Below are 56900 nucleotides of genomic sequence, written 5' to 3'. Positions count from 1 at the left end.
CCCCACGGGTGCACATCACCTACGACGTGGACATCGGCGACGCACAGGAAAAGAAGGAGCTGCCCTTCGTGGTCGGCGTGCTGGGGGACTTCTCCGGCCACCCGCTGGAGCCGCTGCCCAAGCTCAAGGATCGCAAGTTCGTGTTCATCGACCGCGACAACTTCAACGGCGTGCTCAAGGGTATCAAGCCGCGCCTGGCCTACCGGGTGGACAACACCCTGGCCAAGGACGGCACCCAGTTGGGGGTGGAGCTGAACTTCAACAGCATGGAAGACTTCGAGCCGCAAAACGTGGTCAAGCAGGTCGAGCCCCTGCGCAAGCTGCTGGAGGTGCGCAACAAGCTGGCGGACCTACGCAACAAGATGGGCGGCAACGACAAGCTCGAGGAACTGCTGATGGACGTATTGCAGAACACTGAGAAGCTGAAAACCCTGGGCAAGGAATTCGGCCGCGAAGCAGCCGTGCCTGCCGACACCAAGAACTGATCCGGGAGCCCGACGATGAACCACAAGCAAACGGCGCCGGAACTGGACAGCACCCTGGTCGAAGTGGAGAACTTCGCGCCCCAGGCTTCGCTGCTCGACAGCATCATTTCCGAAAGCCGCGTGGCCCGGTCCGAAACCGAGCGCACCCGCACCCGTGACCTGATCGGCGAGCTGGTCGGCCAGGTGCTCGAAGGCGAGATGACCCCCAGCAAAGACCTGATCGCCGTGCTCGACGCGCGCATCGCCGAAATCGACGCGATGCTGTCCGAGCAGATGAACGAGATCATGCATGTCCGCGAATTCCAGCAGCTGGAAGCCTCTTGGCGCGGGCTCAAGTACCAGGTGGACCAGACCGAAACCAGCACGCACCTGAAGATCCAGCTGCTCAACGCCTCGAAGAAGGATCTGCTGCGCGACCTGAAGGCTGCTTCGGAATTCGACCAAAGCGCGCTGTTCAAGAAGATCTATGAGGAAGAGTACGGCACCTTTGGCGGCGCCCCTTTCGGCATGCTGCTGGGCGACTACGAGTTCACCCGCAGCCCCGAGGACATGTACCTGCTCGAAGAAGTGTCCCATGTGGCCGCCGCCGCCCACGCGCCATTCATTTCCTCGGCCTCGCCCGAGTTGTTCGGCTGGGACTCCTTCACCGACATGTCCGGCCCCCGCGACCTGGCGAAAATCTTCGACACCGTGGAATATGCCAAGTGGAAATCCTTGCGCAGCTCTGAAGATTCCCGCTACGTAGGCCTGACCCTGCCCCACGTGCTCGGTCGCCTACCCTATGGCCCGGATACCGCGCCGGTGGAAGAATTCAACTTCGTCGAAAGGGTCGACGGTCGCGACCACCACAAGTACCTGTGGATGAACGCCGCCTACGCGCTGGGCACCCGGGTGACCGATGCGTTTTCGCGCTACGGCTGGTGCGTGGCCATTCGCGGCGTGGAAGGCGGAGGCCTGGTGGAAGGCCTGCCCACCCATACCTTTCGCACCGACGACGGTGAAGTCGCGCTCAAGTGCCCGACCGAGATCGCCATCACCGATCGCCGTGAGAAAGAGCTCTCCGACCTGGGGTTCATTCCGCTGGTGCACTGCAAGGGCACCGACTACGCCGCCTTCTTCGGCACCCAGTCGGTGCAGAAGCAGAAGCAGTACAACACCGACCTCGCCAATGCCAACGCACGGCTGTCTGCCCAATTGCAGTACATCTTCGCGACGTCGCGCATCGCCCACTATATGAAGGCGATCATGCGGGACAAGATCGGCAGCTTCGCTTCGCGCAAGGACGTGGAGCTATTCCTGAACAAGTGGCTGGCCAACTACGTGTTGCTGGACGATACCGCCAGCCAGGAAGCCAAGGCCAAGTTCCCGCTGCGCGAGGCCCGTGCCGAAGTGGTCGAGGTGCCCGGCAAGCCAGGCGTATACAAGGCCGTGACCTTCCTGCGACCTCACTACCAACTGGACGAACTGACCGCGTCGCTGCGCCTGGTGGCTGAATTGCCTCAGGCCACCCGCGGATAGGTTTGCGATAGGTTGCGGTAGCCCGTGGTAATGCCAAGGAGGCATGCATTGAGCAGTTCCTACAAGCTGGTGCCATCGCTGCTCGACCGCCTGCTGGACGATCGTCCGCAGGTGTCGGTCGAACCGGCGTCACAACGCTTGAGCTCGCTGGCCGATTACAAGGCCAGCATCGTGCGTGACCTCGAAACCTTGGTGAACACTCGCCAGTGCCTGGCGGCCGATGAGCTGCGAAGTGACCGCTTCAAGGGTTTGCGCGGCACCATCCTCACCTACGGCATGCCGGATTTCACCAGCAAGGGCATGCTCAACCCTGAGGATCGCTCGCTGATCCAACGCCAGCTCGAAACTGCCATCGCCACGGGCGACCGCCGTTTCAGGTCGGTAAGCGTACAGCTACTGGCCCAGCACACCGGGCAACGGATGTTGACGTTTCGCGTCGAGGCCGTTCTGCGCCTGCATGACGTGAGTCAGCAGGTGTCCTTCGACGCGGTGTTGCAGGTCAACACCCAGGAATACAAAGTAAAGAACCTGATCTGATGCTCGACGACCTGCTGCCCTACTACGAGAAGGAACTGTCGCACCTGCGCTTTCTAGGCCAGGAGTTCGCGCAGCAGTACCCGAAAATCGCTTCGCGCCTGCTGATCGAAGGCGATAACTGCGAAGATCCGCACACTGAGCGGCTCATAGAGGCGTTTTCCTTCCTGGCGGCACGCGTGCACAAGAAGCTCGACGACGAGTTTCCAGAGATCGTAGAAGCCTTCCTCGAGGTGTTGTACCCCCACTACCTGCGCCCTACCCCGTCGCGGCGGGCTGGCCAAGGTGACCGAGGGTTACCTGGTGGCGCGCCACACCGAACTGCATTCCACACCTGTAGAGGGCGTGGTGTGCAAGTTCCGTACGTGCTACCCCGTGGAGCTGTGGCCGGTGGAAGTGAGCGCCGCATCGTTCGTGGAGTTGGAGCGCTCGGTGTTCAACGGCCATAGCGCCGACCTGGTGGCGCGGTTGCGTCTGACACTGGTCGCCACCACGGCGCAGGACAGCCTCGGCGAGGCAGGCATGGACAGCCTGCGGTTTTTCCTCGACGGCGAAAGCAGCTTGATGCTCCAGCTGTACGAATTGATCTTCAACAACCTGGCCAAGGTTACCCTTGCGTTCGAACACGAAGGCCGGGCCCGTGAAGTGGCGCTACCCTCCGACGCCATCAAGGCCGTGGGCTTCGACCACGACGAAGGCCTGGTGGACTATTCGGAGCGTTCCTTCCTGGGCTATCGCCTGCTGCATGAATACTTCACCTTTCCTGACAAGTTCATGTTCTTCGACCTGCGCGGCCTGGAACGCCAGCTCAAAGGCAAGGGCCTGAAAAGCGTCGAGGTGAATCTCTATTTCAGCCACTATGACCTGGGCGACCGCCTTTCCCGACTGGCGCAGACCCTGGGTCGGGGCAACTTCAAGCTTAACTGCGTACCGGTGATCAACCTGTTCCAGCAGCAGGCCGAGCCTATCCTGCTGACCCATACCCAGCATGAGTATCAGGTCATTCCCAAGGTCGGCCAGCAGCGGCAACTGGAAGTCATCTCCATCGACACGGTAAAGCGCGTCGATGGCGCGGACCAGGTCACACCCTGCCGTGCGTTCTTCGACCCGCGGGGGACCTCCACCGAGGACGAAGCCTGCTACTGGATCGCTCGGCGCCGCCAGGTCAGCGCGCAACGGGACAACGCCACTCATATGTTCATCCGCGTGGTGGACCGTGACCTGGAACTGGTGGATTCGGTGAACGGCAAGCTCAGCCTCACCGTCACCTGCAGTAATCGCGACCTTCCCCTGCAACTGCCATTCGGTGGCGAGCGCAGCGAATTCATCCTGCCTTCGCAAACGGTGATCAGCAGCATTCGCTGCCTGCGCAAGCCCACGGCAGCGGCCCGCGTGCCATTGACCGGAGGGCTGCTGTGGCGGCTGGTGTCGCACCTCACGCTCAATCACCTTTCGCTGGTGGCCAACGGCCGTGATGTGCTGCTCGAGCTGCTGTCGCTCTACAACTATCGCAACACCCTGGCCTTACGCAAACAGATCAACGGCATCACCGCCATCAAGAGCGAGCCCACGGTGGCGCGCATCGGCCACCCGCGGCCCAACTTCGTACGCGGCGTGGGCATCACCCTGGAGGTGGACGAAAACCAGTTCACCGGCAGCGGTGTGTTCCTGTTCGCAATGGTGCTCGACCACTTTTTCGGCCAGTACTGCAGCGTCAACAGCTTCACCCAACTTAGCCTTCGCAGCCTTCAACGCGAACAGAGAATAGTCCAATGGCCAGCACGCTCCGGCGCACTACCCCTGGTCTGATCGACCAGGCCAGGGCAGAGCCATACCGATTCGAATTCTTTCAATTGGTACGGTTGCTGCGCCTGCACTACAGCAGGGCCGGCCGCATGGATCCGGAAACCCGGCCACACGAGGACCCGCTGCGTTTCCGTTCCCAGCTGTCGCTGAACTTCCCCGCCAGCGAAGTCAGCGAGTTGCAGTTCGAGCGCCCGGGCCGGCTATCCAACAGTGGCTCGCCGCTGACGGAAGTGCAGGTGACTTTCATGGGCCTGGTAGGGCCGTCGGGTGTCCTGCCGCGTCCGTACACCGAGCTGCTGCTGGACCGCCATATCCAGCATCGCGACGATGCCGCGCACGCATTCCTCGACCTGTTCGCGCACCGCATGACATCGCTGTTCTATGAGGCCTGGCAAAAGTACCGCTTCTATATAGAGCACGAGCGCAAGGGCAGCTCGCGCTTCGACGGTTACCTGCTGAGCCTGGTGGGCTTCGGCCCCCAGGCGCGCAAGGCAGCGTTCGATCGACCCGCTGCCAGCGTGCGCGCCGAGCTGTTCAGTTATTTCGCCGGGATGTTCGCACAGAAACCGCGTAACGCCATCAACCTGCAGCGCATGCTGTGCTTCACCTTCGGCCTGCCCTTCGTGGTCAAGCCCTTCGCGGGTCGCTGGCTGAAGCTGGCCGGCGAACAGCGCAGCCAGCTGGGGCGCAGGAACCACGTGCTGGGCCAGAGCGCCGTGCTGGCAGACCGTGTGTGGGACTATCAATCGTGCGTACGCATTGAAATCGGCCCGCTGGAGCTGACCGATTACGAACGCTTCCTCCCTGGTACCCGGGACTACCGCCAGCTGGTGGAAACCCTGCGGTTCTACCTGGGCGCCGAGCTGGACTACCAGATCGCCCCGCTGCTAAAGCGTGAGGCGGTGGCACGGCCTTGCCTGGGCCGTCAGCGCAACCTCTCCCTCGGCCGCAAAGGTTGGCTCAAGCGCCCGCAGCGCAGGGTCGAGCCCGAGCGCTGCGCGCTTTTCCATATACCTTTTGATGGGGTTTCCCTGTGAACCTGAAGTCCCTGTTCGCGAAGTTGAACGACGCCTGCCGTACCGCCACTGAAAGCGCCGCCGGGCTATGTGTGTCCGAGCAGCATGGGGTCGTGCAGGTGGAGCATCTGCTGCTGCAACTGCTGGAGAACACCCACGGTGATCTGCTGGCGATTCTGCGCCACTACCAGATCGTGCCGGAGCGTTTCCAGGCACAACTGTTGAACGCACTGGCGGCCTTCAGGAAGGGCAATCCCGGCACGCCATCGCTGTCTTCGGATATCACCCGGCTCATCGAAAGGGCCTGGGTACTGGCATCCATCGAGTACAACCAGGGCCTGATCCGCAGCGGTTTTCTGCTGCAGGCACTGCTGGACGATGACGGTTTGTACCGAGCCGTGGCGTCCGGCGCGACGGAGCTGGACAAAATCAACCCCGACGACTTGCGCATCCACTTGCCGACCCTCCTGGCGCATACGGCCGAAGAGCCGCAGCCACGGCCTCTGGACAGCACCGCGACCACCGTGCCCAAGGCCGCGCAGGGCCAGGGCAAGACGCCAGGCCTGGACCAGTACACCGTCAACCTTACCCAGAGCGCCCGCGAAGGCCGTATCGACCCGGTACTGGGCCGGGAATTCGAAGTACGGCAGATGGTGGACATTCTTACCCGACGCCGCCAGAACAACCCGATTCTGACCGGCGAGGCCGGCGTGGGGAAAACCGCCGTGGTCGAGGGCCTGGCGCTGCGCATCGTCAAGGGCGACGTACCGGCGGTGCTCAAGGATGTAGCGATCCACACCCTCGACCTGGGCCTGCTACAAGCCGGCGCCGGCGTGAAAGGGGAATTCGAGAACCGTCTGAAATCGGTCATCGAGGAAACCAAGCGCAGCCTGCACCCAATCATCCTGTTCATCGACGAAGCCCATAACTTGATCGGTTCCGGGGGCCAGGCGGGGCAGAACGATGCTGCCAATCTGCTCAAGCCGGCCCTTGCCCGTGGCGAACTGCGCACCATCGCCGCCACTACCTGGGCCGAATACAAGAAGTACTTCGAAAAGGACGCTGCCCTCGCTCGCCGCTTTCAGATGGTGAAGGTCGAGGAGCCTGACGAAGAGCAAGCCATTCACATGCTGCGTGGCCTGCTCGGCAAGATGCAGGAGCACCACAAGGTGGCCGTGCTCGACGAGGCACTCACCCAGGCCGTGCGCTTGTCGAACCGCTATATCACCGGACGCCAGCTGCCGGACAAGGCCGTGAGCGTGCTGGATACCGCCTGCGCCCGCGTCGCCCTGGCGCAGAACGCTCAGCCCGGGCCACTGGAGGATGCGGAACGGCAGATGGACAACATCAAGGCCGAAATCGTCGTGCTGGACGAGGAAGCCGCCAACGGCGGGGATCACCAGCGCCGCCTGGCAGCCCTGGCTTGTGAGCTCGAGGCTGCCTTGGCTTGCCGCGATACCCTGAAGGCCCAGTGGCTGACCGAGCTAGAAATGGTGAAGGCGATCGCTGACCTCAGCCAGTACAGCCCGGCAGCTATCTCGAAAGACGGCGCCACGGCCAAGGACCTTGCCGCCCTGCGCGAGGAACTGGCCCGAGTGCAAGGTGAGAGGCCCTTGGTACATGCCCTGGTGGACGCAGGCACCATTGGCGAGGTGATTTCCGGCTGGACCGGCATACCGCTGGGCAAGATGCTGCGCAATGAGATCGATACCGTGCAGCGGCTGCCGGCCTTGCTCGCAGAGCGGGTACTGGGGCAGGACCACGCGCTGGAAGAGATCGGCAAACGGATCAAGGTTTCCCGCGCGCGCATGGAAGATCCGGACAAGCCCATCGGCGTGTTCCTGTTGCTGGGCCCCAGCGGCGTCGGCAAGACCGAAACCGCCCTGGCTCTGGCCGACGCCCTGTACGGCGGCGAGCGTAATCTGATCACCATCAACATGTCCGAGTACCAGGAGGCCCATACGGTTTCCAGCCTCAAGGGCTCGCCGCCCGGTTACGTCGGCTACGGCGAAGGCGGTGTGCTGACCGAAGCCGTACGGCGCAAGCCCTACAGCGTAGTGCTGCTCGATGAGGTGGAGAAGGCCCACCCGGACGTGCTCGAACTGTTCTTCCAGGTGTTCGACAAGGGTGTGCTGGATGACGGTGAAGGCCGCGAGATCAACTTCCGCAACACGGTGATCATCCTCACGTCCAACACCGGTACCGACCGCATCATGCAGTGGTGCCTGGGTAGCGAACAGCCACCGGCGCCAGCGGAAATCGTCGAAGGCCTGCGCGCCGAACTCAACCAGGTGTTCAAGCCCGCTTTCCTGGGGCGCCTGAGCATCGTGCCCTATTACCCGGTTCAGGACGCGGTGCTGGAACGCATAGTCGCGCTGAAGCTGGAGCGCATCCGGCAACGTTTCTTGCGCAACCACCAGGCAGAGCTCAAGTACGACGCCGAACTCGTAAAAGCCATAGCCGCGCGCTGCACCGAAGTCGACAGCGGGGCCCGCAACATCGACAACATTCTCTCGGGCAGCTTGATGCCAGAGCTGGCCCAGCGCGTGCTGGCACGCATGGCTCAGGGCAAGGCGATCCAAAGTCTGAGTATCAAACTGGGCAGCGATGGCGATTTCGCCTATCGCCAGCGCTGAGCGAATCATCAAAGGTGAAACATGAGTAGTACACCCTTGCGCACCCTCCACCTGCCTGGCGCCGCCTGCCTGGCATTGTTGACCAGCATCGGCCTGGGCATGGCCGGTTGCGGCGTAACCGAACGCGTAGGCAAACGGGTCGACGACACCTGGGCCGGCGACATGCTGTTCAAGAGCGATGACAGACTGGTGCTCACCACCGACGCTGGCAACAACCTCAACCCCGACGCTACCGGTACGCCCCTGTCGGTGGTCGTGCGGGTGTATCAGCTCAGGTCACTGGAGCGTTTCGCCGTCGCCGACGTCGACAGCCTGTGGGACAACCCCAGGCAAGCCTTGGGCAATACCCTGCTCGACAGCCAGGAAGTGGTGATGCTGCCCGGCTTCGGCCAGGTCAATCGCTGGCCGCTTACCCCCGCGGCAGGGTTTGTAGGGGTAGCGGCATTCTTCCGCGACACCGCCCGCGACAGCCACTGGAAGGCAGCCTTCACGGCCGACTCCTGGCGCAAGGACGGCATCTGGTTTTCCACCAAGGGTTCACGTCTGCTGATCGACCACAATCAGATCATCGCCGTTGGCGGCGGTGATCTGCTGCGCCGGGCGGACGTGCCCCAGCATCTGCATACGGGTAACAGCATGCCCTCGACGAGCGCACGCGAGCTGCAGGCCGCTGCCCTCGAGGCGGCCGAAGACACCGCCAGGGACTCGGCCCGACAGTCGATCGACAGCAAAGCAACCGCATTGGTAGACAGCCTCAATGAGTAAGCAAAGCCGCGTGATGTGGTCCGAGGGCATGTTCCTGATGCCTCAGCATTTCCAGTACCAGGACGAATTCCATCAACACCAGCTGGCCCAAAGCACGCTGCGCGCCACGCCCTTCCATTGGGGCGTTCAACTGCTGGAAATCGACGAGCAGGCGCTGTCGGAGGGCACTCTGCAGCTCAAGTGTCTGAAGATGGTATTTCCGGATGGAAGCCTGTTCGACGCGCCCCAGCACGACCCGCTGCCCGCCGCCCGGGATCTGCGCGAACTCGGCAAACACCAGGATTTCAAGGTGTACGCGGCGCTCAAGCTGCACGAGCCCTTCGGCGTGAACTACGTCGAAGACGGCGCCCAGGCCAATGGGGCCCGGCGCTATCGCAAGCAGTTCGACACCCTGCCGGATCTCAACGAAGGCGACCTGGAAAACGAGATCGCCAGCCTGCGCCTGAACGTGGTCATGCTGATCGACGGCGACATCCTCGATGGCTACAGCTACTGCCCCATCGCCCGGCTGATGCGCAACAACATCGGCGGTTTCAACCTGGACGGCCATTTCGTGCACCCGGCCTTGCACATTGGCGCCCATGAAGCCCTTCTGGGCATCGCTCAACGCCTGCTCGGCGCTCTGCACGCCAAGAGTTCGGCCCTTTCGAGCCGCCGCCGCGAACGGGCGGACCAGACCGCCGAGTTCGGCTCGAGTGACGTCAGCCTGTTCTGGCTACTCAACACGGTGAACCGCGCCTACCCGACACTGGCGCACCTGCTGGCACACCCACGCTTGCATCCGGAGCGCCTGTATCTGTTCCTGGCCAAGCTGGCGGGCGAGCTGATGACGTTTTCGCTCAACACGCAACTGAGCGACCTGCCCGCCTACGACCACCACAACCCCGCCTTGGCACTGGTTAAGCTGGACGAAATGATCCGCGTGATGCTGGAGAACGTGGTTCCGAACCAGTGTATCCGTATCGACCTGACGCGCACCAAGCCGTCCTACTGGCAGGGCAGGCTCAACGACCCGCGCCTGGCCGAAGCCGATTTCTACCTGTGCGTCCATGCCGACATGCCCGGTGCCAGCCTGATCGAAATGGTGCCACGCACTTTCAAGGTCGGCTCCCCGGAAGACATCGAAGTCGTGGTCAACAGCGCCATGCCCGGCGCAACCATCAACCACGCCACGCGCTTGCCCAACGCCATTCCCACACGCCTGGACAACCACTATTTCGCCATCGAACCCCACGGCCGCGTGTACGAGCGGATGATGGCCGCGCAAACCCTGACCTTCTATGCGCCAAGCGCATTCAGCAATCTTGAGCTTGAACTGATGGCGGTGCTGAAATGACCGACGTGTTGTGGCAAGACCCTGGCTTGACCGAGAGCGACGGGCCAACCCTCAAAGACCTGGTCAAGGACTTCATCTCCATGGCACTGGTCATTCGCCGCGGTCGCGAAGTGACGTCCGTGGACAGCTTCATCGCCAAGGTCGATGCGTTTCTGGATGACCTTGAACGCCGAGGCCGTGCCGCCAATTACAGTGTCGAGCAGATCCGCGATACCCAGTATGCGCTTTGTGCCTTCCTCGACGAGAGCGTGTTGCGCGCCAATGGCACTTCCCTGCGCGACGCTTTCGAAACCAAGCCCATGCAGTTCCGCCGTTTCGGCGTTCACCTGGCGGGCGAAGGTTTCTTCGACAAGATCGAAGCACTCAGGGCCGACGTCAAAGCCAATCTCGACGTGCTGGAGGTGTACCACCTGTGCCTGGCGCTGGGCTTCGAGGGCAAGTACAGCCTGGGACAGTTCGAGGAATTGCGTTACCTAGCCAACAACCTGGGCCACGACATCGCGCGCTACCGCAAGGCACCTGCCGCCGAGACGATGGATTGGGCATTGCCTGATCCTGTATCCCACAGGCTGCGCTACGAAGTGCCGGTATGGATATACCTGGTGTTGATCGCGTTGCTGTGCGTGACCGTCTACGGCGTTCTCGACTGGCTGTTGGACCAGCAGGTGGCGGCCTTGGCCGCGCAAATCAGCCAGTTGTTCAGCGCCTGATGACAGAACCGCGCCGCCGGTCAGGAAGACATGAAAACAGTATTCGCATTTTTGAAAACCCATCACTTCTGGCTCGGCGTCATGCTGTGTTGGCCCTTGGCTCTGCTGCTCGCCTGGCTGTGCGCCGGTCATTATGGCTGGAGCCGGGAACAGGGCTGGCAGGCCATGGCGCTGGTATCGGCCGGCATGTTGCTGGTGATCGTGCTGCGCCAGTATCGACGTATCCGTCAGGAAAAAAGCATTGAAAACCTGGTGCAGATCGAAGTCGATCAGCGCAACACCGGCCACGCCGACCAGCGTGAACTGAGCGAACGCCTCAGGCACGCCATCGCCCTGCTGCGTAGTGACAAGGCTGCGGGTGGCGCGGGTAGCGCGGCCTTGTCGGACTTGCCCTGGTATCTGGTGATGGGCATGTCGGCCTCGGGCAAAACCTCGCTGCTGAGCCGTTCCGGCCTGGCGGCGAGCATGGCTGCCAACGCTAACGGCACCGAAAGCGATGCTCGACACTGCGACTGGTATTTCAGCCCGGAAGCGGTACTGGTGGATACGGCCGGGCGCTACCTGGTGGACGAGGAATCCGCTGCGCACTTCAGTGGTTTCCTGCGCAATCTGCAAAAGCAGCGGCCCCAGGCGGCGATCAACGGGCTGGTGCTGGTGGTGAGCCTGCCCGAACTGATCAGCGGCAGCGCCCAGGACCGCGCCGCCCTGGCCGGGCGGATGGTCGAGCGCATTCGCCAATACGGCGAAAGCCTGGGTGGCACCCCCCCGATCTACCTGATGCTGAGCAAAGTCGATCTACTACCGGGCTTTGTCGACGCCTTCGATGGCCTGGATCTGGCCGCCCGCCAGCGTCCACTGGGTATGACCTTCAGCCTGGCGGAGCTTGACGGCAAAAGCCAGTGCCAACTGGTGATCGCCAAGTTCGCGAACCTTCAGGCGCAGGTGCGCGAACGTGTGCAAACCCGCATCCACACCCTAGGTATCGCGGCCACCAGCGAACTGCTGAACTTCCCTGACTATTTCAGCGGGCTGCCTCTGTTGCTGGGGCAGTTCCTGGAGCACTTCGAAGCCGTGGGGCCAAGCCAGGAACGATTGCTGGTGCGTGGCCTGTACTTCACCAGTGCGCTGCAGGATGGCACTGAGCTGAACAATGTGCTCGAAGCGCAATTGGCCGATGAGTTCGCTATGGCCTTGACCAGCGGCGAAGCCCTGCCGGACGGTACGCTGGGCCACCGGCCCGCGCGTAGCTTCTTCATCACCGATACCTTCCGCCAGGTGATATTCCCTGACCGCAGGCTGGCAGCGCATCAGCAACGCAGCGCCCGTCGGGGCCCGCTCAGGCCCGCGATGCTGACCGTCGGAACGGTACTAGGCCTGGCCTACCTGGGCTGGGCGGCAGCGGCCTTCCACAACAATGACCGCTGGCTGCAGAACACGCGCGAGCAGCTGCAAACCCTGGCCCAGGCTAATGACCACGAGCAGCAGCTTGCCTCTGGCCAGGCGCTGGAAATGCTGCGCGGGCACCTGACCCGCATCGACCACTATTGCGCTGGGGGCGTACCGCTGCGGATGAGCGCCGGCCTGTATCACGGTGATGACCTCTATGCCGCCATTCAGGCCGCCTATCTGGAGCAATTGCGTACCCAGGCGCTGGAACCGATCGTCAAGCACTTGCAGCGGCAACTGCGTGGTTTCAACGACTTCGCCCAAGAGGTCGGTACGCAGGCACGCAAGGGGACTCCGCTCAAGGCAGGCCCGCGAACGAGTACCTTGGCCCTGCGGGCACACCTGGACGAGCAGCAAGTCGCATCCGTCGTCGAGGCCTATAACCGCCTCAAGCTCTACCTGATCCTTACCCAACCCAGCGCCGACCCGGATACCGAGTTCGTGGCCAGCGCCCTGCCCGCCGCCTGGGCCGACGCGGTGAGCCCGGCAGCGGGTAACCTCAGCGCGATCGTCGGCCGCAACATGCCGCTGTACCTGGCCATGATCCAGCAAGGCGCCGCGCCCGTGCTGCCGCGCAACGACCGGTTGATCGAAGACACCCGGCAAAGTCTGAAGTCCTTCATGATTTCCAGTTCTCTTGCCGACCGCGAGTACCTGCGCCTGCAATTGGAGTCGGACCGTCAGTTCCCGCCCCTGGCGCTGGCCGACCTGGTGCCGGAGCCGGGCCGCCAGTTGATCTACGGCAGCGAAGCCGTGCCAGCCATCTACACCCGTCAGGTATGGGAAAGCTTCGTGCAGCCACAACTGCTCAAGGCCATGTCTGGCGACCTGCGTGTGGAAAGCGACTGGGTGCTCGATGGGGGCGGCGGTGATGGCCTGGAGCAAAAGGCGAGTTTCGTTCGCGACTTCATGGACCGTTATAAACGTGACTACGTCCAGGCCTGGTCGACCTTCGTCGCCAGCGTCGGCGTTCGGCACTTCACCGACATGGCCAATGCAACACAGCGCCTGACCCTCTTGAGCGACGTCCAGAACTCGCCCATCAAGCACCTGCTGCTGGCGGTCAACGAGAATACTCAATGGGATGTGCCGGCCAGGCTCGATAACCCGCCATCGGCTGGCATACCCAGCAGCAGTTGGCTCAAAGCCCTGAAAGCCCTGGGGCCCAAAACCGATGAGGACAGGGTTGCCCTCGGCAATGCCCTCCCCGCGTTCGACGATGGCTTGGTGGCGGCGCGCTTCGAGCCCGTTGCGAGGCTGTTCTCGGCACAGAATGCCGAAGGCGCTGACAGTACCGTGATGGACCGTTACCTGGCCGCGCTGCGTAAGTTGAAGGTACGGATGACCAACATTCAGCGTTCCCAGGACGTGGGCAAGGGCAGCAAGCAGTTGATCAGCGAAACCCTGGCTGGCCAGCCAACCGAAGTCACCAACGTGCGCAACTATGTGGAAACCAGTATCGACACCAGCCAGGATGCCTTGGCCCGCTCGCTGCAAGGGCTTTTCGTTGCGCCTATCCAATACAGTTGGGATACCCTGCGCGACCCGGCTGGCCAGCAGATAGCCAAGGCCTGGGCACAGCAGGTAGCCAAGCCGTGGGAACGGATAATGGCGCATCGCTACCCGATCGTGGCTGGCAGCGCCAACGAAGCCTCGGTTAAGGACCTGCAGCGCTTCGTCGACCCCGAGTCCGGCTTGCTGCCGAACTTCAAGCGCAACGAGATCGGCAATCTGGCCGGCGGCGAAGGCCTGGGCATGGGTGGCAACGGCAAGGCCGCTCCCTTGGTGAACCAGGGCATGGTCAACAGCATCGACAAAGCCAGTTCCCTGGGCCAGGTGATCGCCAGCCTGTCGGACAGAGACAATGGCTTCGAGATCATGCTGGAGCCGGCGCCCAACCTCACCGACATCATCTTCACCCTCGATGGCCAGGTTCAGCACTACCGCAATGGCAAGACCAGCTGGAGCCGCTTCACCTGGCCGGGAACCACTTCGGCGCCCGGGGCGCGCCTGGACGTGGTCAACCTGAGCGGTGAACGCATCACGGTCTTCGACTTCAGCGGTCGCTGGGGCCTGCTGAAGATGAGCGACAGCGCCCGGGTGACTGACCTGGATGGCATTCAGCAGCGCTTCAGCTGGTCGGCTGGCGGAGCGCCCGTAAGCCTGGTGGTGCGCAACTACGGCGGCGTGAAGCTGACCGACCTGGCCAACGTCAGAAGCCTGAGCGCACTCAATGACCTGACCAAGGCACGCTGACCCATGACCCTCTACTGCTCCCATGACGTCACCCACCGGTTTGGCGAAACGCCGGATGTAACAGTCGTATGAACAAGATCAAGTATTACTTTCTTCGTTATCAGCCTTATGTCCTGGCCGTGGCCTTCTTTCTCATGCTGTTCCTGGTGTGGGCCAGTGGCGTCGCGCTGGGGTTCGGCTCGCTGAACAGCCTGCTGGCTGGCATCGGCGTGTTCGTGCTGCTGGCCGCCGGTTATGTGTTGCTGCTGTACCGCGGCGCGGCGCAGCACCAGAATCTGGAAGCCTTGCTGCGCGACGACGGTGAAGAAGCGGTTCTCAACGCAGCCCCTCAGGATCGGGCGGAAGTGAGCCTGCTGCGTGAGTGCTTGCTGCTAAGCATCGAACGGCTGTGTGGCGATAAAGGTCGGCGGCAAGGCAGGAGTGCCCTCTACGAACTGCCGTGGTATCTGGTGATCGGCCCCCCGGCCGCGGGCAAGACAACCTTGCTGGGGCAGTCTGGGCTCAGCTTTCCCTATGTCGAGCGCGAAGGTGTCCGTGTGTCAGGGCTGGGTGGTACAGACAACTGCGACTGGTTCTTCAGCTCCGAAGCCGTGTTGCTCGATACCCCCGGGCGCTATATGAGCACCGAGAAGGAGGCCGGCAAATGGCGGGGCCTTCTTGCCCTGCTGCGCCAACATCGCCAACGACGCCCACTCAACGGCCTTGTCTTGGTCGTGGGCATCGTTGACCTCATCAACGCCCCGGCGGAGGAGCTGGAGCGGCTGGCCAAACGCTTGCGCGAGCGCATCCAGGAGGCCCATGCCTTGCTCGAGGCACGGCTGCCTATTTATCTGGTTTTCAGCAAATGCGATCTGATTCCCGGCTTCACTCGGTTCAACGCTCAACTGGCGCCAGAACAGCGCGGCGAAGTGCTGGGCAAGACCTTCCCCCATAGCGGGTTCGAGCGGGCCGACGGGGCGCAGCAATTTGCCGCCGCCATGGGTGAACTGTCGCGCCATTGGCAAGCGGTCGGCCGCCAGCAGCTGCTCAACCAGGATATTCGGATCACCCGTCAGGAGACCGCGACCTACCGTTTTCCCCTGGAGCTAGAGGCGCTCGCTCCACGGCTGGGGACATTCGTCGATCTGTTGCTGCGGGCCAACCCCTATCAGAGCGCGGCACTGCTGCGCGGCTTCTATTTCACCAGCGCCCTGGATGCCGGTCAGCCGCAAGCCGGTAGTCATGAATTGAAGGTATGCGAAGCGTTCGCACTCGACGCGGCCAAGGCACCCGGCGCAGGGACGGGCGTGGCACGGCCTTTGTTCATTGCGGGCCTGTTCCAGCAAGTGATCGTTCCGGACCAGCACCTCGTGGCGCTCTACACCAGCAACCGCCGCGAGCGTCGCCGCAAGGCTGCCTGGGTAGGCGCCGCGGGATGCACGGCCCTGATACTGTGCAGCCTATGGGGCTGGTCATACTGGAACAACCTGGGCGCCCTGCGCACTTTGAGCGGCCAGTTGCAAACCGCGGTAACACAGGATTCCCAGGCTGGCGATCAGTACACCCAATGGCAAACCCTGGACCAGCTGCGCCGCTGGACGGCCTACTATCATGAGGCCCACCACCAGGGCAGCGTGCCGCTCGACATGCGCCTCGGCTTGTACAAGGGGCATGAAGTGGAAACCCTGCTGCGCGGTCGCTATTTCTCGCGATTGGAAGGCGTGATGCTCAAGCCGACGGCTGACAACCTTACCCGGTCGCTTTACCTGTTGACGACTATCAAGGTGTACCAGCGCAACGCCAAGAGCGTTATGCCGGTCACGGGCATCGACAGCGTGGAGCCACGCGCGCTACCCGACGACAACCGCGCGCAATCGATCGCCCTCTTTGGCGAAGCCACGCTGCGTACTTACCTGATGCTGTCCCGGGCCCGGCGTGAGACCGCCGATGCGGCCTACCTCAAGGCCAGGATCCCGGACTACTGGTACCCCGCCATCGCCCAGCGCACCGCCAGCGCTCCAGCGGCGATCACCGGCAACTCGCGTAACGGCGCGGACTACGAGTTCGCCAGCCGACAGATCGAGTTCTACAGCGACCAGATCCGAGAACCGGACGTACCGCGCATCGTCGACAACGCCTTCCTGGCGTCCAGCTCGCGCAACTATATCGACAGCCTCCTTTCCCAGTCGCTGCGTTCCATCGAGACCATCACCCTGGAATCGGACACGCTCTTCGCCTTCGGCCGCGCGGACTTCCAGAGCCTGCAGGCGGAGGGCCAACGCCAGCTCAGCGCGATCGCGGGCAAACTGTTGAGCACGCCCAACATCGGCAAGATCGTGATTTCAGGGCACGCCGACCAGCTGGGCGATTCTAGGAGCAACCTGCGCGTCTCCCAACAGCGCGCCCACACCATCAAGACCTACCTCATCGGCAAGGGGGTACCCGCACGGCTGTTGGAAGCCGTAGGCGAAGGCAGCAGCAAGCCGTTGGTCAAGTGCGACCCGCAGCTGGCCCGCGCCGACCTGATCCAGTGCCTGGAACCCAACCGCCGCGTGGAAATCGAGGTGCGTGCACAGAATTGACAGCATCCGGCCGCCTGCGCCTGATGGCCGCGGGTGGCGGTCAGCCACTGTTCCAACCCGTGTTGGAGCGGTTCAACCCTGGGGCAACGATCCGGTGAAGGATCGATGGAAAGCCCTGATCCACCCAAAGGAGAAGGTAAACATGGCATTTGATGCATATATCCAGATCGACGGCATCCCTGGCGAGGCTCTGGACGAAAGACACAAGGACTGGATCGAAGTACTGGGCTTCCAGTACGGAGCCGTCCAAGCCACGTCGGCAACCGCCAGCTCCTCTGGCGGTGCTTCGTCCGAACGCGTCGCGCTGAGCGACTTCACCATCCGCAAACCCGTGGACAAAGCGTCGGCCAAGCTGTTCGAAGCTTGCTGCAAAGGCACTCACATCAGCAAGGTGAAGCTGAACGTCAACCGCGCTGGCGGCGACAAAGTCACTTACCTGGTCATCGACCTGGAAGAAGTGGTGGTGTCGTCGGTGAACTTCATCGCCGGCGGCGCCCAAGCGGCCGATGACAAAGAAGTCAGCGACCTGCCGACCGAAGAAATCAAGTTCAACTTCGCTCGTATCAAGACCACCTACACCCAACAGAACCGCACCGACGGCCAGGGTGGCGGTAACGTCGTCGGCGGCTGGGACCGTACCGCGAACAAGACCTTCGCTTGATCGCAGCCTAGCTCAACGGGCGGTGCCCTAGGGCGCCTCCGCTGACAACGCGTCGCCAGCCTCGCTGGCGACGCGTTTCTTCTGACCCGGGTAGGTTTGTATGTCCGAATACCTCGACCATCTGTACCTGAGCCAACTCTGCGCGCCTATCCACGGCGGTAGCGGCGAAGACCTAAGCTTTTCCAGCCTGTTCGATCAGATCAAGGAGGCCAGGCGCGCCGACCCCGACTACCTGACCCAGGGAGATTGGCAGACCGATCTGAAGGTGGCCGACTGGGACCTCACCATCGACCTCGCCAGCCAAGGCCTGGCCGAGCACAGCAAGGACTTGATGCTTGCAGCCTGGCTGGCTGAAGGGTTGGCGCACAAGTATCAGTTCAACGGCGTGGCCTTCGGCTTGCGGCTAGCCGAAAGGCTGGCGAACGCATTCTGGCCCCTGCTCTACCCTTCCCTGGAGGAAGGCATGGAACTGCGCGGCTCTCGCCTGGCATGGCTCAATTCCACCCTGGCGGATGTGGTGGGCGGCTTGCCGATCACCCAAGGTCAAGGCTACGGCCTGGCACGTTATGAAGAATCCAGGCACGTCGAAAACCAGGCTCTGCAGAATCAGGCGTCAATGGCAGTCGCCTTGAAGGAAGGCAAGATCAACGCAGAGATTTTCCAGCGCTCGGCGATCCTGACCGAGACCGGGCACCTGCAAGCGCGCTGGGGTGAAATCAGCGATTGCCTGGCCGCCTGCCGCGCCCTGCAAGCCACCTTGCAAGCCCTGATGGGGCAAGACGCTCCCAGCTTCAATAGCCTGGAAGACGTTCTGGTCCGGGCCGGCCAATTGGTCGAGCGATTGCTCAAGGATCGCGGCCTCGAACTGCCGGCTACTGCCATGGCCGAAGCCTGCGCTGATACCACCGCGCCGGTCATCGCCGAGCCGGCGATCAGCGCCGCGGTAAACACCGGAAAGCCCGCCGACCCCGCGCCGATGCAGGAAGCCCTGCGCACCACCCCGCTGACTCGCGAAGAAGCCTTTACCCTGCTTACCGGCATCGCGCAGTTCATCAAACAGACCGAGCCCCATAGCCCCGTTCCCTATTTGCTGGAACGTGCGATCAAGTGGGGAAACATGCCATTGGAAAGCTGGCTGGCCGATGTGATCAAGGACGGCAACGTGGTGGAAGGCATCAAGGATGTACTGGGCACCAAGAACGCTTGATGCACCTCTGGGTAACAGGCTTGTGCGGCCGTTTTCTGAACGATCGACAGCCGCCAGCAGGCCGCTCGCTTAGAGGTTCATCAGGTCCACGAACCGAGGCGTGGCGCTTTCGTCGATGCGCAGATCGGTGAAATTGAACAGGTCGCGGTCGGCCAACTGGGACGGCACCACATTCTGCAAGCCACGGAAAATATTCTCGGTGCGGCCCGGGTGCTTGCGCTCCCACTCCACGAGCATGTCCTTGACCACCTGCCGCTGGAGATTCTCCTGGGAGCCGCAGAGGTTGCAGGGAATGATCGGGAACTGCTTCATGTCCGAGTAGGCCTGGATGTCCTTCTCGGCGCAGTACGCCAGAGGGCGGATCACCACGTTGCGGCCGTCGTCGGCCAGCAGCTTGGGCGGCATGGCCTTGAGCGAGCCGTTGAAGAACATGTTCAGGAAGAAGGTTTCGACGATGTCGTCGCGATGGTGCCCGAGGGCCATCTTGGTGGCACCGATTTCGTCGGCGAAGGTATAGAGGGTGCCGCGACGCAGGCGCGAGCACAGCGAGCAGGTGGTCTTGCCTTCCGGGATCAGCGCCTTGACCACCGAATAGGTGTCCTTCTCGAGGATGTGGTACTCGACACCTAGTTCCTTGAGGTAGGCCGGTAGCACGTGCTCGGGGAAGCCAGGCTGCTTCTGGTCCATGTTCACCGCCACCAGCTCGAAGCGGATCGGCGCAACCTTCTGCAGGTGCAGGAGCACGTCCAGCATGGTGTAGCTGTCTTTGCCGCCTGACAGGCACACCATCACCTTGTCGCCGTCCTCGATCATGTTGAAGTCGGCCACGGCCTCCCCCGCCAGGCGGCGAAGACGTTTCTGCAGTTTGTTCTGGTTGACCGAGAGGGTGCCCATGATGGAGAAATCCTGATACGTGCCGACAGCGGAATGCGAAGGCGCGCATTCTACCTCCAATTGGCCGCCAGGCGTAGGCCATTGCCAGCGGCCGGGGCCGAGCCAAGCGACCGATGGCCAAGCCACCGGCTCGGCAAGTGCCAGCCTGAACGGGCATAATCGGCCCCCTTCGGAGCCGAGCCTATGCCAGACCAGCTGTTATCCCGCGTGGAAGCCTGTTACACCCAGGCCGAAGCCTTCTTCAAACGCCCCTTCAAGCGCCCTGTCGTGAGCCTCAAGTTGCGAGGTCAGAAAGCCGGCGTGGCCCACCTGCACGAGAACAAGCTGCGCTTTAACGAAGCCCTGTACCGTGAAAACACCGAGGACTTCCTCCGCCAGACGGTTGCCCACGAGGTGGCGCATCTGGTCGCGCACCAGCTGTTCGGGGACCGCATACAGCCCCATGGGGAAGAGTGGCAGTTGATCATGCGCGGCGTGTACGAGCTACCGCCGTTGCGCTGCCATAACTACGAAGTGAAACGGCGCCAGGTGAAGCGGTACATCTACCGCTGCCCCTGCGCCGACGGAGTGTTCCCCTTCACCGCACAGCGCCATGGCCTGGTGCGCCAGGGTCGGCGCTACCTGTGCCGGCGATGCCGCCAGGCATTGGTGTTCAGTGGAGAAACCCGGGTGGAGTGAGGGCTGTCGCCGGTTGGCGAAAACACAGGAGCCCAACACTGCGGGAGCCAGCGCCAGCTGGCGAATTTCGCCAGCTCCCACAGCGCATTCTTCACTTACAGGCGCGAGCCTTCGGCAACCTTCAGGTCGTCTTCAGGCTGGGTCAGTTCCAGGGGAGCGCCACCGGAAGCGAGTTCGCTTTGCAGGGTTTTCTCATCCAGCTGGCCTACCCACTTGGCTACCACGACCGTGGCCACGGCGTTGCCGATCAGGTTGGTCAGGGCACGGGCTTCGGACATGAAGCGGTCGATGCCCAGGATCAGCGCCAGGCCTGCCACCGGCAGGTGACCCACCGCGGAGAGGGTGGCTGCCAGCACGATGAAGCCGCTGCCGGTGACACCCGCGGCGCCCTTGGAGGACAGCAGCAAGACTGCCAGCAGGGTCAACTGGTGGAACAGGTCCATGTGAGTGTCGGTGGCCTGGGCAATGAACACCGCGGCCATGGTCAGGTAGATCGAGGTACCGTCCAGGTTGAACGAATAGCCGGTCGGGATGACCAGGCCGACCACGGATTTCTGCGCGCCCAGGCGTTCCATCTTGGCCAGCATGCGGGGCAAGGCCGATTCGGAGGAGGACGTGCCCAGTACGATCAGCAGCTCTTCACGGATGTAACGCACCAGCTTCAGCACGCTGAAGCCATGGGCCCGGGCGATGGCGCCCAGCACCAGCACCACGAACAGCACGCAGGTGATGTAGAAGCACAGCATCAGCTGGCCCAGTTGCACCAGCGAGCCCACCCCATAGTTGCCGATGGTGAACGCCATGGCACCCAGCGCGCCCAGGGGAGCCAGCTTCATGATCATGTTAATGACGTTGAACATGGCATGGGCGAAGCGGTCGATCAGCTCCAGCAGTGGACGGCCGTAGCTGCCCAGGCGATTCAGGGCGAAGCCGAAGATCACCGAGAACATCAGCACCTGAAGAATATCGCCAGTGGCGAAGGCACCGACGATGGTGCTCGGAATCACGTTGAGCAGGAAGCCCACCACGCTCTGGCCTTCACCCTGGGTCACATAGGTGGCGATCTTGGAAGCATCCAGGGTGGCCGGATCGATGTGCATGCCCGCGCCAGGCTGGACGATGTTGACCACGACCAGGCCGATGATCAGCGAAATGGTGGAAACGATCTCGAAATAGAGCAAGGCATAGCCGCCGGTCTTGCCTACCGCCTTCATGTTTTGCATGCCAGCGATGCCGCTGACCACTGTGCAGAAAATGATGGGCGCGATGACCATCTTGATCAGCTTGATGAAGCCATCACCGAGGGGCTTGAGCATCTGCCCGGTCTGCGGATAGTAGTGGCCTAGCAATACGCCGATGATGATCGCGACGATCACCTGGAAATACAGGGATTTGTAAATGGGCTGACGAGTCGTCATAGCAGTTTCCTCAAGCGTGCCCGCGGCGCCTTCCACGGACAACGACACATGAAGCGGTAACCCTCCTGACCCGGAGGGATTTGTTCTGGGCCTCGCTGCGCCAGGCCTTGCCGTCTACAAGGCAAGCGCCATGCCAGCTTGCTTGAAAAGCCGAAACGGCCATGATCCAACGGCGCAAGCAAAGTATAGGCAGCGCCTTGTTACTCTCGCGTGGCGGATTTTCGCCACCCTTCGGGAGGCGCCGACGCCCCATGGCGGATATCCGCCATCAGTGGCGTGGAAAGCTGATCCGGAACCGCGCCCCGCCCAGGGGAGAGTCTTCGATGGCCAGAGTGCCGTGATAGCCGCGAATGATGTCATGGGCAACGGCCAGGCCGATCCCCTGCCCCGGGTGCTGGCGATCGAGCCGCTCGCCCCGTTCGAGGATGCGGCTGCGCTGGGCGACAGGAATGCCAGGGCCATCGTCTTCCAGGAGCAGCTCCAGACGCTGACCGATCACGCTCAGGCTCACGCTGACGTCGCCCAGGCAAAGCCGCCAGGCGTTCTCCAGCAGATTACCCAGCAGTTCGAGCAGCGCGCCTTCCTCCAAGGGCAACAAGCCAGGGTCCGCCAACGCGATGTGCAGTTGCACCGGCTTGTCGGGATAGACCTTGCGCAGGCTACTGGCCAGGTTATCCAGCACCGGTCGCACGGCCACCTGCCGACGCACCAGGCCACTGTTGCGCACATTGGCTCGCTGCAACTGGTAGTCGATCTGCTGGCTCATGCGGGCTACCTGGGCGCGCAGCACGGCGCCTTGCTGCCCGGCCTCACTCGCAGGGTTACCGCTGGCCAGGCCCTCGCCGATACCCTGAAGAACGCTCAGCGGGGTTTTCAGGCTATGGGCCAGGTCGCCGAGGGAATCCCGGTAGCGTTGCCGTTGCTCGCCTTCGCTGGCCAACAGGCGGTTCAGGGAGCGGGTCAGGCGCAGCAGCTCGCTGGGGTGACGCTCGCTTAGCCCCTGGCGCTGACCCGCTTCGATCTCGTCGAGCTCAACGCTGAGCCGGCGCAAGGAGCGCAGGCTCCAGGTCATGCCTGCCCAGAACAGCAACAGCAGCGCCACCAGCGCCGCGCCGAACCCGAGGTAAAGGCGCTCGCGCAGGGCATCGAGGGTGCGCTGGTAAGGGGCTACCGATTGCATGGCCACGAAGCTGAAGGCCGCGCTTTCGCCACCCAGCAGGCGCACCTCCACATCGTAGGCCCAGTATTCCTGCCCGTCGGAGGCGGCGAAGCGGGAAAATCGGCTGCCCTGGCCGTCGTAGCGCGGGCCATAGCTAGGCGCTGGCGCTCCCTGGCTGCTCCAGGCCAGTCGGCCGCGCTGGTCGAAGATATAGCCCAGCAAACGTTCATCGGGTACGTCGAGGCGTTCGTCCCGCACCGGTATCGGCTCAGGCATGCGTAGCCGCCCGGCTTCCAGGCGCGCGGCCGAGATCAGCCGGGTTACTTCCGTGGCCAGCCGTTCCTCCACCGAATCGCGCAAGGAAAGGCTGAAGGCACCCTGTAACGCTGGCAGCAAGCCCAGCATGAACAACACCGCGAGCAGGACCCCCGCCAGCATCAGGCGAAAGCGCAGGGAGCGGATCACCGGCAGCGCTCGGTGAACAGGTAGCCCAGCCCGCGTACGGTTTCGATGGGGCGAAAGCCATCGGCCGCCTCGAGCTTGCGCCGGATGCGCCCCACCAGCACTTCGATGACATTGGGGTCGTGCTCGCCTTCATCGGGATATAGCTGGGCCATCAATTGCTGTTTGGCCACTACCTGCTGGTGGTGCCGCACCAGGTACTCCAGTATGCGGTATTCGAACGCCGTCAGGCCCAGCGGCTCGCCTTGCAGAGAGGCCTGCTTGCGGTTGAGGTCCAGGCTCAGGGGGCCGGCCACTATGGTGGGCTGGATGAACCCGCTGGCGCGACGCAGCAGCGCACCCAGGCGGGCCTCGACCTCTTCGAACTGGAAAGGCTTGACCATGTAGTCGTCCGCACCGGCCGCCAGGCCTTCGACCTTGTCTTGCCAGCTTCCCCGGGCCGTCAGGATCAGGATGGGCATGGCCAGGCCTCGGCCACGCCATTGGCGGATCAGCTCCAGCCCGGACAGCCCCGGCAGGCCCAGGTCCACAATGGCCAGGTCGAAGGCCGTTTCGGCGGTTTCCGCCAAGGCGGCGCGGGCATCGGCCACGGCGGCCACCACGTGCCCGCTCTCGCCAAGGCGGGTCTGCAAGTGATGGCGCAAGAGCGCTTCGTCTTCAACCAGCAATAACTTCATTGCACGCCACCACACCCTGGCCCATGGAATCGGCGGCAAGGTTAACCCGCCAACCCCGCCCCTCGCTATCGGCCACCTTGCGCTTCAGCCGGCGGCCAAGGCTCGACCCAGGTGCCACAAGCCTTCGTCGATGTGGTTCAGTCCGGGCGCGGCGAAGGATAGCCGCAGGCTGGCCGGGTCCGCCTGTTCATCGTCGAAGGCGTGCCACGGCACGCTCATCACGTCTTGCTAGAGCAAATAAACGAGCTTTGGGCAGAACATCATGCCTTGCCGGCATGACCTTAGCTTTGACAATTACGCGGCCTTGGCGATACTGGCGCTGTCATACGACAACAGATAACGACAATAACGGAGGCTTCATGACCGCATCGAGCACCGCCGCCCCTTCATCCCGGCGGCTTCTTCTTACCGGCGCCGCCGGGGGGCTGGGGAAAGTTCTGCGACAAACCCTCAAACCTCACGCTTCGCTGCTGCGCCTGTCGGATATCGTGGAACCGCAAGCGCCACAGGAAAACGAGGAAGTGGTGGTCTGTGACCTGGCCGACAAAGCGGCCGTGGACCAGCTGGTCAAGGGCGTGGACGCCATCCTGCACTTCGGTGGCGTATCGGTGGAACGGCCGTTCGAAGAGATCCTCGGCCCCAACATCTCTGGCACCTATCATATCTACGAGGCTGCCCGCCGCCATGGCGTGAAGAAAGTCATCTTCGCCAGCAGCAACCATGTGGTCGGCTTCTACAAGCAGAGCGAAACCATCGACGCCCTGGCGCCACGTCGGCCGGATGGTTACTACGGGCTGTCGAAGTCCTACGGTGAAGACCTGGCGACCTTCTACTTCGACCGCTACGGCATCGAAACCCTGAGCATTCGTATCGGCTCATCGTTCCCCGAGCCGCAGAACCGCCGCATGCTCTGCACCTGGCTCAGCTATGACGACCTCACCCAATTGATCGTCAAGGGCCTGGAAACGCCCAACCTTGGACACACCATCGTGTACGGCATGTCGGATAACCCGACCGTATGGTGGGACAACCGCCTGGCCGCGCATCTGGGGTACGAACCGAAGGACGGTTCGGCCCGCTTCGTCGACAAGGTGGAAGCCCAGCCGCCAGTGGCCGCCGACGATCCGGCAGCGCTCTACCACGGCGGCGCTTTCACGGCACAGGGGCCCTTCGAAGAGGCCTGAGCGCTCCACGAGCCCAGCACCGCTGGCGAAGCGGTCATGGATGACCATCCGCCAGCCAGCTCAGCTGCAACCTATCGAATGGGACCCAGCGCCAGCTGGGGAAGGAGCCGGCAGCGGTGTTGGGCCACCGGCTGAAGCGTTCACGCGGGCTTGAATACTGCCCGCAGGCATTGGTCGCCCTTCTCCTTGAACAACCGGTACCCTTCCGCTCCGTCTTCCAGATCCATGGGGTGAGTGAGCAGCCAGGAAGGGTCCAGTTCACCGGCCTGGATGTGCTCGAACAATCGTGTGGCGTAGCGCTGCCCCGGTTGTTGCCCGGCGCGTAGGGTCAGGCCCTTGTTCACCACCGCGCCCATGGGGAACTTGTCCAGCAGCCCGCCATACACACCCACTACCGAGACCGTGCCGCCCTTGCGACAGGCGCGGATGGCCTGGCGCAGCACGGTGCCACGCTCGGTGTGCAGGCGCAGCAGCTGCTTGGCCTTGTCATAGACGAAATCCACCTCGGTGCCGTGGGCCTCCATGCCCACGCAGTCGATGCAGCGGTCTGGCCCGCGACCACCGGTGAGCTCGAGCAATGCCTGGTGGATATTGGTGGTCTGGTAGTCCAGGGGAATGGCGCCGAGCTTGTTCTCCGCCAGGGTCAGGCGGTCGCTCAGGCGGTCGATGGCGATTACCCGTTCGGCGCCGAGCAGATAGGCGCTGGCGATCGCCATCAGGCCCACCGCGCCGCAGCCCCATACGGCCACGGTGTCGCCTGGCTGAATGCCGGCGTTATCGGCGGCAAAATAGCCCGTGGGCGCGGCATCGGAAACGAACACTGCCTGCTCGTCAGTGACGCCGTCGGGCACCTTGAACAGGTTCACGTCGGCATAGGGCACGCGGATGTAGGTGGCGTGGCTGCCGGCATAGCCACCGAAGGCATGGCTGTAGCCAATGATGCCGCTGCAGGGTTGCCCGTAGGCCATCTCGGTGACGCAGGGATTGGGGTTGGAGTTGTCGCAGCAGGAGAAATCTTGCCGCCGGCAGTGCTCGCATTCGCCACAACCAATGATGGATACGGTAATCACCCGATCGCCCTTGCGTACCGATTTCACCCGCGCCCCGACCTCCACCACTTCGCCCAGGAATTCATGGCCCAGGATATCTCCGGCGTGCATGGTCGGCACGTAGCCGCCGAGCAGGTGCAGGTCAGAGCCGCACACCGAGGACAGGGTGACCTTGATGATCGCATCCTGGGGGTTGATCAGCTTGGGATCAGCAACGGTTTCCACTTGCAGGCGGTTAGGCCCTTGCCAGGTCAGCGCGCGCATCAGTGTATACCTCCTTCCAGGGTCTCGCCGGCCACTGGCGATTCAGCTTGCCCGCGATGATCGGGGTGAATGAACAGGAAATCGCGTTCGCCATTGCGTCCTCGGCTGGTGGCGATCTCGCCGGTTTCCATCTGCTGCTTCAAGGCGCGCAGTAGGTACAGCAGGGCTTTATGGGTGAAGCGACTGATCAACGACGCCAAGGCGTATCCCGGCGCGCCCTTGGGCGGCTCGGTGGCCAGCACCAGGCGGATCTCCGTGCCTTGTCCCTGCGGCGCCGGGCTGAAGCGTGCATCGGCCTCATGCTGCCAGACCCCTTCGCCCGGCGTGTTCCAGCGCAGCGCGCGCCCCGCCTCCGGCTCGCTCTGGACCAGCGTCCAGCCAAAGGTCCGCTCGCCCGGCCCGCGCACGCTCCAGCGGTAGGTATCGGGCCCGGTCTGTTCGATGCTATCGACCCAGGGAATCAGCGGACCGATATTGGCCGGGTCCCGACACCAGGCAATCACCTCTTCCACGGGCTTGTTCACGGTAATGCTGCGGCTGACCACCTTGCTGCTGGCCCAGCCGGTTTCAGCTTCCCACTCTTGTTCCATGGGGGTATGAGCCACCGCCGCCTTCAGCTCGCAACGGCCCTTGTAGCCGCGCCAAAGGGTCCAGCCGCCCAATGCCAATTGCAGGCCGCCCTTGAGGCCGCCAGCACGCAAGCCGTTCAGCAGCAGCGCGCCGCCTCCGGCCATGGAGAGCATCCGCTCGGGCTGGCTGAGGTTCGGGCCGCGCTGGTCGGCCTTGCTGGAGGCCAGGGTAGGTCGAGTCGCCATGGGCATTTCCTTCTTCGCTGGGCTTTTTCGAGAGATCGACGCCAGGGCCCGGCGTTCAATCCGGCTTTGGCATTCCGGACGAAGCGATGCGCTGGAAACTGCGACAGTCTCACGGACACGATTCAGCCATGAAGGAAACAGCAAGCCCGCCGCTGCGGTCCTATTGAAGACAGCCGTACAAGAACGGCGTCTGAAGAGGCCAGTATCGTGAAAATCGCGTGTCTTGGATGGGGCTCTCTGATCTGGAAGCCGGGAGACCTGCCTGTGGCAGGCCAGTGGCACCATGATGGGCCCGCGTTGCCAATCGAGTTTTCCCGGGTGGGCGACAGCCAGGAATTGGCTACCGCCCTCTGCGCCGATGCCCGCTCCATTCCAGTGTTGTGGGCATGGCTGGCTTGCGACGACCTGGCCCAGGCCTGCATGGCGCTGAAGGCCCGGGAAGGCATCCCGCCTGAACGTCACGATGGCGTGGGCAGCCTGGTCGTTACCCCGTCCGGGGGCCCTCTGCGCGCCTGGGCAGCAGAGCGCGGAATCGACGCCTTGGTCTGGACGGCGCTTCCGCCGCGCATCCATGGCATCGAGGGCCGTCTGTTGTCGATCGAAGACGCCCTCGCCTACCTCGGTAGCCTGCGAGGGGAAGCGCAGAAGCACGCTCGCGCCTACCTTGCCCAGGTGCCTCGGCAAATCGATACGCCGATTCGCCGTGCGGTGCGAGAACAGCTAGGCTGGGGCGAAATCTGAACACTTGGAGGAATTCGCATGAAAGCCGTCATCGTCAGTGGCCCCGGTGGCTTCGACCAGCTCAAGCAGGTTGACCTCCCCGACCCTGGCCAGCCGGGACCCGGTGAAATTCGGGTAGCGGTGCGGGCCACTTCGTTCAATTACCACGACCTGCTGGTCGCCAACGGCAGCATTCCCACGCCGGGGGATCGCATTCCCATGGCCGACGGCGCCGGTACCGTCGAAGCCGTGGGCCCCGGGGTGACCGAATTCAAGGTCGGCGATGCCGTGGTATCTACCTTCTTTCCCCAATGGCCGGCCGGCCCTGCCTTCGCAGAGGTCGGCAACTTCGCGCTTACGCCCGGGGATGGCGTGCAAGGCTTCGCTTGTGAATACGTGGTACGGCCAGCCAGCGCCTTCACCCTCGCGCCTCGAGGCTGGTCCCATGCCGAGGCGGCCACCATCACCACCGCGGGGCTGACGGCCTGGCGCGCGCTGGTGGGCGATGGCCAGCTCAAGGCCGGGGATAGCCTGCTGACGCTGGGCACCGGCGGAGTGTCGATCCTTGGCTTGCAACTGGCCAAGGCCATGGGCGCGCGGGTGATCGTCACCTCCTCCTCCGATGAGAAACTCGAACGCGCCCTGGCCCTGGGTGCGGACGAAGGCATCAACTACCGCCAGCAGGCAGAATGGGGCAAGGCCGTCCTCGAACTGACAGGGGGCCGCGGGGTGGACCATGTACTCGAGCTGGGCGGCCCCGGCACATTGGCGCAGTCCATCACGGCGGTGCGCGTGGGGGGGCATATTTCCCTGATCGGGGTGCTGACCGGGCGCCAGGGCGATGTACCCACCAGTCTGCTCATGGCCAAGCAGGCACGCCTGCAAGGGTTGATCGTGGGTAGCCGTCGCCAGCAGCAAGAGTATGTCGCCGCTCTCGAACAGACTGGCATCCGGCCAGTGATCGACCGCAGCTTTGCCCTCGGCGAGCTGGCCGACGCCTTCCGCTACCAGGAGGCGGGCAGCCACTTCGGGAAGGTGGTGGCGCAGTGGTGACGGAAGATCGCGCCTGGGCATAAGCTCAGGCGCTTTGGTGCTTTCGAGGGCTCCATGGGTTGGTTATAGTCGCGGTGCCCGAATCCCCATAGCTCCTAAGGACAGCCTCATGCGTAAACTGCTTGCAGCCTCGCTCTTCAGTGCGGGGGCGCTGCTGGCCAGCGCCGCCAGCGCGGCCCCTACCTTGCTGAATGTTTCCTACGACGTGATGCGCGACTTCTACAAGGACTATAACGCCGCGTTCCAGAAGCATTGGCAGGCCGAGCACGATGAGGCCGTTGCGGTGCAAATGTCCTTCGGCGGTTCGAGCAAGCAGGCACGGGCGGTGATCGACGGCCTGCCCGCCGATGTGATCACCATGAACATGGCCACCGACATCAATGCCCTGGCGGACAACGGCAAGCTGGTGCCCGACAATTGGGTAACCCTGCTGCCGAACAACAGCGCGCCCTTCACCTCGGCCACGGTATTCATCGTGCGCAAGGGCAACCCCAAGCAGTTGAAGGACTGGCCAGACCTGCTCAAGGACGGCGTGCAGGTGGTGGTGCCCAACCCCAAGACCTCCGGCAACGGCCGCTACACCTACCTTTCCGCCTGGGCTTACGTGCTCAAGAACGGCGGCGACGACGCCAAGGCCAAAGCCTTCGTTGGCAAGCTGTTCAAGCAGGCGCCTGTGCTGGACACCGGCGGCCGGGCCGCGACCACCACGTTCATGACCAATCAGATTGGCGACGTGCTGGTAACCTTCGAGAACGAAGCGGAGATGATCGCCCGGGAGTTCGGTCGCGACCAGTTCGAGGTGGTATACCCCAGTGTGTCGGCTGAAGCCGAGCCACCGGTAGCGGTGGTGCGGACGGTGGTCGACAAGAAAGGCACCGGTGCCCTGGCCACGGACTACCTGAAATACCTGTGGTCCAGCGAAGGGCAGACCATCGCTGCCAACAATTACCTGCGTCCACGTGACCCGGCCATCCTTGCCCAGTATGCCGACCGTTTCCCCAAGGTGGATTTTCTCTCCGTGGAGAAAACCTTTGGCGACTGGCGCAGCGTGCAGAAAACCCACTTCGCCGACGGCGGCGTGTTCGACCAGATCTATCAGCAGTAACCGCGCGGCCCGCTTGAATTCCCGCTCCGCGCCCATTAAGTTGTAAATCATCCCTTGCGCGTCGTTGCCCAAGGCCTCTTGCCGAGGCCTTGCGGTAGCGCGCGCGCCTTGCCGACCCTTTTCGGGGCCTCCCCATGACACTCGCGCACTCACCCGCTGTGCCTTACCGGCCAGAGGTCGATGGCCTACGCGCCCTCGCCGTCCTTCCGGTCATTCTCTATCACGCTGGCGTCCCCCTCCTGAGCGGCGGCTTCGTCGGCGTGGATGTTTTCTTCGTCATCTCGGGCTATCTCATCACCGGCATCCTGCTGGCGGAATTGAGCCGCGGGGAATTCTCCCTGCTGCGCTTCTATGAGCGTCGTGCCAGGCGCATCCTGCCAGCGCTGAGCGTCATGATGCTGGCTTGCCTGCCCATGGCCTGGCTCTGGCTGGACCCGCTGGACATGAAGGGCTTCGCCAAAAGCCTGGTAGCGGTACCACTGTTTTCCTCGAACCTGCTGTTCTGGCTGGAAAGCGGTTACTTCGATGGGGAAGCGGACCTCAAGCCCCTTGTCCATACCTGGACCTTGGGCGTAGAGGAACAGTACTACCTGCTGATTCCACTATGGCTGTTGCTGACCTGGCGCCTCGGTACCGGCATGCGCTGGCTGAGCCTGGCCGCGATAGCTTTGCTTAGCCTGGCTTGGGCTGAGCTCGGGGCCCGGGAGGCCAGCACCGCGGCCTTTTTCCTGCTGCCTGCACGGGCCTGGGAGCTGTTGCTGGGTTCGCTGCTGGCCCTGTATGCCCGCAGCCGGCCTGGCCACGCCCAGGGCACTGGCGTTCGGCAACAAGCCCTGGCCGCGCTGGGCTTGGGATTGCTCACGGCGGCGATTTTCACCTTTGACCGAAGCACCCCCTTTCCCGGCCTGCATGCGGCGGTACCTGCCCTGGGCGCTGCCTTGCTGATCCTGTTCGCCGGGCCAGGGACCCTGGTCGGCAGGCTGCTCGCCACTCGGCCGTTGGTGGGCATCGGGCTGATCAGCTACAGCGCCTATCTTTGGCACCAGCCTTTGCTGGCCTTCGCTCGCCATCGCAGCCTGCTGCCCCCTTCGCTCGAGCAGATGCTGGCGGTAGCCGCGCTTTCACTGGTGGTGGCCTGGGCCAGCTGGCGCTTTGTGGAGCGCCCCTTTCGGCAGCCCGGCCGCTTCGCACAGCGCCAGGTATTCACCGGCGCGGCCCTGGCTTCAGCGCTGTTCATGGCGCTGGGCCTCAGCGGCTTTCTCACTCAGGGGTTCGCCCGTCCAGGTGAGGACGCCGAACTGCTGCATGCCTTCGAAGACCCTACCGTGCGTGCCACCTGTGACCGGGATTATCGTGGCGACGGCTGGGGGATCGGACCCTGCCATTTCGGCGCGCCTGCTCTAGCCGAACACACGGACGTGGCGGTGTTCGGCGATAGCCATTCCGAAGCCATGCTACCGGCCTTTGACGAAGCCGGCAGGCGCGCGGGGCTGAGCATCGCCCACCTGGGCGTGGGCGGCTGCCCTCCCCTGCTGGGCGTGGACGTAGCCGTGGGCAACTACGGGCCCGGAGCATGTGCCGCCTTGGCCGAGCGGCAGCTGGCGTATGTACGGGAGCATGGGGTCAGGCATGTCATCCTGATCGCTCGTTGGTCGCTTTATACCAGCGGCGGCTATGGCCAGGATCGCATGACTCGATATTTCCTGGTCACACCTCAACAGCCAGGCCATAGCCAGGCCCTTTCCCGCCAATCCTTCAGCGCGGCCCTGTCTCGCACCCTGGCCGCATACCACGAACTGGGTGTCAGGGTGGATGTCGTGGCGCAGGCGCCGCAACAACTGGCCAACCCCAAGTACCTGTATTACCGGCTCGCTCATGAAGCAGGGGCCAGCGCCGAAGCCAAACGACAAGCCATACGCACCCTATCCATCCCGCTGGCCGAGCACGAACGGTTGCAAGGGTTCACGCGCAGCCTGTTCCAACAGCAACAGGCCCAAGGCAACCTGCGATTGCTCAGCCTGGATAGTCGCCTCTGCGACCGGCAGGCGTGCCTGATCGGTGACGACCGGTCCTATTACAAAGATGTCGACCACCTTAACGGCCACGGCGTCGCGCTCTTTACCGAGGATGTGCTCGGGTGGTTGTCTGGCGGATCCTAGGGGCAGGCCCCAACTCTATGCGCCTGCCCGGCAGCAATTCGGAGCCGCCTATGGATGCTGCCGCCCCAATCCGGGCGGTACGCCGCTGCTATCGGTGGCTTCCCACGGGCCGGCGGGGCTGGTGGCCCAGCTCCAGCCATTGTTCCAGCGATAGTAGGTACGCTGCCGGTAATACACACCAGGCTGGTTATCCAATACATAGACCCCCAGGCCTTGATCCCAATGGCTGGGCCCGCTCGGTGGCGGGGCGAAGCTGGCGGACGTGCGGGGCGCCGGGCGTTGGGCTGGCGCCGGTGGCGTCGGCTTGCTGGCCGGCGGTTTGCTAGCCGGCGGTTTGCTGGCTGGGGCCGTCTGGATAGGCGGCAAGGGCTCCGGCACAGGTTCACTGACGGGCCGCTGGACCGTACAGGCGCCCAGGCCCAATGCCAGGGTCAGCAGCATCAGGCGGGAAGTGACGGTCAGGGAGTGGGGCATGCTCAAGGTTCCGCGGTATCGATGATCAAGGTATAGGCGTTCGGTGCGCCAGGCACGGGCGCGCCGACGCCGGACCATTCGCCTTGGGTAGCCTGGCCGGAACGACTGACGCGTGCCATCACTTGGACATCCCTGAAGCTGGATAGTTTCAACCCGGGCTGCATGGCATCCGCGTCGCTGAGGGTAAGGCGCGCGGGCAAGTCCGCCGCGCGAAGGCGCCTGACCGCCAAGGGTATCGGTGGGCCAGAGGCGGCCCGGGCGAATACGAACACCGTGTCATTTGGCGCTACCCGGGTCGCGACCGTCGGGGCCAGGGCGACTTGAACATCCACCCCTGAAGCCGACGCCTCCTTGCCACCGGCGGTGAGTAACTCCGCCCGGGCCCGGTCAATGCCCGTCTGTAGTGCGGCGCGGGCCGGATCCGCAGGCCCCAGGGAGGCCTGGAGGCGTTGCCAGTAGCCGATGGCCGCCGCCCAATGCTTGCCTTCGAACGCGGCGATGCCCAACAGACCGAGGCTGGTACCTTCGGCGGGGTTGCGCTGCAGTGCTTCATCCACCAGCGCCTGGATCTGGCCGGACCACTGGCGTCCGGCGGCGAAATACATTGCCTGTGCCCATTGCCCCAGCAACTCTGGCGGTCGCCCGGCCAACTCGGCCGCTCGGGCGAACAAGGGCACGGCCTCAGCGGCTCGGTTCTGGTTCATGTAGGTCCGGGCCAAGAGGTACAGGCCATCCGGCGCATCGGGCTGGACCTGCACGACGCGCTCCAGGCGCGTCAGTTGCTCGGCCGGCGAAGCCGCGGGGGTGGCGAGCTCACGGCTGAGGCCGAGCCGCTCCAGGGCGCCGAAGTGCAGATATAACCCAAAGGCCACCAGCGGCACCGCCAGGGCAACACCCCAGATCGCCCACCGCCCTGTCCTGACGCCCGGCTGCCGTGGGTGTGGCTCGGTATGGGCTTCGGCCAGCAGAGCCCTGGCCATCTCTGCCTGGGCCGACTCCCAATCGGCCTGGCTCAGGCGCCCCGCCTCGCGTTCGGCGTCCAACAGGGCCAGGCGCTCGTGGTAAAGGCGCACGTTGACCCGGGCGCGAGTATCACAGCCCTGCCCCGGCGGCCGCCGCAGAGGCAGCAGCAGGAAGGCTGCGGCGATCGAAGCCAAGACCAGGGCGCTGATCCAAAAATCAAGCATCCTCATCACCCTTGAGCAGTTGGTTCAGCCGCGCTTTCTCATTCTCGCTGAGCGCGACCGGTGCCTGGCTGGAGGAACGCTGGCGCAGAAGCGCCCAGGCCAGCCCTCCCGCGGCAAGCAAGAAGCCCACCGGCCCTAGCCATAACAGCCAGGTGCGAGCCTCGAACCGCGGCTTGTAGCGCACATATTCCCCATAGCGCGCTACCAGGTAGTCGACGATCTGGGCGTCCGACTGGCCTTGCAGGAGGAGCCGGTGGATCTCCCGGCGCAGGTCCGCGGCAATGGGCGCATTGGAATCGGCGAGGTCCTGGTTCTGGCATTTGGGGCAGCGCAGCTCCTGGGTCAGGACGCTAAAGCGCGCCCTCTGCGCTTCGTCGGCGAAGCCATAGGTGTCGATGGCCGCCTCGGCCAGGCCAGGGCTCAGCAGAGCGGCCCACAGGGCCCAGACGCCCAGCCTCATGGTCGCTCTCCCGTCAGCAGTGCCTGGTAGCGCGGCGCCAGTTCATCGCGCCACACCTGCTCGTCGAGGATCCCCACATGCTTGTAACGGATCACGCCCCGGGCATCGATCAGAAAGGTTTCCGGCGCGCCATACACGCCAAGGTCCAGGCCGAGGGAGCCTTGGGGATCACTGATATTCGTCCGGTAAGGGTTACCCAGGCTGCGCAGCCAAGCCTTGGCCGCCGCGCCATCGTCCTTGTAGTCGATGCCATGAATGACCACGCCAGCGACCGCCAGCCGGATCAGGGTGGGGTGTTCCTCCCGGCACGCCACGCACCAGGTACCCCAGACATTGACCAAGGCCGGCCTGCCGAGCAAGGCGTCGCGGCGCAGGGGGCGGTCGTCCTCCACGCTGCTCAGCTGGAAGGCCGGGAAAGGCTGGCCGATCAGCGCCGACGGCAAAGTGGTCGGGTCCAGATAGAGGCCGCGATAGAGGACCATGCCCAGGCCCAGGAACAACAACAGCGGGAGAGCGAGCCAGACACGTTTCATGAAGCCTCCCGCGCGGCCTTGCCGAGCGTTGACCCGCTACGCTCGCGCGGGCGGCTACGGTAGCGCCTATCACTGGCGGCCAGAAGCCCGCCCAGCGCCGTAAGCAGCCCCCCAAGCCAGATCCAGCGAACGAAGGGCTTGACCTGCAAGCGCACGGCCCAGGCGCCGTCGGGAAGGGGTTCGCCCAGGGCTACATAGAGATCGGCGAAGAACCCGGGGTCGATGGCCGCTTCGGTCATCACCGAGCCCTGGGCGCTGTACAGGCGCTTTTCCGGATGCAGCACCCTCTCGGTGTGCCCGTTGCGGCTCACCTCCACGATGGCACGGTCGCCCTTGTAGTTGGGCCCGCGCATGGTCTGGGTACCACGGAAGATAAAGGTGTAGCCTCCCACCTCAGCGCTATCGTTGGGCGCCATGCGCAGATCCCGGGCGGCGTTGAGCTGGGTGGCGAACACCACTCCCACCGCCGCCACCGCCAGGCCCAGATGGGCCAGTTGCATGCCCCAGTAACTTCGACGCAACCGCCATAGCCCTGACACACCCTGGTGACGCAGCTTGTCGGCCAGGTCCCGCAAACCGGTGAATACTACCCAGACCGCCAGCCCGGTAGCCGTTGCCAGGGGCCAGCCCTGATACCCGCCAAAGATGGCGAAGAGCAGGCACAGCACCACGCTGGCGAGGGCCACAGGGGCGAGCATGCGCAGCAGCCAGGCGCCGGGCGTCGCTTTCCAGCGCATAAGCACGCCGGCGCCCAGGGTCAGCAGCAGCAGCCCCATGAGCGGCACGAACAGCATGTTGAAATAGGGCGGCCCCACAGACAGACGCGCTCCGGTCAATGCGTCCAGTAGCAAGGGATAGAGAGTGCCCAGCAGGATGGTAGCGGCCGCGGTGACCAGAAGAAGGTTATTGGCCAGCAGCAGTGCCTCCCGGGATGCCCAGGACCAGCCGACCTGGCTGCGCACCACGGGAGCGCGCAAGGCGAACAGGGTCAGCGACCCCCCTATGACCAGCAGCAGGAACGCCAGGATGAATACTCCACGCGTCGGGTCGGAGGCAAACGCATGGACTGACGTCAGTACGCCGGAGCGAACCAGGAAGGTACCCAGCAGGCTCAGGGAAAACGCTGCGATGGCCAGCAGTACCGTCCAGCTTTTGAACACGCCTCGCTGCTCGGTCACCGACAGCGAATGCAATAGCGCTGTGCCTACCAGCCAGGGCATGAAGGAGGCGTTTTCGACCGGGTCCCAGAACCACCAACCACCCCAGCCCAGCTCATAGTACGCCCACCAGGAGCCCAGGCTGATGCCGATGCCAAGGAAGCTCCAGGCCACCAGGGTCCAGGGCCGCGACCAACGCGCCCAGGCGGCATCCAGGCGTCCGCCCAGCAAGGCGGCGATGGCGAACGCAAAGGCCACGGAGAAGCCAACGTACCCCATGTAGAGCATGGGCGGATGGACAATCAGGCCAAAGTCCTGGAGCAAGGGATTCAGGTCGCGCCCTTCCAGGGGCACTTGCGGCAGAATGCGGGCGAAGGGGTTCGAGGTCGCCAGCAGGAACAACAGGAAGCCGCTGCTGATCAGCCCCATCACGCCCAATACCCGGGCCAGTACGTCGGCCGGCAGTTGCCGCGAACACATCGATACCGCAAAGGTCCAGCCTGCCAATATCAGTGCCCAGAGCAGCAGCGAGCCCTCATGAGCGCCCCAGACCGCGCTGAACTTGTAGTACCAGGGCAAGGCGGTATTGGAATTCTGGGCCACGTAGGCCACGGAAAAATCATTATGCAGAAACGCCTGGGCAAGGCAGGCGAAGGCGAACGACAGGAAGGCGAACTGCCCCCAGGCCGCCGGCCGCGCCAGAGCCATCCAGCCGGGCACCGCTCGCCAGGCCCCAAGCAGAGGCAGGGTGCCCTGGACCAGCGCCAGGCAGAAAGCCAGCGCCAGGGCCAGCTGGCCCAATTCGGGAGTCATGGGTTGGCTCCCAGGCGACCGCTCGCTTTCAAGGCTTTGTTCACTTCTGGTGGCATGTAGGTTTCATCGTGCTTGGCCAGGACCTCATCAGCCCGGACCACTCCCTGACCGTCGAGCACGCCCAGGGCGACTATGCCCTGTCCTTCCCTAAACAGGTCTGGCAAGATGCCATGATACTGGATAGTCACCGAGCGATTGAAGTCGGTAACCACGAAACTTACCTCCAGGCTGTCCTGGCTGCGACGCAGCGAGCCGCGCTCCACCATGCCACCGGCCCGGATGCGCGCACCCTGAGGCGCCTCGCCGCTGGCGATCTGGGTGGGTGTGTAGAACAGGTTGATATTCTGCCGCAGCGCGCTCAGTGCCAAGGCGGCAGCGACGCCCAGGCCGGCCAGCAATGCCAGCACCAGCAGCAGGCGTTTTTTGCGTACCTTGTTCATGCCTGCTCCCGGCGCGCTCGACGAGCGGCATCGAGGAGCAGGCGACGGCGTGCCCGCCAGGGCGCGATCAGGTTCCACGCCAACATGACAAGGCACACGCCATAGGCTGACCACACATAGGCGCCGTGACGCCCCATGGCGAGAAAATCGCCCAGACTGCTGAAACTCACCGCGCGTCCTCCCTGGCCATGGCCGTTTGCAGCGCGGCCCGGGCCCACTGACTGCGGCCTTCGCGAGCCAGCAGCTCGTAGCGCATCCGCAGCAGCAACACGAAGCCGAAGAAGCAATAGAAACCTGGCACCGTCAGCGCCAGCGGCGCCCACATTTCAGCCGGCATGGCCGGACGCGCGCCCAGGGTAAAGGTGGCGCCCTGGTGAAGGGTGCTCCACCAGACCACGGAATACTTGATGATCGGCAGATTTACCACGCCGACCACCGCCAGCACGGCACAGGCCTTGGCGGCGCTTTCCCGGTTATTGAGGGCCTGCCCCAACGCGATGACGCCCGCGTAGAGAAACAGCAGGATCAGCATCGAGGTCAGGCGCGCATCCCAAACCCACCATGTCCCCCAGGTAGGCTTGCCCCAGATGGAACCGGTAATCAGCGCCAGGGCTGTCATCGAGGCGCCTATGGGCGCAGCGCAGTGCAGGGCCAGATCCGCCAGCTTGAGCTTCCAGACCAGCGAGACGACCCCAGCCACGGCCAGCAGCAGGTAGCAGGACTGGGCCAGCATGGCCGCGGGCACATGGATGTACAGAATCCGAACGCTATCGCCTTGCTGGTAGTCCGGCGGGGCGAAGGCCAGGCCCCAGACAATGCCAACCAGCAACAACAGCGCCGCCAGGCCGCCCAGCCAGGGCAGGCAACGACCCGCCAGGGCAAAGAAGCGTGGCGGTGATGCCAGCCGATGAAACCAGGCCCAGCTCATACGCGATTCACTCTCATGCTTGATCATTCGTTCAGGCTGATACGCAGCCCAGCCACTACGGCCAAGGGTCCCAGGCTGAGGGTCGCCGCCGCCAGGCTGCCCAGCCACAGCAGGAACCCGGCCACCGGCAACCCTTCCAGAGCAGCGCGCAAGGCGCCGCTGCCCAGGATGAGCACCGGAATATATAAAGGCAGCACCAGCAAGGCCAGCAGCAGGCCACCGCGGCGCAGGCTGACCGTCAGGGCCGCGCCGATCGCGCCGAGCAGGGTAAGCACGGGCGTACCGAGCAGCAGGCTGACCACGAGGGTAGGCAGGCTGTACGAAGGTAGCCCAAGCATCAGGCCGAGCAGCGGCGCCAGCACGACCAGGGCCAGCCCGGACAATGCCCAGTGGGCGAAGAGCTTGGCCAGCACCGCGGGAAGCATGCCGTGGCGGCTCAGGGACCACTGTTCCAGGGAGCCGTCTTCGAAATCCTCGCGAAAAACACCCTCGAGGGACAACAGCACTGCCAGTACCGCCGCTACCCACACCAGCCCGGGTGCCATCTGCCGCAGCAGCGCCGGGTCCGCGCCCAGCGCCAATGGGAAGAGCGTGGCGACCACGGCGAAGAACACCAGAGGATGCGCCAGCGCCGATGGGCGTCTGGCCAGCAGTTGCCCTTCCCTGCGCAAGAGGCGGGCAAAGACCATGAGGCCGATAGCTTTCATCAGCGCGATTGCATCCAGCAGGAGCAGCGGCGGCCTAGAGCCAGGCCTGTTGATCGGAGCGTCACGAGGCACCTTCGAAACGGCGGCCGGCGATTATACACGGCGGCGGCCCAATCATTCATGAAGCCGACGCCTCAACGCCCAGGCGCAGCTCACGATAACGGGCCGGCATACGGCTCAACTCGTGGTGAGAGGTCAGCACCACCGCCCCGCCTTCTTCGCAGTGGCGCTGAAGGTGCGCCTCCAGGGCAGCCACCGAGGCGGCGTCCAGTGCGGTAAAAGGCTCGTCCAGCAGCCACAGCGGCGCTGGCGCCAGATACAGTCGGGCCAGCGCCACGCGCCGGCGCTGGCCGGCCGATAGCCGCTGGCAGGGTTGATCTTCATAACCGGCCAGCCCTACGGTGGCAAGGGCGGCGTGGATGGCAATCCGGTTCGCCGGCGCACCCAGGGCGCACAGCCAACTCAGATTCTCCAAGGGCGTGAGGCTCAGCTTCAACGCCGGCGCGTGCCCCAGCCACAGCAGATGGCGGGCCAGGTCCGGTAGCGCTCGTGGCAAGGGCTGACCATTGAAGCGTACCTCACCGGCAGTGGGCGTCATCAGGCCGACCAGCACTCGCAGCAACGACGTCTTACCCGCGCCGTTGGCTCCCGTGATCTTGAGCATTTCACCGCTGCGGACACTCAGGTTTAGGCCGTCGAAGAGCATTCGCTCATCACGCTCGCACACTAGGGCGTGGCCTTGCAGATGTACCGACACCTTGTGTTCTCCGTGGGCTAGCCGCTCGGTTCAAGTCTCCCCTGCCAAAGCCGATAGCGATAGCAATCACGACCTCGCTACCGCTGCCCGGGTGGCCGGGAATTATACACAGGGAGGCCCGGTAAAGACCGTGCCGCCTTTGGCACCTTGAGCGCGAGCCTAATGACCAACGAAATCAGCGCCGTGGCCGCGGCCGCCAACCTCGCTGCCGCCACCCGCTCCGCCGCGGCCAGCGCCGAGCTGCTCAAATTGTTGCAGTCAGTGGATGGCTTGCTCGAACCAGGGCAAAGCGCCAAGGCCGAGGTACTGTCCATCAAGCAGCTGCCGGGCCAGTTCCAGATGCTGCTGCAGGTCACCCTGGACAGCGGTCGCCAGGCAACGGTGCAGGTGGGCGGCACGCAGCCGCTGGCCATCGGCACCCCTTTGCTGGTCACCCGAATGCTGTCCGAGCAACTGTCGGTAAGCCTGGCCGGAGCACCGCGCACGGGCCTGACCACGCTGGACACCCAGCGACTGCCCGTAGGTACCCTGGTGCAAGGCAAGGTCGTCACCTCCGTGCCGCTAAGCAGCGACAACGGAGGTGGTTACCGCGCCATGGTTACCTTGCTCAATACCGCCCTGGCCGGGCAGACGCTGACCATCGACAGCCCGCAGCCACTGCGGCTGGGAAGCCTGCTCAGCGCCCAGGTGCAGGGCAGCCAGGCCCTGGGGCTGGTGCAATTGGGCGGCCAGCTGGACCAACTGGCCATCGCGCAACAGATCACTACCCAGGCGAGCCGTCAGGCATCGCTGCAGAGCCTGTTGAGCCTGATCCAGGCCAATCAAGGCGCCACCAGCCTGCCACCGGCCGTGCGGGAGGCCGCCTCGACGCTGCTCGCCCTGGCGCCTGGCATCACCGAGCTGGACAGCCCCGAGGCCGTGGCCCGGGTACTCAACCATAGCGGCGTGTTTCTGGAATCGGGGCTGCTGACCGGTAGTCTGGAAACGCCCGAGCTGGACCTCAAGGGTGCGCTGCTGCGCCTGGTGGCAACTATCTTGCCGAACCTGCCCAGCCAAGGAGCCGGCAATACGCCCAACCCCGCGACCGTGGCCACCATGCTAGCCACGGCGCCCGGCTTCGTTCGCAACGCCCTGGGCGTACTAGGCCAGATAGGGCCGCGTTCACAGGAAGCGCCCGGCTTTCCCCTGAGCGATCGTGCCTTGACCAAGGGCGCTCAAGAGGACGACCTGCAATCGCTGCTGCGCCTGGCCTCGGCCGCACTGTCACGAGTGCAGACCCATCAGCTCGCAGCCCTCGAGCAGAATTCGGGACATGCCCAGGGCACCCCGGTCCATAACTGGCAAATGGAAATCCCGCTGCGGGTGCTCAACGATATCGTGCCGCTGCAAGTGCGCATGCAGGCCCAGGACGCGCCCGAAGAGCGTGAAGCGGAGGTGGAGCGGGACGCCGACGGCAACCGCCTGCCTCCACGCAAGCTGTGGCGCCTGGACCTGGCCTTCGACCTTCCACGCCTGGGCCCACTGCATGTGCAGGCGCAGCTGTTCAACAGCAACCTCTCCAGCCAGGTTTGGGCGGAACAGCCTGCGACCGTGGCCGTGGTGCGCCGCGAGCTGCCCTGGTTCCGCGAGCGCCTGCTGGCGGCGGGCCTCAACGTAGGGGAACTGGACTGTCACAGCGGTCGCCCTCCCCAAGGCAACCGTACTCGTCTTCAGCAACGTTGGGTGGATGAAACCGCATGAGCCAACGCTACCCCCGCCAGGCCATCGCCCTGAGCTACGACGGCGTCCAGGCCCCTACCCTTTCCGGCAAGGGCGACGACGAACTGGCCGACGCCATCATCGCCATCGCCAAGGCCCATGAAGTACCCATCTATGAAAACGCCGAGCTTGTGAAGATGCTCGGCCAACTGGAACTGGGCGACAGTATTCCCCGGGAGCTGTACTTGACGATCGCCGAGATCATTGCTTTTGCCTGGTACCTGCAGGGAAAGATTCCGGTGGGAGTAGATATCAATCCGCCAGGGGAGCGGGATATAAGTCCTCATATGCCGATACCCGCCTTACACAGCGAGACTGGCGAAACAGAGTACTGATATCCGTGTACTATTTTCAGTTAGCCCAGGATGAGTTGCGATTTGGTATGTCATCAAGACCTGGCAGTTCGTGAGCTTTTCACGAAAGAATTTCAGGTATTGAATGGCGTCACCGTCACTTCTTCGAGTTAACGTAATGACCTCAGGGACTCACATCGTATCCACGCCCAGACTTCTAGCTTGCCAGATACCAGGCTCGCCTCTGTTGCGGCTTCTCAGTACCGAACTTACACGAGTGAGCTATACCCCTTTCGGAACTACTACGGATGCCGGGCGCTTGGGGTTCACCGGCAAGATTCGCGAGCCGCAGGGAACGCTGTATCTACTCGGCAACGGCTATCGCGCCTACCTACCGAACATCATGAAATTCGCGGCGGCCGATGAATTGAGCCCATTTGGTAAAGGGGGGCTCAATGCCTACACCTATTGTCGGAATCAACCAGTCACCCAACATGACCCCGCTGGAAGATTTCCGATAATGGCAGTTTTAGCCGGCTTCTTGGGAATAGCTGGCGTCGCGACGACTGTTGCAGGGGTTTCAGTGCGTGCTAATGAAGATTCTCCCTTGGCAATGGGCTTGATCATCATTGGCAGTATTGCTGCAGCAATAGGTACTGCCGGGCTCTTCCGGTCCGGTCTGAAGGTCGCTCGTCAACGTTCGAACGAACGAAGTCTAGTCATGACAACCAAGCGTCACGGTAACCCTGAAACTCTGACCATTTCCCGCGACCGGCGTAGTTGGCTTGATCCTTCCCAGCCTAACCGACATACGGATGAACTGAACGAATTTTTTACCAATCAAGTGAATGCGCGAGGAAGCAGACGCAATCTAGAACGGGACTGGCAAGGCGGCATGGCAGATCGCTTCGACCGAGCCTATGGCCGGTAGTTCGACGACCGCACTGTATGCTCGATATAAAGCCTAAGAGGCCTATGGCATTTCACCGCTCGGTCAGGACCCGACTACTGGCCACTGATCTCGCTGGCTCGGCGCTGGCGGCGAAAGCGTCTGGCCCTCGCTGTTCTGGCCATTACACGCCTTTCGGTCATTGCGCTCCAGGCCAGCAGGCGATGGGTTTTTGCGGAGTCTTCCGGGAGCGCTACGGTTTGTACCAGCTTGGACACGGCTACCGGGTGTATGCGCCGTCGCTCCTGCGCTTCAACCGGCCGGACGCATCAAGCCCCCACGGCGAGGGCGGTTTGAACGCCTACAGCTACTGTGCGGCAGAACCCATCAATCGGCAGGACCCCAGCGGTCGAAGCTTTTTCAGCAACTTGCTGGGGCGTGTGAAAGGGCTTTACCGCAGTAGGCGGTCTTTTCGAACTGGAAGAAAATACGGTGATCTTTATTCATTAGGGGGCGGTGTATTCGCCTTTGAGCATAAGCCTAGGGTAGTGACCATTCTCGCTCACGGGAATGTTGGAATTATTGGACTGAACGGGAAGCCTACAGGCGCGAAGCAAGCGTATGCATGGTTGAAGGAATCCGCCGTTCTCCAACAATCCGGTTTGCTTGATGATCCCAAGGCATTCAGGATAATGTCATGCCTGTCAGCCGTGCCCGATGAGCACGGCATGTCATTTGCGCAGGGGTTTGCAAAGGAAAGCGGAAACCCGACGAAGGGCTATCCCTATAAGGCGTTCGTTCGCCATGAATTCACCGGCATATTCGAACATGCCAAGTTGCCCGGGACCTTTTATGGAGCCCTACCTATGATGAGGGGGGATGCTCATGAAAGGTTTTACGCTTCTAAAACGTTTAAGCCATGATCCGGTAATGGTTTGGCCTGGGGCATCACCGCTGCCATAGCCAAATAAGCTTCGCGCCCATGTTCCTCTATGGGGTTCAACCAATGTTCACCCGCCATGCAACTTGCTCATCAACTCCGCCTCGGCCTGCGTCAACCCGCAGGCCTGGGTGAGTTCGTCGATGCTGGCGCCCATGTGCACCAGCTTGGCGGCCTGGGCAAACGAAAGCGTCTCCGGGTCTCGCTGCTCGAGCTGGAGCAGCTTGTCCGGCAGAGGCGCGACCACCGCGCGCAGTTCGTGGATGGCCTCGCCCATGCGCACGGTGCCGTTCTGGTAGTCGTCCAGGCGTTTGGCGAGCTCGCGGATGCGCTGGTCGCGCACCGCGTCGCCAGCAGCCTGTTCGGCGGCGATACGCTGCTGATTGCGGGTATAGGAAATGAACAGCGCCACCGACCCGGCCCACAGGATGGCCAGGACGATGACGGCGGCTTCGAGGATCAACTCAGATATTCTCCAGCTCAGACCACTCTTCTTCGGACATCATCTTGTCCAATTCAACCAGAATGAGCAACTCGCCGTTCTTGTTGCACACGCCCTGGATGAACTTGGCCGATTCCTCGTTCCCCACGTTGGGCGCGGTTTCCACTTCGGATTGGCGCAGGTAGACCACCTCGGCCACGCTGTCCACCAGAATACCGACCACCTGCTTGTCAGCCTCGATGATCACGATCCGCGTATTGTCGGTGACATCGCTGGACGCCAGCCCGAAGCGCTGGCGAGTGTCGATCACCGTCACCACATTACCGCGCAGGTTGATGATCCCCAGCACGTAGGCCGGCGCACCGGGCACCGGGGCGATTTCCGTGTAGCGCAGCACTTCCTGAACCTGCATCACATTGATGCCGTAGGTTTCGTTATCCAGGCGGAAGGTGACCCATTGCAGGATCGGATCCTCGGAACCCTGACCGGACGTTTTCTTCATACCTTCACCCCTCGCTCCCGCCGCTGCGGTCTATTGTACCTACCCTGGGCCATTGCCCCGGGACCTATCGTTTATGTCCAGGCCTGGTCTTGGTCCTGGCTTGGGATTGCGCCTTCGCTTCAGCCGCGGCTTTGGCCCGGGCCTCGGCTTCCTGTCGTTTGACCGCGCCGCTGGCAATCATTTCAGCCAATTGCGCTACATCCAGCAGCGCGCACATGTGCTCGATCACCGTGCCCGCCAGCCAGGGGCGCTGCCCCCGCTGCACCCGCCATTTGATTTCCCCCGGGTCAAGGCGCAGGGAACGGCTCACCGAGTGCACTGCCAACCCCCATTCATAGCCTTGCACCGAGATAACGTATTGCAGCCCTTGCTGGAAATCGTCCCGATAGCGATCAGGCATGACCCAGCGGGCGGTATCCAGTACCTTGAGGTTGCCACTGTGGCTGGGCAGCAGGCCCAGGAACCACTCGGGCTGGCCGAACAAGGGCGTCAGTTCCTGCCCGGCCAAGGGGTAGATCGACCCCAGACACACCAGAGGTACCGCCAGGGTCAGGCCAGCCACATCGAACAGCAGACACTCGAAGGGCTCGTCGGCCCAGGCGGGAAGGCCCTCCTCCACTGGCGTGCCCGGGCCTCCGGCCATGCCCGCGTAATCACTCCGGGGCAGCTGAACAGGCTCAGCGGGGACAACCGCCGGCGGCGCGGCCTCAGCCTCAGCCTGCGGCTGTTCCGGCATTTCCAAGGGCGCAGGTGGCACAGGCTCCGCTGGCACGGCTACCGGTACGGGTGCCAGCGCCTCGGCCAGGACGGCGACCGAGACCTGCGGCAAAAGCGAGGGGCCAGCCCAGCGACTGGGCTCATCGAACCGAGGCAGAGCCTCTACCTCGGCCACGGGCCGCGTGGCACGGCGAGGCTCCAGGGGCGCCGCGCTGGTTGGCGCAGCTAAGGGCCGCCGGGCGTCACGAATCTGCTCCTCGAGCACCGCTGCTTCGAATTCATTCAGGACAGGCAGCTCGGGCTCTGGCTGCGGCGCCTCCGACGCAAGCGCGGGCGCGGACGGGAGGATCACCTCCGGCTCAGCGGCGATTTCATCGGTGGCCTCCTGCAACAGCCCGTCCAGATAGGACTGCAAGGCCTGCCGCGGGCGCCGGGGAATGTCCACGGGACGGCTCATGTCAGGCCACCTGGGTGAGAAGTTGTTGCCCAAGCAGATGCTTGAGCAAGGCGCGGTAGGCGATCACCCCCCGGCTCTTGGAATCGAAGCGCGAGGGCGTCAGCCCAGCCCGGCTGGCATCGCGCAGACGGGTATCGACCGGGATGTAGCCTTCCCACACGCTGGTCTGCCAGCGATCGCGAAGTACCTTGAGAGTCCCCAATGACGCCTGGGTCCGACGGTCGAACAGGGTCGGCACGATGCTGTAGGGCAAGGGTTGCTTGCGCGAGCGGTTGATCATGGTCAGGGTATTGACCATGCGCTCCAGGCCATTGACCGCCAGGTGCTCGGTTTGCACAGGCACTACCAGCTGCTGGCTTGCCGCCAGGGCATTGACCATGAGCACGCCTAGCAGCGGTGGGCTGTCGATAAGCGCGTAGTCGAAATCCTGCCAGAGTTGCGCCAGCGCTTTGGCCACGACCAAGCCAAGACCGCTCTGGCCAGGCGATTGACGCTCCAGGGTCGCCAGCGCCGTGCTGGACGGCAATAGCGAGATTCGCTCTTCGTTGGTCGGTAGCAGCAATTGGCCGGGCAGCCCTTCAGGCACATGGCCCTTATGCAGGAACAGGTCGAAACAGCTGTGTTCCTGGCCGTCAGGGTCGTTGCCGAGATAGCTGGTCAAAGAGCCATGCGGGTCCAGGTCCACCACTACCACTCGCTTGCCCGCATCAGCCAAAAGGCCGGCAAGTGCGACTGTGGTGGTGGTTTTTCCGACACCACCTTTTTGGTTGGCGATTGCCCAGACTCTCATGCGCGGGGTTTCCGATAACTGAATTACAAGGCCGGCGACGGACTTTTGACTCCGGAGTCCAGGCCTGACGATACTGCCCCGGACGGTGCACTTTGTGTGCCAGCCCGCTTGAGCGCCGCATCGGGCGTGGCGTTGGCAGTACCCGACCCGGTCAGGCTGCGACGCACCTCCAGGTTTCGCGAAATCACCAGCACCACCCGCCGGTTGCGCGCACGACCGTCAGCGCTGTCATTGCTCGCCACCGGTTGGTATTCACCATAGCCTACCGCTGCCATGCGTCCGGGATCGATACCATCCATGGCTAGCATCCGCACGATGCTGGAGGCCCGCGCCGACGACAATTCCCAGTTGGTAGGGTACTGGGCGGTGCGAATCGGCTGGTTGTCAGTGAAGCCTTCCACATGAACCGGATTGGCGAAGGGCTGCAAGATACCAGCGACTTTTTCGATGATGGCAAAGGCGCGGTCACTGGGAATAGCGTCGCCGCTTCCGAAGAGCAGCCCGGATTTCAATTCGATCTCGATCCATAGCTCATTGCCACGGACCGTCAATTGGTCGGCGGCGATCAGGTCGCCGAAAGCATTGCGCACGTCATCAGCGATGGTTTGCAAGGCCTGCGCCTGGCCAACGGCGGCTTCGGGTTCTTCGTTCTCGGTATTCAACGGCGCGGCTGGCTGCGTGGTGCGAGGCCGCTCTTCACCGATGGGAATGGGCTTGAGGCTGCGCTGCTGTTCATTGAAGACGCCCACCAAGGCATCAGACAGCACTTTGTATTTGCCTTCGTTGATCGATGAGATGGAGTACATCACCACGAAAAAGGCGAACAGCAAGGTGATGAAATCCGCGTAGGACACCAGCCACCGCTCATGATTCTCATGTTCTTCAACCACCCGCCGACGACGCATCTGTCACTCCATGAAGCCCTGCAGCTTCAGTTCGATGGACCGGGGGTTTTCGCCTTCCGCGATAGAGAGCAGCCCTTCCAGGAGCATTTCCCGATAGCGAGACTGACGCTGCGCCAAGGCCTTGAGCTTGTTGGCCACTGGCAGCAGCACCAGGTTGGCTGACGCCACACCGTAGATGGTGGCGACGAAAGCAACAGCTATGCCACTTCCCAATTGGGAAGGGTCGGCAAGGTTGCCCATCACGTGGATGAGCCCCATCACCGCGCCTATGATACCGATGGTGGGCGCGTAGCCGCCCATGCATTCATAGAGTTTGGAAGCCTGGATATCACGGCTTTCCTGGGTGAAGAAATCCAGCTCCAGGACGCTGCGCACCGCTTCCGGCTCGGCCCCGTCTACCAGCAACTGCAGGCCTTTGCGGGCATAATTGTCCGGCTCGCTGTCAGCCACGCTTTCCAGGCCGAGCAGGCCCTCCTTGCGTGCCACCAGGCTCCAGCCCACCACCTTGTCCACGCCACCGGCCATGTCCACCCGGGGCGGGAATACGATCCACGGAAGGATCTGCAAGGCACGCTTGAAAGCGCTCATGGGCGTCTGCAGCAAGGCCGCCGCCAGGGTTCCGCCCAGTACGATCAGGGCGGCAGGCCCGTTGACCAAGGACGGCAGATGACCGCCTTCGAGAAAATTGCCGCCGACAATGGCGACGAAGGCCAGAATGATGCCAATCAGGCTCAGTACATCCATTACTGGCAACCCTCCGCCAAGTAACGCCCGATGTCGTCCAGGCTATAGACGGCATCGGCCAGGCCAGCCTTGGCCACGGCCATGGGCATGCCATAGATCACACAGCTGGCTTCATCCTGGGCCCAGACCTGACTACCTGCCTGCTTGAGCAAGCGCGCGCCTTCCCGGCCATCGGCACCCATGCCGGTGAGCACCACGGCCAGCACCCTGTCTGCGTAGGCCTTGGCCGCCGAGCCGAAGGTGATGTCCACGCAGGGTTTGTAGTTCAGGCGCTCATCGCCAGGAAGGATCTTCACCGTGCCGCGCGCATCCACCATCATCTGCTTGCCACCCGGCGCCAGAAGGGCAAGCCCCGGGCGCAACTGATCGCCATCCTCGGCCTCTTTCACGCTGATCTTGCACAGCTTGTCGAGACGCTCGGCGAAGGCACGGGTGAACGCCGCCGGCATATGCTGGATCAACACCAGGGGCGACGGAAAGTTGGCAGGCAGCTGGGTCAATACTCGCTGCAAGGCTACCGGCCCGCCCGTGGAAGTGCCAATGGCTACCAACTTGTAGGCTTTGCGCTTGGGCGGCGGGCTGTTGCCGGTAGCGACAGGCGCGGGGGTACCGGCCCGGCCGAGGGGCGCCGTCGAAGCCGCACCCAGTGGGCGCGCAGGGGCGCGGCTGCCCAGAGGTTCCCGGGGCACTGGTGTAACGGCGGCAGCGCTGGTCGAGCCATGGCCTGGCACGGGGGAAGAGAAGCGACGATTGCTACGGGCGATGGAGTTGACCTTCTCGCACAGCAATTGCCGCACCTTGTCGGGGTTGCGCGAGATGTCCTCGAAATTCTTCGGGAGGTAATCCACCGCTCCAGCATCCAGGGCATCCAGGGTGACTCGGGCGCCCTCATGGGTCAGCGAGGAAAACATCAACACAGGCGTGGGACACCGCTGCATGATGTGACGGACCGCGGTAATGCCATCCATCATCGGCATTTCGTAGTCCATGGTGATGACGTCAGGCTTGAGGCTCAGCGCCTGGTCGATGGCTTCGCGGCCATTGCTGGCGGTGCCGACGACCTTTATGTTGCTGTCTTGCGAAAGGATTTCCGTGAGACGGCGGCGGAAAAACCCCGAATCGTCCACCACCAGCACTGTGAGTGACATAGTTACTCCGTTACGGGCCGCCGACCCCGGAAAGCCGGCGGCCGCGGTATCAGATACGCCGGGCGGCGTAGCGCTTGAGCATGCTCGGCACATCGAGGATCAAGGCGATGCGACCATCACCGGTGATGGTAGCCCCGGACATCCCAGGCGTGCCCTGGAGCATCTTGCCCAACGGCTTGATGACCACCTCTTCCTGGCCCACCAGCTGGTCAACGACGAAGCCGATACGCTGGGTGCCCACCGAGAGAATGACCACGTGGCCCTCGCGCTGCTCGCTGTCCTGGGCGCCAGGCACCAGCCAGCGCTTGAGATAGAACAGGGGCAATGCCTTGTCCCGGACCACCACCACCTCCTGACCGTCGACCACGTTGGTGCGGGACAGGTCCAGATGGAAGATTTCGTTCACGCTGACCAGCGGGAAAGCAAAGGCCTGGTTGCCCAGCATGACCATCAGGGTAGGCATGATCGCCAAGGTAAGCGGCACCTTGATGACGATCTTCGAGCCCTGCCCCTTGGCCGAGTAGATATTGATCGAGCCGTTGAGCTGGGAAATCTTGGTCTTCACCACGTCCATGCCTACACCACGGCCAGACACGTCGGAGATTTCGGTCTTGGTGGAGAAGCCGGGGGCGAAAATCAGGTTGTAGCAATCGGACTCGGACAGCCGGTCCGCGGCGTCCTTGTCCATCAGGCCCTTTTCCACGGCCTTGGCGCGCAGTACCGCGGGGTCCATGCCCTTGCCGTCGTCGGAAATGGACAGGAGAATGTGGTCACCTTCCTGCTCCGCCGACAGCACGACCTTGCCGGAACGCGGCTTGCCCGCGGCCTCGCGCTCTTCCGGCATCTCCACCCCATGGTCCACGGCATTGCGCACCAAGTGCACCAGCGGGTCGGCCAGGGCTTCTACCAGGTTCTTGTCCAGGTCGGTTTCTTCACCCACCAGCTCCAGGTTGATTTCCTTCTTGAGCTGGCGCGCCAGGTCGCGAACCAGGCGCGGGAAGCGGCCGAACACCTTCTTGATAGGCTGCATGCGGGTCTTCATGACCGACGTCTGCAGATCCGCCGTGACCACATCCAGGTTGGAGACGGCCTTGGACATGGCTTCGTCGCCGCTGTTAAGGCCAAGCCGCACCAGACGGTTGCGCACCAGCACCAGCTCACCCACCATGTTCATGATTTCGTCCAGCCGCGCGGTGTCGACCCGCACGGTGGTTTCCGCCTCGCTGGCAACGGGCTTTTCCCCGCCGGCCGCCGGGCGCGCTGCCGCCGGGGCCGCCGCTGGCGCCGGCGTGGCCGGGCGAACGGGCTCGGCCTTGGGTACGGGCGCGGGGGCCGGAGCTGCCGCGGCAGGCTTGCTCAGGGGAGCGGCGGGCGCTTCGACCACCGCGGCTTCGGCGTTGAACTTTCCTTTGCCATGAAGCTGGTCGAGCAGCGCTTCGAATTCGTTATCGGTAATCAGTTCACCACCGCCTACTGGCGCGGCGGGAGCCGCCGGTGCGGCCGAGGCCGCTTCCGGAAGGTTGTCGGCGGCGAAGCTGCCTTTGCCATGCAACTGATCGAGCAGCGCTTCGAATTCCGCATCGGTGATTTCGTCGCTGGCAGAGGCACTCGCCGCGGGAACCGTGACAGGCGCCACGGCTTCGGGAGCGAACTGCCCCTTGCCATGCAACTGGTCCAGCAGCGACTCGAACTCCGCGTCGCTGATTTCGTCATCACCCACGGGAGCGTCGACGACCGGGCTGGGTGCTGGCGCGACCGCAGGCGCGGCCATCACTGGCGCCGGTGCCGGGGCTGGCGTCTCTACGGGCGTTGGCGCCGCACCGGCCGGCTCGGCCAGGCGAGAGAGCGCCGCGAGCAGCTCGGGAGTAGCGGGCGTCAATGGCGAACGTTCGCGTACCTGACCGAACATGCTGTTGACGGTATCGAGTGCTTCAAGCACCACGTCCATGAGCTCGGAATCCACGCGGCGTTCGCCCTTGCGCAGAATGTCGAACACGTTTTCAGCAATGTGGCAGCACTCCACCAGCTCGTTGAGCTGGAGGAAGCCGGCGCCGCCTTTGACAGTGTGGAAACCACGAAAAATCGCATTGAGCAGATCCGCATCGTCGGGCCGGCTTTCCAGCTCCACCAACTGTTCGGACAACTGCTCGAGGATCTCGCCGGCCTCTACCAGGAAGTCCTGGAGGATTTCTTCATCGGCGCCGAAGCTCATTTGGGTGCTCCCTGGAAATCGGTAATTGGCATCCGGCTCGGATAGCGCCCTTGGGCGCCTGTACGATGAGCCCACCCTTCAGGGGTTAGAACCCCAGGCTGGAAAGCAGGTCATCCACATCGTCCTGGCCGGATACGACGTCTTCACGCTTATCGGCATGAATCTGCGGACCTTCACCCCGGGAGGCATCTTTTTGTGGATTTTTTTCGCTCTGCAGGCTTTGCGGGTCATGCTGAATGCCGGCGAAACGGTCCACCTGGCTGGCCATCAGCACCAGCTTGAGCAGGTTCGATTCCACATCCGTCACCAAGGCGGTGACGCGCTTGATCACCTGGCCGGTGAGGTCCTGGTAATCCTGGGCGAGGAGAATGTCGTTCAGGCTTGAGGATAGCCGCTCGGCATCGCTTTCACTGCGCGCCAGGAAAGCATCGACGCGCTTGACCAGGTCACGGAAGGTATCGGCATCCACCTCCCGACGCATGAAGCGCTGCCAGTCCACCCGCAATGCGCGGGCTTCTTCGCCCAGGTCATGGACCAGGGGCGTGGCCTGTTCCACCAGGTCCATGGTGCGGTTGGCGGCGTTTTCCGTCAGGCGCACCACATAGTCGAGACGCTCGGTGGCATCCGTGATCTGCGACACCTCCTCGGCCTGCGGTGAGCGAGGGTCGATCTGGAAATTGACGATGGCGCTGTGCAGCTCGCGTGTCAGCTTGCCCACTTCCTGGTACAGGCCACGATCGCGCGTCTGGTTCAACTGATGAATCAGCTGCACCGCGTCGCCGAACTGGCCCTTCTCCAGGCTGTCGACCAACTGGCGGGCATGGGTTTTCAGGGTCGACTCGAAGTCACCCAACGACAGATTACTGGACTCCATGGCGCCCCCTATGCGGCCTCAGCTGTTGACACGCTCGAAGATCTTCTCGATCTTTTCTTTCAGCACCTGGGCCGTGAAAGGCTTGACCACATAGCCGTTGACGCCGGCCTGGGCCGCCTCGATGATCTGCTCGCGCTTGGCCTCGGCGGTCACCATCAGCACCGGCAGATGCTTGAGACGCTCGTCGGCGCGCACCTGGCGCAACAACTCGATACCGGTCATGCCCGGCATGTTCCAGTCCGTGACCAGGAAATCGAAACCGCCGCTCTGGAGCATTGGTAAGGCCGTATTCCCGTCGTCGGCCTCTGAGGTATTGGTGAAACCCAGGTCGCGCAACAGGTTCTTGATGATCCGCCTCATTGTCGAAAAATCGTCGACGATAAGGATTTTCATGTTCTTGTCCAAGTAAACCTCCAAGCAGTCTCAAACACGCCCGCTCCGGGACGTGCAGTCAATCGAATCCGGTTTTGCACACTTACACGACTGCCTGAGCAGGCGTGGCGGGCGGTGATATCACACAGCCGGCACACCGTTCCAGCATTCTCTTTCATTTTTGCCGCCAAGCGCCCTTTCGCGCACCGACGGCACCCCAAATCCTGTTGCGCCGCCGCGCCTCAACGCGCGCTGCGCCACTCACCCAGGCGGCTACGCAAGCGCGCCGCGCACTGGCTGTGCAGCTGGCTGACACGGGATTCGCTCACGCCCAAGACTTCGCCGATTTCCTTGAGGTTGAGCTCCTCGTCGTAGTACAGCGACAGCACCAGACGCTCGCGCTCCGGGAGGTTGGCGATGGCATCGGCCAGGGCCCGCTGGAAACGCTCGTCCTCCAGCCCCCTGGCCGGCTCGCCGCTACCACTGGCGCCGTCCTCGTGCAGCCCTTCGTGCTCGCCGTCCTGCAATAGGTCGTCGAAGCTGAACAAGCGACTGCCCAGGGTATCGTTGAGGATGGCGTAGTAATCCTCCAGCTTCATGTTGAGTTCGGCAGCTACCTCATGATCTTTAGCATCACGACCGGTTCGTGCTTCGATCCGGCGGATGGCTTCGCTCACGGTGCGGGTGTTGCGATGCACCGAGCGAGGTGCCCAGTCCCCCTTGCGCACCTCGTCGAGCATGGCGCCGCGAATGCGGATACCGGCGTAGGTCTCGAAGCTCGCGCCCTTGGTGGAGTCGTACTTGTTCGCCACCTCGAGCAGGCCGATCATGCCTGCCTGGATCAGGTCCTCGACCTGTACGCTGGCCGGCAGTCTCGCCAGCAGATGGTAGGCAATGCGCTTGACCAAGGGGGCATAGCGCTCGATCAGCTCGTGCTGCTGTGACTGACGAGAGGCATTGTTGTACATCCGGTATCCACTGGCGCTCATGAGACAGGCCCCGCACTGGTTTGCTGTACCAAACGTTCGACGAAGAATTCGAGATGCCCCCGCGGGTTGGCCGGCAACGGCCAGGTGTCCACTTTCTGCGCGATGGCCTTGAACGCCAGGGCGCATTTGGACCGCGGGAAGGCTTCGTAGACGGCGCGCTGCTTCTGCACAGCCTTGCGCACGGTCTCGTCATAGGGCACCGCGCCCACGTACTGGAGGGCGACGTCCAGGAAGCGGTCGGTGACCTTGGTGAGCTTGGCGAACAGGTTGCGCCCTTCCTGCGGGCTCTGGGCCATGTTCGCCAGTACTCGGAAGCGGTTCATGCCGTAGTCGCGGTTGAGCAGCTTGATCAGAGCATAGGCATCGGTGATCGAGGTGGGCTCGTCGCACACTACCAGCAATACTTCCTGGGCGGCGCGCACGAAACTGACCACCGATTCACCGATGCCCGCGGCGGTGTCGATCACCAGCACGTCGAGGTTGTCGCCGATCTCGCTGAACGCCTGGATCAGCCCCGCGTGCTGTGCCGGACTGAGATGGACCATGGTCTGGGTACCCGAGGCGGCCGGCACGATGCGGATCCCGCCCGGCCCCTGCAAGAGCACGTCGCGCAGGTCGCAACGCCCTTCGATGACGTCGGCCAGGGTGCGCTTGGGGGTCAGCCCCAGCAGGACGTCGACATTGGCCAGGCCGAGGTCAGCGTCCAGCAACATCACCCGCCGGCCGAGCTCGGCCAGTGCCAGCGATAGGTTCACTGACACGTTTGTCTTGCCGACGCCGCCCTTGCCGCCGGTCACCGCGATCACCTGTACGGGATGCATGCTGCCCATTCGTTCTTTACCCTGTCACTAAGCCGCTGGCTACACCACGGCCCGCTCGCCCCTGGGGCGAACCGGCACTGCGCGCGGTGCAGGTAGGTTCCAAGCCAAGCAGCACGCCCTGGGGCGTACTGTCGCGCAACCACTTGCGCATGCATTTCATCTTCGTCACCTCAGCCCGCGCGCTTGCTCGGGCTGTGGTAGAGGTCCGCGAACATATCGGCCATGGCCTCTTCGCTGGGCTCCTCTTGCATCTGCACGCTTACCGCCCGGCTCACCAGCTGGTGCTTGCGCGGCAGATGCAGGTCGTCCGGAATACGCGGGCCATCGGTCAGGTAGGCCACCGGCAGATCATGACTGATCGCCAGGCTGAGCACCTCGCCAAGGCTCGCCGTTTCGTCGAGCTTGGTGAGGATACAGCCTGCGAGGCCACAACGCTTGTAACTATGGTAAGCAGCCGTCAACACTTGCTTCTGGCTGGTCGTGGCCAGCACCAGGTAATTGCGCGAGCGGATGCCGCGTCCCGCCAGGCTTTCGAGCTGCAATTTCAGGGCCGGATCACTGGCCTGCAGGCCGGCGGTATCGATCAGCACCACGCGCTTGCGTAGCAGTGGTTCCAGCGCCTGGGCCAGGGACTGGCCGGGATCGACGTGGGTCACCGGCACATTGAGGATGCGACCGAGCGTCTTGAGCTGCTCCTGGGCGCCAATACGGAAACTGTCCATGCTCACCAGGGCAATGTTCTGCGCGCCGTATTTGAGTACATATCGCGCCGCCAGCTTGGCCAGGGTGGTGGTCTTGCCCATGCCGGCCGGGCCGACCATGGCAATGACCCCGCCCTCTTCCAAAGGCTCGGTCTGGGGCGTGGCAATCATCCGGGCCAGGTGGGCCAGCAACATGCGCCAGGCCTGACGCGGCTCGGCGATGCCTTCCACCTGAGCCAGCAGGTCACGCGCCAGAGGCCCTGACAGGCCGATGCGCTGCAGCTTGCGCCAGAGGGTCGCCTGCTCCGGGCGGCTGCCTTGCAACTGGGTCCAGGCCAGGGAGCCAAGCTGGACTTCCAGCAGCTCGCGCAGGCCGGACAGTTCGGAGCGCATGGAATCGAACAGGCGTTGGTCCACCGCCGCCGGAGCAGGCGTGGCCGGGGCGGCCGGACGGGGCGCTTCGTTGAGGGTAGGCTCGATCAGCGGCTCGGGCGCGGTCAGGGGCAAGCCGGCGAACAATTGACGGTTGGTCACGCCGTCGCTGGCGCTGCGGGTATCCAATTCCGCCTGGGCCGACACGATGCGCGACTGCGTCTTGCGCAGCTCGTCCTCGAGCTCCATGTTCGGTACGCGCGGCGCCAGGGCCGACAGCTTGTAGTCCAGCGCGGCGGTGAGCTCGACGCCACCGGCGATCCGGCGGTTACCGATGATCGCGGCGTCAGCGCCCAGCTCGTCACGTACCAGTTTCATGGCTTGACGCATATCCGCGGCGAAAAAACGCTTCACTTGCATATCCCGCTACCTCAGCCGTTGGGCCCTACTGTCGCAACGATCGTCACTTGTTTGTTATCCGGTATTTCCTGGTAGGCCAACACATGCAGGTTCGGAACCGCCAATCGCCCGAACCTCGACAACATCGTGCGAATCGGCCCGGCCACCAGCAGTATCGCCGGCTGCCCTTGCATTTCCTGACGCTGGGCCGCTTCGATCAGGGATCGTTGCAACCGCTCCGCCATGCTCGGCTCCAGCAAAACGCCTTCTTCCTGACCCTGACCAGCCTTGTGAATACTATTGAGCAATATCTGTTCCAACTTCGGCTCGAGAGTAATGACCGGGAGCTGAGACTCAGTGCCTACAATGCTTTGCACGATAGCGCGAGACAAACCGGCTCGAACCGCAGCCACAAGCGCGGCGGTATCTTGACTCCGAATACCGCTGTTGGCGATGGCTTCGGCGATGCTGCGAATGTCCCTCACCGGCACTTGCTCGGCCAGCAAGGCCTGCAGCACTTTCAGTAAAGCAGACAGGCTGATGAC

At 63.4% G+C, this 56900-nt stretch carries 53 protein-coding genes and 1 pseudogene (2 of these 54 running past the window's edge); 23 read left to right on the top strand and 31 right to left on the bottom strand.

All coding sequences use genetic code 11. The features are described 5' to 3' along the window. The 13 genes and pseudogenes from tssB to tssA all read left to right on the top strand — a co-directional run. Positions 1–485 carry the 3' portion of a type VI secretion system contractile sheath small subunit gene (gene tssB, locus BN1188_RS15845; protein WP_040262377.1) on the top strand. It extends 46 nt beyond the left edge of the window, so the window shows 485 of its 531 coding nt (coding positions 47–531); the start codon falls outside the window, past its left edge; the stop codon is at positions 483–485. Positions 486–500: 15 nt separating this feature from the next. After that, a complete protein-coding gene (gene tssC / locus BN1188_RS15840) occupies positions 501–2003 on the top strand; it encodes a type VI secretion system contractile sheath large subunit (protein WP_040262376.1) in 1503 nt (500 codons plus the stop codon). A 48-nt stretch (positions 2004–2051) separates the two neighbouring features. Continuing rightward, positions 2052–2540, top strand: coding sequence for a type VI secretion system baseplate subunit TssE (gene tssE, locus BN1188_RS15835; RefSeq protein WP_040262375.1), 489 nt, complete (start codon positions 2052–2054; stop codon positions 2538–2540). Beyond that, positions 2540–4346: pseudogene (gene tssF / locus BN1188_RS15830) on the top strand (type VI secretion system baseplate subunit TssF). Before tssE ends, tssF begins: the two are co-directional and overlap by 1 nt. Continuing rightward, on the top strand, positions 4310–5380 hold the full coding sequence (tssG, locus tag BN1188_RS15825) for a type VI secretion system baseplate subunit TssG (protein ID WP_040262374.1): 1071 nt from the start codon (positions 4310–4312) through the stop codon (positions 5378–5380). Before tssF ends, tssG begins: the two are co-directional and overlap by 37 nt. Next, positions 5377–7995, top strand: a complete 2619-nt coding sequence (tssH, locus tag BN1188_RS15820) for a type VI secretion system ATPase TssH (protein ID WP_040262373.1) — start codon at positions 5377–5379, stop codon at positions 7993–7995. The genes tssG and tssH overlap by 4 nt, the downstream gene beginning before the upstream one ends. A 99-nt stretch (positions 7996–8094) precedes the next feature. After that, positions 8095–8760 carry a type VI secretion system lipoprotein TssJ gene (tssJ, locus tag BN1188_RS15815; protein ID WP_408633628.1) on the top strand — a complete coding sequence of 222 codons (666 nt, stop codon included), beginning with the start codon at positions 8095–8097 and terminating at the stop codon, positions 8758–8760. Next, positions 8753–10096 carry a type VI secretion system baseplate subunit TssK gene (gene tssK / locus BN1188_RS15810; protein WP_040262372.1) on the top strand — a complete coding sequence of 448 codons (1344 nt, stop codon included), beginning with the start codon at positions 8753–8755 and terminating at the stop codon, positions 10094–10096. Before tssJ ends, tssK begins: the two co-directional genes overlap by 8 nt. Next, the gene (gene icmH / locus BN1188_RS15805) at positions 10093–10806 is read left to right on the top strand and encodes a type IVB secretion system protein IcmH/DotU (protein ID WP_040262371.1); all 714 of its coding nucleotides are present in this window, start codon (positions 10093–10095) and stop codon (positions 10804–10806) included. The genes tssK and icmH overlap by 4 nt, the downstream gene beginning before the upstream one ends. A 30-nt stretch (positions 10807–10836) precedes the next feature. Next, positions 10837–14508, top strand: coding sequence for a type VI secretion system membrane subunit TssM (gene tssM / locus BN1188_RS15800; RefSeq protein WP_040262370.1), 3672 nt, complete (start codon positions 10837–10839; stop codon positions 14506–14508). A gap of 68 nt (positions 14509–14576) precedes the next feature. Continuing rightward, positions 14577–17069 (top strand): type VI secretion system membrane subunit TssM, encoded by a 2493-nt coding sequence (gene tssM / locus BN1188_RS15795; protein WP_040262369.1) that lies wholly within the window; start codon positions 14577–14579, stop codon positions 17067–17069. 142 nt (positions 17070–17211) lie between these two features. Continuing rightward, the gene (locus BN1188_RS15790) at positions 17212–17730 is read left to right on the top strand and encodes an Hcp family type VI secretion system effector (protein WP_040262368.1); all 519 of its coding nucleotides are present in this window, start codon (positions 17212–17214) and stop codon (positions 17728–17730) included. 100 nt (positions 17731–17830) lie between these two features. Then, positions 17831–18937: a type VI secretion system protein TssA gene (gene tssA, locus BN1188_RS15785; RefSeq protein ID WP_040262367.1), complete on the top strand. Its 1107-nt coding sequence runs from the start codon at positions 17831–17833 to the stop codon at positions 18935–18937. 69 nt (positions 18938–19006) lie between these two features. Here tssA and ttcA read toward each other — a convergent pair whose 3' ends face one another. Then, positions 19007–19831 (bottom strand): tRNA 2-thiocytidine(32) synthetase TtcA, encoded by an 825-nt coding sequence (gene ttcA, locus BN1188_RS15780; protein WP_040262366.1) that lies wholly within the window; start codon positions 19829–19831, stop codon positions 19007–19009. Between the two features lie 183 nt (positions 19832–20014). Between ttcA and BN1188_RS15775 the strand changes: the two genes are divergently transcribed. Further along, on the top strand, positions 20015–20509 hold the full coding sequence (locus BN1188_RS15775; protein ID WP_040262365.1) for a SprT family zinc-dependent metalloprotease: 495 nt from the start codon (positions 20015–20017) through the stop codon (positions 20507–20509). A gap of 95 nt (positions 20510–20604) precedes the next feature. On the opposite strand, the gene BN1188_RS15770 is transcribed toward BN1188_RS15775, so the two are convergent. The 4 genes from BN1188_RS15770 to BN1188_RS22105 all read right to left on the bottom strand — a co-directional run bounded on the left by BN1188_RS15770 (position 20605) and on the right by BN1188_RS22105 (position 24444). Next, the gene (locus BN1188_RS15770; protein WP_040262364.1) at positions 20605–21927 is read right to left on the bottom strand and encodes a dicarboxylate/amino acid:cation symporter; all 1323 of its coding nucleotides are present in this window, start codon (positions 21925–21927) and stop codon (positions 20605–20607) included. Positions 21928–22195: 268 nt separating this feature from the next. Further along, a complete protein-coding gene (locus BN1188_RS15765; protein WP_040262363.1) occupies positions 22196–23551 on the bottom strand; it encodes an ATP-binding protein in 1356 nt (451 codons plus the stop codon). Continuing rightward, on the bottom strand, positions 23548–24225 hold the full coding sequence (locus tag BN1188_RS15760; protein ID WP_040262362.1) for a response regulator: 678 nt from the start codon (positions 24223–24225) through the stop codon (positions 23548–23550). Before BN1188_RS15760 ends, BN1188_RS15765 begins: the two co-directional genes overlap by 4 nt. 84 nt (positions 24226–24309) lie before the next feature. Then, complete coding sequence (locus BN1188_RS22105) at positions 24310–24444, bottom strand: hypothetical protein (RefSeq protein WP_267904443.1); 135 nt, start codon at positions 24442–24444, stop codon at positions 24310–24312. A gap of 140 nt (positions 24445–24584) precedes the next feature. On the opposite strand from BN1188_RS22105, the gene BN1188_RS15755 reads away from it, so the two are divergent. Continuing rightward, a complete protein-coding gene (locus BN1188_RS15755; protein ID WP_040262361.1) occupies positions 24585–25409 on the top strand; it encodes an NAD-dependent epimerase/dehydratase family protein in 825 nt (274 codons plus the stop codon). A gap of 140 nt (positions 25410–25549) precedes the next feature. Here the strand turns inward: BN1188_RS15755 and BN1188_RS15750 are convergent, their stop codons facing one another. Then, the gene (locus BN1188_RS15750; RefSeq protein WP_040262360.1) at positions 25550–26722 is read right to left on the bottom strand and encodes a zinc-dependent alcohol dehydrogenase; all 1173 of its coding nucleotides are present in this window, start codon (positions 26720–26722) and stop codon (positions 25550–25552) included. Next, on the bottom strand, positions 26722–27537 hold the full coding sequence (locus tag BN1188_RS21625) for an SRPBCC family protein (RefSeq protein WP_040262359.1): 816 nt from the start codon (positions 27535–27537) through the stop codon (positions 26722–26724). Before BN1188_RS21625 ends, BN1188_RS15750 begins: the two co-directional genes overlap by 1 nt. 207 nt (positions 27538–27744) lie before the next feature. Between BN1188_RS21625 and BN1188_RS15740 the strand changes: the two genes are divergently transcribed. The 4 genes from BN1188_RS15740 (at position 27745) to BN1188_RS15725 (ending at position 32574) form a co-directional block, all read left to right on the top strand. Then, positions 27745–28278, top strand: coding sequence for a hypothetical protein (locus tag BN1188_RS15740; RefSeq protein WP_040262358.1), 534 nt, complete (start codon positions 27745–27747; stop codon positions 28276–28278). A gap of 18 nt (positions 28279–28296) precedes the next feature. Further along, a complete protein-coding gene (locus BN1188_RS15735; protein WP_040262357.1) occupies positions 28297–29310 on the top strand; it encodes a zinc-dependent alcohol dehydrogenase family protein in 1014 nt (337 codons plus the stop codon). Between the two features lie 109 nt (positions 29311–29419). Continuing rightward, positions 29420–30415 (top strand): sulfate ABC transporter substrate-binding protein, encoded by a 996-nt coding sequence (locus tag BN1188_RS15730; protein ID WP_040262356.1) that lies wholly within the window; start codon positions 29420–29422, stop codon positions 30413–30415. Between the two features lie 134 nt (positions 30416–30549). After that, positions 30550–32574 carry an acyltransferase family protein gene (locus BN1188_RS15725; RefSeq protein WP_052469300.1) on the top strand — a complete coding sequence of 675 codons (2025 nt, stop codon included), beginning with the start codon at positions 30550–30552 and terminating at the stop codon, positions 32572–32574. A 48-nt stretch (positions 32575–32622) separates the two neighbouring features. Here BN1188_RS15725 and BN1188_RS15720 read toward each other — a convergent pair whose 3' ends face one another. From BN1188_RS15720 to ccmA, 10 genes are all read right to left on the bottom strand, one after another. Further along, positions 32623–33036 carry a hypothetical protein gene (locus BN1188_RS15720; protein WP_040264045.1) on the bottom strand — a complete coding sequence of 138 codons (414 nt, stop codon included), beginning with the start codon at positions 33034–33036 and terminating at the stop codon, positions 32623–32625. A 14-nt stretch (positions 33037–33050) separates the two neighbouring features. After that, on the bottom strand, positions 33051–34235 hold the full coding sequence (gene ccmI / locus BN1188_RS15715; protein ID WP_040262355.1) for a c-type cytochrome biogenesis protein CcmI: 1185 nt from the start codon (positions 34233–34235) through the stop codon (positions 33051–33053). After that, entirely contained in the window at positions 34228–34695 is a 468-nt protein-coding gene (locus tag BN1188_RS15710; protein WP_040262354.1) for a cytochrome c-type biogenesis protein, read from the bottom strand. Before BN1188_RS15710 ends, ccmI begins: the two co-directional genes overlap by 8 nt. After that, entirely contained in the window at positions 34692–35228 is a 537-nt protein-coding gene (locus BN1188_RS15705; protein ID WP_040262353.1) for a DsbE family thiol:disulfide interchange protein, read from the bottom strand. The genes BN1188_RS15710 and BN1188_RS15705 overlap by 4 nt, the downstream gene beginning before the upstream one ends. Beyond that, a complete protein-coding gene (locus BN1188_RS15700) occupies positions 35225–37198 on the bottom strand; it encodes a heme lyase CcmF/NrfE family subunit (protein ID WP_040262352.1) in 1974 nt (657 codons plus the stop codon). The genes BN1188_RS15705 and BN1188_RS15700 overlap by 4 nt, the downstream gene beginning before the upstream one ends. Then, the gene (gene ccmE, locus BN1188_RS15695; RefSeq protein ID WP_040262351.1) at positions 37195–37638 is read right to left on the bottom strand and encodes a cytochrome c maturation protein CcmE; all 444 of its coding nucleotides are present in this window, start codon (positions 37636–37638) and stop codon (positions 37195–37197) included. Before ccmE ends, BN1188_RS15700 begins: the two co-directional genes overlap by 4 nt. Continuing rightward, complete coding sequence (gene ccmD, locus BN1188_RS15690) at positions 37635–37808, bottom strand: heme exporter protein CcmD (protein ID WP_040262350.1); 174 nt, start codon at positions 37806–37808, stop codon at positions 37635–37637. The genes ccmE and ccmD overlap by 4 nt, the downstream gene beginning before the upstream one ends. Continuing rightward, positions 37805–38566 carry a heme ABC transporter permease gene (locus BN1188_RS15685; protein ID WP_408633610.1) on the bottom strand — a complete coding sequence of 254 codons (762 nt, stop codon included), beginning with the start codon at positions 38564–38566 and terminating at the stop codon, positions 37805–37807. Before BN1188_RS15685 ends, ccmD begins: the two co-directional genes overlap by 4 nt. Before the next feature lie 23 nt (positions 38567–38589). After that, on the bottom strand, positions 38590–39273 hold the full coding sequence (ccmB, locus tag BN1188_RS15680; protein ID WP_232430932.1) for a heme exporter protein CcmB: 684 nt from the start codon (positions 39271–39273) through the stop codon (positions 38590–38592). 118 nt (positions 39274–39391) lie between these two features. Next, complete coding sequence (gene ccmA, locus BN1188_RS15675; RefSeq protein WP_040262348.1) at positions 39392–40030, bottom strand: cytochrome c biogenesis heme-transporting ATPase CcmA; 639 nt, start codon at positions 40028–40030, stop codon at positions 39392–39394. Between the two features lie 162 nt (positions 40031–40192). Here ccmA and fliK point away from each other — a divergent pair, with 162 nt between their 5' ends. From fliK to BN1188_RS15655, 4 genes are all read left to right on the top strand, one after another. Next, positions 40193–41770, top strand: a complete 1578-nt coding sequence (gene fliK / locus BN1188_RS15670) for a flagellar hook-length control protein FliK (protein WP_040262347.1) — start codon at positions 40193–40195, stop codon at positions 41768–41770. Further along, a complete protein-coding gene (locus tag BN1188_RS15665) occupies positions 41767–42123 on the top strand; it encodes an EscU/YscU/HrcU family type III secretion system export apparatus switch protein (protein WP_040262346.1) in 357 nt (118 codons plus the stop codon). The genes fliK and BN1188_RS15665 overlap by 4 nt, the downstream gene beginning before the upstream one ends. Before the next feature lie 235 nt (positions 42124–42358). Beyond that, on the top strand, positions 42359–43012 hold the full coding sequence (locus tag BN1188_RS15660) for an RHS repeat-associated core domain-containing protein (protein WP_232430931.1): 654 nt from the start codon (positions 42359–42361) through the stop codon (positions 43010–43012). A gap of 44 nt (positions 43013–43056) precedes the next feature. Then, positions 43057–43893 (top strand): RHS repeat-associated core domain-containing protein, encoded by an 837-nt coding sequence (locus tag BN1188_RS15655; RefSeq protein WP_232430930.1) that lies wholly within the window; start codon positions 43057–43059, stop codon positions 43891–43893. 87 nt (positions 43894–43980) lie between these two features. Here BN1188_RS15655 and BN1188_RS15650 read toward each other — a convergent pair whose 3' ends face one another. The 14 genes from BN1188_RS15650 to flhA all read right to left on the bottom strand — a co-directional run. Next, positions 43981–44373: a DUF2802 domain-containing protein gene (locus BN1188_RS15650; protein ID WP_040262345.1), complete on the bottom strand. Its 393-nt coding sequence runs from the start codon at positions 44371–44373 to the stop codon at positions 43981–43983. 1 nt (position 44374) lies between these two features. After that, positions 44375–44854, bottom strand: a complete 480-nt coding sequence (locus BN1188_RS15645; RefSeq protein ID WP_040262344.1) for a chemotaxis protein CheW — start codon at positions 44852–44854, stop codon at positions 44375–44377. A gap of 64 nt (positions 44855–44918) precedes the next feature. Next, positions 44919–46028: a CheW domain-containing protein gene (locus BN1188_RS15640; RefSeq protein WP_084596238.1), complete on the bottom strand. Its 1110-nt coding sequence runs from the start codon at positions 46026–46028 to the stop codon at positions 44919–44921. A gap of 1 nt (position 46029) precedes the next feature. Beyond that, on the bottom strand, positions 46030–46818 hold the full coding sequence (locus tag BN1188_RS15635; RefSeq protein WP_040262343.1) for a ParA family protein: 789 nt from the start codon (positions 46816–46818) through the stop codon (positions 46030–46032). Positions 46819–46841: 23 nt separating this feature from the next. Continuing rightward, entirely contained in the window at positions 46842–47723 is an 882-nt protein-coding gene (gene motD / locus BN1188_RS15630; protein ID WP_040262342.1) for a flagellar motor protein MotD, read from the bottom strand. Positions 47724–47726: 3 nt separating this feature from the next. Next, a complete protein-coding gene (locus BN1188_RS15625; protein ID WP_040262341.1) occupies positions 47727–48467 on the bottom strand; it encodes a flagellar motor protein in 741 nt (246 codons plus the stop codon). Continuing rightward, complete coding sequence (locus BN1188_RS15620; RefSeq protein WP_040262340.1) at positions 48467–49615, bottom strand: protein-glutamate methylesterase/protein-glutamine glutaminase; 1149 nt, start codon at positions 49613–49615, stop codon at positions 48467–48469. Before BN1188_RS15620 ends, BN1188_RS15625 begins: the two co-directional genes overlap by 1 nt. 49 nt (positions 49616–49664) lie before the next feature. Next, complete coding sequence (locus BN1188_RS15615) at positions 49665–51827, bottom strand: chemotaxis protein CheA (protein ID WP_040262339.1); 2163 nt, start codon at positions 51825–51827, stop codon at positions 49665–49667. An 85-nt stretch (positions 51828–51912) separates the two neighbouring features. Then, entirely contained in the window at positions 51913–52701 is a 789-nt protein-coding gene (locus BN1188_RS15610; protein ID WP_040262338.1) for a protein phosphatase CheZ, read from the bottom strand. An 18-nt stretch (positions 52702–52719) separates the two neighbouring features. Next, complete coding sequence (locus BN1188_RS15605) at positions 52720–53094, bottom strand: chemotaxis response regulator CheY (RefSeq protein WP_187375330.1); 375 nt, start codon at positions 53092–53094, stop codon at positions 52720–52722. Positions 53095–53315: 221 nt separating this feature from the next. Next, positions 53316–54062: an RNA polymerase sigma factor FliA gene (gene fliA, locus BN1188_RS15600; RefSeq protein ID WP_040262336.1), complete on the bottom strand. Its 747-nt coding sequence runs from the start codon at positions 54060–54062 to the stop codon at positions 53316–53318. Continuing rightward, positions 54059–54892 (bottom strand): flagellar synthesis regulator FleN, encoded by an 834-nt coding sequence (gene fleN / locus BN1188_RS15595; protein WP_040262335.1) that lies wholly within the window; start codon positions 54890–54892, stop codon positions 54059–54061. The genes fliA and fleN overlap by 4 nt, the downstream gene beginning before the upstream one ends. Positions 54893–55053: 161 nt before the next feature. After that, a complete protein-coding gene (gene flhF, locus BN1188_RS15590) occupies positions 55054–56376 on the bottom strand; it encodes a flagellar biosynthesis GTPase FlhF (protein ID WP_040262334.1) in 1323 nt (440 codons plus the stop codon). Positions 56377–56387: 11 nt separating this feature from the next. Then, positions 56388–56900: the end of a flagellar biosynthesis protein FlhA gene (gene flhA / locus BN1188_RS15585; RefSeq protein WP_040262333.1), read on the bottom strand. The gene runs 1611 nt beyond the window's last position; the window shows 513 of its 2124 coding nt (coding positions 1612–2124); the start codon falls outside the window, past its right edge — the gene reads right to left on this strand; its stop codon occupies positions 56388–56390.

The organism is Pseudomonas massiliensis (genome assembly GCF_000826105.1).
Lineage (GTDB): Bacteria > Pseudomonadota > Gammaproteobacteria > Pseudomonadales > Pseudomonadaceae > Aquipseudomonas > Aquipseudomonas massiliensis.
This window is presented reverse-complemented; position numbering and strand designations above follow the sequence as displayed.

Excerpts from the sequence above, each read along its gene's own strand:
- tssC (WP_040262376.1), top strand. The coding sequence starts at position 501 with ATGAACCACAAGCAAACGGCGCCGGAACTGGACAGCACCCTGGTCGAA.
- tssG (WP_040262374.1), top strand. The coding sequence starts at position 4,310 with ATGGCCAGCACGCTCCGGCGCACTACCCCTGGTCTGATCGACCAGGCC.
- tssJ (WP_408633628.1), top strand. The coding sequence starts at position 8,095 with ATGGCCGGTTGCGGCGTAACCGAACGCGTAGGCAAACGGGTCGACGAC.
- tssK (WP_040262372.1), top strand. The coding sequence starts at position 8,753 with ATGAGTAAGCAAAGCCGCGTGATGTGGTCCGAGGGCATGTTCCTGATG.
- icmH (WP_040262371.1), top strand. The coding sequence starts at position 10,093 with ATGACCGACGTGTTGTGGCAAGACCCTGGCTTGACCGAGAGCGACGGG.
- tssM (WP_040262370.1), top strand. The coding sequence starts at position 10,837 with ATGAAAACAGTATTCGCATTTTTGAAAACCCATCACTTCTGGCTCGGC.
- tssM (WP_040262369.1), top strand. The coding sequence starts at position 14,577 with ATGAACAAGATCAAGTATTACTTTCTTCGTTATCAGCCTTATGTCCTG.
- BN1188_RS15790 (WP_040262368.1), top strand. The coding sequence starts at position 17,212 with ATGGCATTTGATGCATATATCCAGATCGACGGCATCCCTGGCGAGGCT.
- tssA (WP_040262367.1), top strand. The coding sequence starts at position 17,831 with ATGTCCGAATACCTCGACCATCTGTACCTGAGCCAACTCTGCGCGCCT.
- ttcA (WP_040262366.1), bottom strand. The coding sequence starts at position 19,831 with ATGGGCACCCTCTCGGTCAACCAGAACAAACTGCAGAAACGTCTTCGC.
- BN1188_RS15775 (WP_040262365.1), top strand. The coding sequence starts at position 20,015 with ATGCCAGACCAGCTGTTATCCCGCGTGGAAGCCTGTTACACCCAGGCC.
- BN1188_RS15770 (WP_040262364.1), bottom strand. The coding sequence starts at position 21,927 with ATGACGACTCGTCAGCCCATTTACAAATCCCTGTATTTCCAGGTGATC.
- BN1188_RS15760 (WP_040262362.1), bottom strand. The coding sequence starts at position 24,225 with ATGAAGTTATTGCTGGTTGAAGACGAAGCGCTCTTGCGCCATCACTTG.
- BN1188_RS22105 (WP_267904443.1), bottom strand. The coding sequence starts at position 24,444 with ATGAGCGTGCCGTGGCACGCCTTCGACGATGAACAGGCGGACCCGGCC.
- BN1188_RS15755 (WP_040262361.1), top strand. The coding sequence starts at position 24,585 with ATGACCGCATCGAGCACCGCCGCCCCTTCATCCCGGCGGCTTCTTCTT.
- BN1188_RS15750 (WP_040262360.1), bottom strand. The coding sequence starts at position 26,722 with ATGCGCGCGCTGACCTGGCAAGGGCCTAACCGCCTGCAAGTGGAAACC.
- BN1188_RS21625 (WP_040262359.1), bottom strand. The coding sequence starts at position 27,537 with ATGGCGACTCGACCTACCCTGGCCTCCAGCAAGGCCGACCAGCGCGGC.
- BN1188_RS15735 (WP_040262357.1), top strand. The coding sequence starts at position 28,297 with ATGAAAGCCGTCATCGTCAGTGGCCCCGGTGGCTTCGACCAGCTCAAG.
- BN1188_RS15730 (WP_040262356.1), top strand. The coding sequence starts at position 29,420 with ATGCGTAAACTGCTTGCAGCCTCGCTCTTCAGTGCGGGGGCGCTGCTG.
- BN1188_RS15725 (WP_052469300.1), top strand. The coding sequence starts at position 30,550 with ATGACACTCGCGCACTCACCCGCTGTGCCTTACCGGCCAGAGGTCGAT.
- ccmI (WP_040262355.1), bottom strand. The coding sequence starts at position 34,235 with ATGCTTGATTTTTGGATCAGCGCCCTGGTCTTGGCTTCGATCGCCGCA.
- BN1188_RS15710 (WP_040262354.1), bottom strand. The coding sequence starts at position 34,695 with ATGAGGCTGGGCGTCTGGGCCCTGTGGGCCGCTCTGCTGAGCCCTGGC.
- BN1188_RS15705 (WP_040262353.1), bottom strand. The coding sequence starts at position 35,228 with ATGAAACGTGTCTGGCTCGCTCTCCCGCTGTTGTTGTTCCTGGGCCTG.
- BN1188_RS15700 (WP_040262352.1), bottom strand. The coding sequence starts at position 37,198 with ATGACTCCCGAATTGGGCCAGCTGGCCCTGGCGCTGGCTTTCTGCCTG.
- ccmE (WP_040262351.1), bottom strand. The coding sequence starts at position 37,638 with ATGAACAAGGTACGCAAAAAACGCCTGCTGCTGGTGCTGGCATTGCTG.
- BN1188_RS15685 (WP_408633610.1), bottom strand. The coding sequence starts at position 38,566 with ATGAGCTGGGCCTGGTTTCATCGGCTGGCATCACCGCCACGCTTCTTT.
- ccmB (WP_232430932.1), bottom strand. The coding sequence starts at position 39,273 with ATGAAAGCTATCGGCCTCATGGTCTTTGCCCGCCTCTTGCGCAGGGAA.
- fliK (WP_040262347.1), top strand. The coding sequence starts at position 40,193 with ATGACCAACGAAATCAGCGCCGTGGCCGCGGCCGCCAACCTCGCTGCC.
- BN1188_RS15665 (WP_040262346.1), top strand. The coding sequence starts at position 41,767 with ATGAGCCAACGCTACCCCCGCCAGGCCATCGCCCTGAGCTACGACGGC.
- BN1188_RS15655 (WP_232430930.1), top strand. The coding sequence starts at position 43,057 with ATGGCATTTCACCGCTCGGTCAGGACCCGACTACTGGCCACTGATCTC.
- BN1188_RS15645 (WP_040262344.1), bottom strand. The coding sequence starts at position 44,854 with ATGAAGAAAACGTCCGGTCAGGGTTCCGAGGATCCGATCCTGCAATGG.
- BN1188_RS15640 (WP_084596238.1), bottom strand. The coding sequence starts at position 46,028 with ATGAGCCGTCCCGTGGACATTCCCCGGCGCCCGCGGCAGGCCTTGCAG.
- BN1188_RS15635 (WP_040262343.1), bottom strand. The coding sequence starts at position 46,818 with ATGAGAGTCTGGGCAATCGCCAACCAAAAAGGTGGTGTCGGAAAAACC.
- motD (WP_040262342.1), bottom strand. The coding sequence starts at position 47,723 with ATGCGTCGTCGGCGGGTGGTTGAAGAACATGAGAATCATGAGCGGTGG.
- BN1188_RS15625 (WP_040262341.1), bottom strand. The coding sequence starts at position 48,467 with ATGGATGTACTGAGCCTGATTGGCATCATTCTGGCCTTCGTCGCCATT.
- BN1188_RS15620 (WP_040262340.1), bottom strand. The coding sequence starts at position 49,615 with ATGTCACTCACAGTGCTGGTGGTGGACGATTCGGGGTTTTTCCGCCGC.
- BN1188_RS15615 (WP_040262339.1), bottom strand. The coding sequence starts at position 51,827 with ATGAGCTTCGGCGCCGATGAAGAAATCCTCCAGGACTTCCTGGTAGAG.
- BN1188_RS15610 (WP_040262338.1), bottom strand. The coding sequence starts at position 52,701 with ATGGAGTCCAGTAATCTGTCGTTGGGTGACTTCGAGTCGACCCTGAAA.
- BN1188_RS15605 (WP_187375330.1), bottom strand. The coding sequence starts at position 53,094 with ATGAAAATCCTTATCGTCGACGATTTTTCGACAATGAGGCGGATCATC.
- fliA (WP_040262336.1), bottom strand. The coding sequence starts at position 54,062 with ATGAGCGCCAGTGGATACCGGATGTACAACAATGCCTCTCGTCAGTCA.
- fleN (WP_040262335.1), bottom strand. The coding sequence starts at position 54,892 with ATGGGCAGCATGCATCCCGTACAGGTGATCGCGGTGACCGGCGGCAAG.
- flhF (WP_040262334.1), bottom strand. The coding sequence starts at position 56,376 with ATGCAAGTGAAGCGTTTTTTCGCCGCGGATATGCGTCAAGCCATGAAA.